Origin of the sequence: Maritimibacter alkaliphilus HTCC2654, from assembly GCF_000152805.1 — a bacterium.
Lineage (GTDB): Bacteria > Pseudomonadota > Alphaproteobacteria > Rhodobacterales > Rhodobacteraceae > Maritimibacter > Maritimibacter alkaliphilus.
On sequence record NZ_CH902578.1, the window covers coordinates 1 to 55724 of the forward strand.

The window sequence follows — 55724 nt, forward strand, 5'->3', positions numbered from 1 at the left end:
CTGCCCCTGTCGCTCGACGTGCGGCTGGCCGGGGATGCGGGCAAGCCCGTCGCCCTGACCGAAGGTGCGGTGGGCGAGGCCTATCGCGCCTTGGCGGCGGACCTGATCCAGCGCGGAATCGGTTGACCGGACGGGTCGGGGCGGGTTCCCTGTCTGGGGGAGGCGCGCATGTCGAACGTCCGGACCTGCCTTTGGTATGACGGCAACGGCCATGAGGCCGCGGCCTTTTATGTCTCGCTCATTCCCGGCTCCGACGTGACGGGCGAAATGGGCCGCACGCAATCCGGCGCGCCGCTCATGGTGAATTTCCATCTCGCGGGCGTGCCCTATCAGGCGCTGAACGGCGGACCGACGTTCACGGCCAGCCCGGCGGCGTCGATCACGGTCACCACCGAAGATCAGGATGAAACCGACCGCCTCTGGGCCGCGCTCACGTCGGATGGCGGGGCGGAAAGCCGCTGCGCCTGGTGCGTGGACAGGTTCGGCATCAGTTGGCAGATCGTGCCCAAGGACCTTCCGCGTTATGTCGGTGGACCTGACCCTGAAGGCGCACGCCGCGCCACCGAGGCGATGATGGGCATGACCAAGATCGACATCGCCGCACTCAGGGCCGCCTACGAGGGCTGACTGGCCCGGCCATGGTATTTCATGGTCCCGATGCTGAAATCGGCAGGTCGGACGGGATTTCATGGTACTCACGCCAAATCACCGACGCGGGATGTTCGATTTTTGCAATTTTTGGCCGATTCATCCTTGATTCGAGGCTGAATTCTCGGCATCAGACTGCCGGTTCCCGGGATTTCGTGGTGCGGGACGCGGAAAAACCCGAAAAAATCTCAAAAAAATCGCCCTGACTACATTTGGTGTTCGCGCTTTCGTGAACTCGCTAAATCCGGGGTTTTGTTCTCTCTTTGATCTACGAAATCTTGCGTTTTGCAGGTCCGCGAAACAACATCTGGTGGCGCAGTTCCATAAAAAGGGGTTGTTTCCCATGTAATCCCATGGCATCCCTAAATCATCGAAGAGACGGGAACATAACGGGGCGACAAAGAACCCCTGAAACATCTCCCAAGTCAGGTTTCATACAGGCACCCCGCCTCTTCGGAATTGAGAGATCCGACGCGTACGCGAGCAGACATCCCCCCAGGTGGCGCACGCGATCGGGCGAACCCAGAGATGGGACGAGGGCGGCGGATTGGGCAGTGGCAGCAGCTCAATCCGTCGTTTTCGTTTCTGGCGGACGAAGACGGCGAAGGGCAGATAGGAGCCGCGGACAGTGGCCGAAGTGTTTCTGAACGGTGGGCGTCACAAGGTTGACGCGAAAGGGCGGGTCTCGATCCCGTCCGGTTTCCGTTCGGTCCTGTCCGACTGCGATCCCAACTGGACCGAAGGTCTTCCCCCTCAGTTCTATATCGTTTTCGGTGACACGCGCCGCGATTACCTCGAATGTTTCACGGTCGAGGCGATGGACGAGGTCATCACCAAGATCAAGGCGATGCCGCGCGGGTCGAAGAACCGCAAGATCCTTGAATTCGTCTACTTCCAGGGCTCGCAGAAGATGTCGGTCGACGACACGGGCCGGATCGTTTTGTCGCAGAAGCTGCGCGACCGGATCGGCCTGACCGGCGAGGCCGAGTTCGTGGCCGCGGGCGACACTTTCCAGATCTGGCATCCCGACAAGTTCGCCGAGTTCGCCGAGGATCAGACTTCGGCGCTCGAAGAGCTGCCGCCCGACATGGATGTGGCCGAGCTTCTCGACGGGATCGATCTATGATGGTCGCTGCCGCCGCCAGACCCAGCCCGCATATCCCGGTCCTCCTCAGACCTCTGCTCGAAACGGTCGCGCCGGTGTCGGGTGTCTGGATCGACGGCACGTTCGGGGCGGGGAGTTATGCGCGCGGGCTGGTCGAAGCGGGGGCGGAGACCGTGATCGGCATCGACCGCGACCCGCTGGCGCATGAGATGGCCGAGGGCTGGCTGGCGGACTACGACGGTCGTATCCGGCTGGAGCGGGGCACGTTTTCGGACATGGACGAAATCGCGGGCGACCCTGTCGACGGTGTCGTGCTCGACCTTGGCGTCTCATCGATGCAACTCGATCTCGCCGAGCGCGGTTTTTCTTTCATGCGCGACGGGCCGCTCGACATGCGCATGAGCCAGGAAGGGCCGACGGCCGCGGACCTCGTGAACGAGGCGCCGGAAGAAGAGCTCGCCGACATTCTCTATCATTACGGGGAAGAGCGTGCATCGCGCCGCATCGCCCGTCAGATCGTCCGCGCGCGCGAGGCGGAAAGCTTCAAGACCACCGCGCAACTTGCGGAAACCGTTGAGAAATGTCTGCCTCGCCCGAAGCCCGGCCAAAGCCATCCGGCGACCCGCAGCTTTCAGGCGATCCGCATCGCGGTGAACGACGAATTCGGGCAACTGGCCGAGGGGCTGGAGGCTGCCGAGCGCGCGTTGAAGCCCGGTGGCAAACTGGCCGTCGTCACCTTTCATTCGCTCGAAGACCGGGTCGTGAAACGCTTCCTGCAACTCGCCGCCTCAACGGGTGGGGGCGGTTCGCGCTACGCGCCCGCCGCCGAGGATCACACCCCGCGCTTCGACCTGACGCCGCGCCGCGCCATCGCGCCGGATGAGGAGGAGCTGGCCGAAAACCCCCGCGCGCGCTCGTCGCGCCTGCGTGTCGCGACCCGCACCGACGCGCCCGCCGAGCGCACCGACCGTTCCAAACTGGGCCTTCCTGCGCCCGCGTTCCGAGGCTGAGACATGATGCGTTCCGCTTTCTACGTCCTTGCCACACTGGCCGTCATGGGTCTGGGCTACTGGGCCTATGTCGAGAACTACAAGACCCAGCACGCGCTGGACGAGGTCGAAGACCTGCAACGCGAAATCGGGCAGATGCGCGAAAAGCTGGTCGTTCTGCGGGCCGAATGGGCCTATCTCAACCGGCCAGACCGCCTGCGCGATCTGGCCGAGATGAACTATGACCGCCTTGGGCTTCTGCCCCTGATGCCGGAGCAGTTCGGCAAGGTCGACCAGATCGCCTATCCGCAGGAAGACGCGTTCCCCTTCCTGTCGTCGGACGACTCGATCGACGTGCAGGGCAACCTCGTCGGCACCATCGATCCCTCGCCCGAGGGGGAGGATTTCCCATGACCCGCGTGCCGCTGCGCCCCTTGGCGCGCATCCTCGAAGCCCGCGCACACGGCGGCGATCCCGATGCCATCGAGCGCGAGAACAAGCAGCGTCGGCATGAGGAAATGCGCGACCGGGCCCGTCTGCGGGCCGAAGGCCGCCTTTTGGTGCTGGCCGCGATGTTCTTTTGCGCCTTCGTGACCGTTGGGGTGCGGATGGGGATGCTTTCGTCCTCGGTTCCGTCCGAACCGCGCGCCTATGCGCCGGGCGCCCAGATTTCCCAGACCCGCGCCGACATCGTCGACCGACAGGGGCGGCTGATGGCGACGAATTTCGTCACCCACGCGCTTTATGCCGAGCCGCCCAATATGGTCGAGCCCGCGCACGCGGCGGCGGAACTGGCCAGGATCTTCCCCGATCTGGAAGAGGACAAGCTGCTCGCGCTTTTCACCGGGCCGCGCAAATTCCTGTGGATCAAGCCGCAGATCAGCCCGGAGCAGAAGCAGGCGGTGCACGATATCGGCGAGCCGGGGCTGTTGTTTGGCCCGCGCGAAATGCGTCTCTACCCGAACGGCCCGGTCGCCGCGCATGTCATGGGCGGCGCACGCTACGGCGAACAGGCGGTGCAGGCCGCCGAACTGATCGGCGTCGCTGGCATCGAAAGCGCGTTCAACGACCGTCTGTCCGACCCAGCCCGCGCGGGCGAGCCGCTGATGCTGACGCTCGACCTGACCATTCAGGCGGCGGTGGAGCGCGTGCTGGCGGGCGGCATGACCGTGATGAATGCCAAGGGCGCGGCGGCGATCCTGATGGATGCACATACCGGCGAGATCATCTCGCTCGCCTCGCTGCCCGATTTCGACCCGAACGACCGCCCCAGCCCGCTGACGACGGGGTTCGACCCCTCCGAAAGCCCGCTTTTCAACCGGGCGGTGCAGGGCGTCTATGAACTCGGCTCGACCTTCAAGATCTTCGCGGCCGCTCAGGCGCTCGAGATGGGTCTGGTGAACCCGAACACCATGATAAACACGCGCGGGCCGATCAGGTGGGGCAAGCACCGGATCAACGATTTCCACGACTACGGCGCTGAACTGACGGTCAGCGACGTGATCGTGCGCAGCTCGAACATCGGAACGGCGCGGCTTGCCCAGCAGATCGGGGCCGCGAACCAGCGCGAATTCCTCGACCGACTGGGCTTCACCAAGCCGACCGCGATCCAGTTGACCGAAGCCTCGGGGAGCCAGCCCTTGCTGCCCTCGAACTGGTCGGAACTGTCGACCATGACGATCTCCTATGGTCACGGCCTGTCTGCCTCGCCGCTCCACCTTGCCACCGCCTATGCCTCGCTTCTCAACGGCGGCACGCGCGTCACGCCGACGCTGGTGCGCACCGGGCCGGTCGCGCCCGGCCCGCGCGTGGTGAGCGAACGGACATCGGCCGTCGCGCGCGACATGCTGCGGCAGGTGGTGGCGTCCGACCACGGCACGGCGTCCTTCGCCGAGGTCGCGGGCTATCAGGTCGGCGGCAAGACCGGGACCGCCGACAAGCCCAAGCCGCGCGGGGGCTATTACGACGACAAGGTCATCGCGACCTTCGCCAGCGTGTTTCCCACGAACGATCCGAAATACATCCTGATCGTCACGCTGGACGAGCCGGTGGTGACGATCCTGAACGAGGCGCGGCGCACGGCGGGCTTCACCGCCGTTCCGGTCGCCGCCGAGATCATACGCCGCGTCGCGCCGCTTCTGGGTCTCAAGCCCGAGATTGAACAGCCCGGCCCGTTGGGTGTAACACTCACGGCGAACTGACGCCGCATCCGGGGGGATCATGGCACCGCAGAAAACGCTACCGCTCTCGGCACTCGGTCTTCGGGCCAAGGGTGGGCAGGACGTTGAAATCACAGGGCTTTCCGTAGACAGCCGGACCGTCAAGCCGGGGCATCTTTTCGCCGCGCTGCCGGGGTCCAAGCTGCACGGCGGGGAATTCATCCAATACGCTCTGCGCATGGAAGCCGCCGCGATCCTGACCGACCGCGAAGGCGCGCGGATCGCGGCCGACGAACTGGCCGCGTCCAAGACCGCGCTTATCGTGACCGAAGACCCGCGCGCGGCGCTGGCCTATGCCGCGGCCCTCTGGTTCGGGGCGCAACCCGAAGTGATGGTCGCCGTCACCGGCACCAACGGCAAGACCTCGGTCGCAAGCTTCACGCGCCAGATCTGGACGGAACTGGGCTTGATGGCTGCCAACATCGGCACCACCGGGGTTGAGGGCGCCTTTGCCGCGCCGTCGCCCCACACCACACCGGAACCGATCACGCTGCACCGCCTGCTGGCCGAGATGTCGCAGGCCGGCGTGACACATGCCGCGATGGAGGCATCCTCCCACGGGCTCGACCAGCGACGGCTCGAAGGCGTGCATCTGGCGGCGGCGGGGTTCACGAACTTCACGCAGGATCACCTCGACTACCACGCCAGTTTCGACGACTACTTCCGTGCCAAGGCCCGGCTGTTCAACCGTGTGCTGCCCGATGACGGTGTGGCGGTGCTGAACGTCGACGACCCGCGCGGTCGCGAGCTGGAGGAGATCGCGCAGGAGCGCGGGCAGGAGGTCATTTCCATCGGGCGGACCGAGGATTGCACCCTGCAATTGACCTCGCAACGCTATCACATGACCGGCCAGCAGATCCGCTTTCTCTACAACGGGCGCCCGCAGACCGTGCAGCTTGACCTGATCGGCGGGTTTCAGGCGGAAAACGTGCTTGTCGCCGCTGGCCTCGCCATCGCGTCGGGCAGCGACCCGGATGAGGTGTTCGCCACCTTCCCGGCGCTCACCACGGTCCGGGGCCGGATGCAACTGGCCGCCAAGCGGGACAACGGTGCCGCGATCTTCGTCGATTACGCGCATACGCCCGACGCGCTCGCCACCGCGCTCGAAGCCCTGCGCCCGCATGTCATGGGCAAGCTCGTCGTCGTGTTCGGCGCGGGCGGCGACCGGGACACGACGAAGCGCAAACTGATGGGCAAGGCGGCGGCGGATTATGCCGATGTGGTGATCGTCACAGACGACAATCCCCGCACCGAAGACCCGGCCGCGATCCGGGCGATGGTGCTCGAAGGCTGCCCCGACGCCAACGAATACGGCGACCGGGCCGAGGCGATCCTGCGCGGCGTCGACATGCTCGACCCGGGCGACGCGCTTCTGATCGCGGGCAAGGGGCATGAGACCGGGCAGATCGTCGGTGACGACGTGTTGCCCTTCGACGATGCCGAACAGGCCAGCGTGGCCGTCGCGGCGCTGGAAGGGCGTCTCGCATGAACCTGTGGACCGCCGCCGAGGCGGCTGCCGCCACCGGGGGCAATGCCACGACCGACTGGACCGTGTCTGGGGTTTCGATCGACACCCGGACTTTGCAGCCCGGCGACCTGTTCGTGGCGCTGGCGGACGTGCGCGACGGGCATGACTTCGTGAAAGACGCACTCGCCAAGGGGGCAGGGGCCGCCATGGTTTCGCGCATCCCCGAGGGCGTGCGCACAACCGATCCTCTGCTCGTGGTGGAGGACGTTCTGCCTGCTCTCGAACGTCTGGGCGCGGCCGGGCGGGCGCGCACGCAGGCGCGGGTCGTGGCGATCACCGGGTCGGTCGGCAAGACCTCGACCAAGGAAATGCTGGCCACCATTCTTGACCGGCAGGCGCGATGCCACGCGGCCGAGGCAAGTTACAACAACCACTGGGGCGTGCCCCTGACGCTGGCCCGGATGCCGCGCGAGACGGATTTCGCCGTGATCGAGATCGGGATGAACCATCCGGGCGAGATTGCACCGTTGACCCGACTTGCCCGCCCGCATGTCGCGCTCATCACCACCGTCGCCGCCGTCCACCTTGAAGCGTTCGAAAATGTGGAAGGCATCGCGCGGGAAAAGGCCGCGATCTACGAGGGGTTGGAGCCTGCGGGCGTCGCGATCCTGCCGGGTGAGATCGACACCACCACGATCCTTCTAGCCGAAGCCGACAAACGCGCGGGCCGGGTCGAGACCTTCGGGCTGGGTGCGGCCAATACGCTGCAACTCACCCACCTCGACCTGACGGACACCGCGACCGTGGCCCAGATCGAGGTGGGCGAGGTCACGCATCTGGTGCGTCTCGCCACGCCGGGGCGCCACTTCGCGATGAACGCGGTGGCGGTGCTTGGCGCGGTGCGTGCGCTGGGAGGCGACGTGACGCTGGCCGCCCGCGATCTGACCTTCTGGACCCCGCCCGCCGGGCGCGGCACCCGTGAATTCGTCCAACTCGACCCGGTCGAGCGCGAAGGAGTCACGCTGATCGACGATGCCTTCAACGCGAACCCCACGTCGATGGCCGCCGCGCTCGAGGTGCTGGCCGCCACCAAGCCCGCCCACGGACACGGCCGCATCGCGCGCGGTCGGCGGGTCGCCGTGCTGGGCGATATGCTGGAACTGGGGCCGGACGAGGCCGCGCTTCACGCGGGCCTTGCCGACCTCGACCACCTCGACGCCATCGACCAGGTGCATTGCGCCGGGCCGCTGATGCATCACCTCTGGGCGGCGCTGCCCGCCGAAAAACAGGGGCGCTGGTCTGAAAAGGCCGAGGATCTGGCCGCCGAGGCCCACAACCTCATCGACGCCGGCGATGTTCTGCTGGTGAAGGGCTCGAAGGGCAGCCGCGTCTCGCGCGTGGTTGACGCCATCCGAAAACTGGGCCATCCGCAAGACGCTTAAGAACAAGGGACGCGAGACATGCTTTACTGGTTGGCCGAACTGTCCGACGGTGGCGACTTTTTCAACCTGTTTCGCTACATCACGTTTCGCGCGGGCGCGGCGTTCTTCACGGCGCTGATCTTCGGATTTCTGTTCGGTCGCCCGCTCATCAACCTGTTGAAACGGCGCCAGAAAAACGGGCAACCGATCCGCGCGGACGGGCCCGAGGGGCATGTGCTGACCAAGGCCGGGACGCCGACGATGGGCGGGGCGCTTATTCTCGGCGCGATCACGGTCTCGACGCTGCTCTGGGCGCGGCTCGACAATGGTTTCGTTCTTGTCGTGCTCGGTGTGACGCTGAGTTACGGGCTGATCGGGTTCGCCGACGACTATTCCAAGATCGCCAAGAACGACAATTATTCGGGTCTGTCGGGCAAGTTGCGCCTGACGCTTGAAGGGGTCATCGCGCTGGCGGCGTCCTACGTCATCATGACGCTGCATCCGGCGGAACTGACCGGCCAACTTGCCTTTCCGGTGTTCAAGGATCTGCTTCTGAACCTCGGCCTGTTCTTCCTGCCGGTGGCGGCCTTCGTCATGGTCGGGGCCGCGAATGCCGTGAACCTGACCGACGGTCTGGACGGGCTGGCGATCATGCCGGTGATGATCGCTGCGGGCACGCTGGGCGCCATCGCCTATGCCGTGGGCCGGGTCGACTTTACCGAGTATCTCGACGTGCACTACGTGCCCGGCACGGGGGAGTTGCTGGTCTTCGCGGCGGGGTTGATCGGCGGCGGACTGGGCTTTCTGTGGTACAACGCGCCGCCCGCCGCCGTGTTCATGGGCGACACCGGATCGCTCGCGCTCGGTGGCGCGCTCGGCGCCATCGCCGTGTCGATGAAGCATGAACTGGTGCTGGGCATCGTCGGCGGTCTGTTCGTGGTCGAGGCGCTTTCGGTCATCATTCAGGTGCTCTATTTCAAGCGCACCGGGAAACGGGTGTTCCTGATGGCGCCGATCCATCACCATTTCGAAAAACGCGGCTGGGCCGAACCTCAGATCGTGATCCGGTTCTGGATCATTTCGCTGATCCTCGCGCTGGTGGGGCTGGCGACGCTGAAGCTGCGCTAGGAGACCAGACGCAGGGGCGGGGCGGTTCGCGTCGCGTCCGCGTGCGGCTCGACCAATCCGGTATCGACCAGGGGCTTCAGGTTCTTCTGATGCCGCCGGATCAGTTCCTTGACGAGCGGACCCTTTTCGATGATCGGGCGCGCGGGCCGTGACAGCCCGTCCCCAAGGGGGAGGAGCGCGTCCTGCGCGGTCTGCTCCAACACGTCACGCGCCTCGGCTTCGATCAGAAGCGTTTCGGCATAGGCCCCATCGGCACGGACGATTTCATGCGTTCCGAGGAAGAGGTGGCAATAGGTCACCTCGGGCAGGCCCTTGAGCCGGTCCACGCCCGGAAGCCCGACGAGCTTCTTGGCCGGAACGAGGATTTCGGCGCAGCCGAACATGCGACCGGCGATGCGCGAGGCCACGAACATCCGGTGATGCGGCGACACGATCAGGTCGCGCTCGGGCATTCCGGCGCCGAACGCGCCGCGTTTGAACCGCACGGGCGCATTGCGTTTGCGCCGCATGGCGTTGTCGAGCGGGAGCGTCTTGTGCCCGACCCAGAGGACGGGTCGCGGACCATGATCCAGAGTGACGACCAGATCGCCCACCGCGATGGTTTCGACGGGGCGCGGGCCGGTGGGCGTGTCGATGGACGTGCCGGCCGCGAAGCACACCGCGACGTTGTTGTTCTGATCGAGGTCGATCTTGACGTCGTCGCCCGCCGGGTCCCAGTCGAGCCCTCGGGTCTGGACCGACGTGATGCCCGGCATGTCCCCGGCGCCGTCGTCGAACGCCATGAAATAACGGTCGCTGCCACCGCCCAGAGGCGTGGCCACGATGAACGCGACCTGCGAAGTGCCGTCGTCACCGACGAGGTTTCGCGTCGCGCCACCGTCGTAAGTGACGGTGACCGGGTTCGACGTGCTCGAAGGCGTAACGATCTGGATAGAATACTCGACGCCATCGATGAACAGCCGTCCGGCATCGGCGTCCTGTGTTTCGTTGATCTCCGTGATCTGGGTGGCGGAGTTGTTGTTTTCGTCGTCGGTATAGGTCGCGTTGTCGACGTAACCGATGATGTCGCCGTCACCACCCGGCGCCGTGGTGAAGGTCCGGTTTTCGCCGAGGCTCGACAACTCGACGAGATCGTAAAGCGGCGTATTGCTCGCTCCCATTCGTCACTCCGCAGCACTGGAAACACAAAATACGGCTTTGAGTGTTGCGAAAAAGATTGGTTCCCAGACGGCTGAAATGTGGAATTTCCGGGAACATCGTTGCGAATTTTCGCGAAAACCTGCGCGGCGCTTGGGGCCACTGGTCAACCCTCACCGGCCGCGTTACCAAGATCGCGTCACGAAGGAGCGTTCCATGATCCCCGTCCACGGATACGAAGGCGAAAAGGTCGCCGTGCTGGGCCTTGGCCGATCCGGGCTCGCCACCGCGCGGGCGCTGCAGGCCGGGGGGGCGATCCCGTTGTGTTGGGACGACGGGGCCGAGGCACGGGCGCGGGCCGAAGCGGCGGGGCTGACCCTGCACGATCTCGGCCGCCGCGAGGCGTTCGAGGGTGTCGCCGCGCTCATCACCAGCCCCGGTATCCCGCATCTCTATCCCGAGACGAACAAACACATCGCGCGGGCCTACAAGGCGGGCATCCCGGTCGATAACGACATCGGGCTGTTCTTCCGCTCGCTCGGGTCGGGCGCCTGGGACGAGATGGACCAGCCGCCGCGCGTGGTCGCCGTCACCGGATCGAACGGGAAATCCACGACCTCGGCGCTGATCCATCACATCCTGAAGGTGGCCGGGAAACCCGCGCAGCTTGCGGGCAACATCGGGCGCGGGGTGCTCGACATCGAACCGCCGATCGATGGCGAGGTGATCGTGCTGGAGCTGTCCAGCTATCAGACCGATCTTGCGCGCGCGCTCACCCCCGACGTGGCGGTGTTCACCAACCTGTCGCCGGACCATCTTGACCGTCATGGCGGGCCGGGGGGCTACTTCGCCGCCAAACGCCGCCTGTTCGCCGAGGGCGGGCCGGATCGCGCGGTCGTCGGCGTGGACGAGCCCGAGGGGCTTTTCCTCGCCGGTCAACTGGCGATGGGGCCGGGCGACGACCGGGTGATCCGCGTGTCGGTCGACGAGAAGCTCACCGGGCCGGGCTGGCTGGTCTATGCCCGCAAGGGGTTCCTGTCGGAGACGCGCAAAGGCAAGCAGGTCGGGTCCATCGACCTGCGCACCATCGCGAGCCTGCCGGGCACGCATAACCATCAGAATGCCTGCTGTGCCTATGCGGTCTGCCGCACGCTGGGCCTGTCGCCCAAGGTCATCGAACAGGCGTTCCATTCCTTCGCGGGCCTGCCGCACCGTTCGCAACTGGTGGCCGAGGCGGGGGGCGTGCGCTACGTGAACGACTCAAAGGCGACCAATGTGGATGCCGCCCTGATGGCGCTTCTCGCCTTCAGGAACATTCGTTGGATCGTCGGCGGCCTTCAGAAAGAGGGCGGCCTGTCGGGGCTGGCCGAGGGGCTGCCCAACGTCGCCAAAGCCTATGTCATCGGGCGCGAGGCGGAAGCCTTCGCGCGTGACCTCGGCGCGGTCGAGGCGCAGGTCTGCACGACGATGGAGGCGGCCGTGGCCGCCGCCATGGCCGACGCGCAGTCCGGCGACACCGTGCTGCTCGCCCCGGCGGCGGCGAGTTTCGATCAGTACGACAGTTTCGAAAAGCGGGGCGAGGATTTCATCGCCCGCGTGAAAGCCGCGCTTGACTGAAGAACGGCAACGAACCGGCTTCGGGATTTCGCTCAAGATCGGTGCGGTGCTGTGCTTCACGATCATGGGCGCGCTCATCAAGGGCACCGAGGGGCGCGTGCCGACCGGCGAGGTCGTGTTCTTCCGCTCGTTCTTCGCAATTCCGATCATGATCGGCTGGCTGGCCTATGTCGGCCAGTTGCACGAAGGGGTGCGCACGTCGCGGCCCTTCGGGCATATGTGGCGCGGTTTCATCGGCACGACCGCGATGGGCCTGATGTTCACCGCGCTTACGCTCCTGCCGCTGCCCGAGGTGACGGCGCTGCAATACGCGACGCCCTTGTTCATCACCATTCTGGCGGCCATCCTTTTGGGCGAGCGCATCCGGCTCTTTCGGATGTCGGCGGTTCTGATCGGCCTCGTCGGGGTGCTGGTCGTGCTCTATCCACGGCTGAGCGGGTTTGGCGAGGCGGGCGGGGCCGAATCCCTCGGCGCGCTCATCATGATCGTATCCGCCGTCGCGGCGGCCCTTGCGCAGGTGCAGGTGCGCCGTTTGGTGGCGACCGAGCGTCCGGCCACGGTCGCGCTGTATTTCTCGTTCTCATCGACCCTCTACGCGCTTCTCACGCTGCCGTTCGGCTGGGTCGTCCCCGGCGGCATGGATGCCGCGCTGCTCATCCTGACCGGGCTTGTCGGCGGGGTCGGGCAGGGGATGCTGTCGTCGTCCTACCGCTATGCCCCCGCCAGCGTGATCGCCCCCTTCGACTATGCCTCGATCTTCTTCGCCACGGCCCTTGGCATGATCTTCTTCGACGAGGTGCCAACGCGCACGACGCTGCTCGGGGCCGCCATCGTGATCGCGGCGGGCATCCTCATCATCTGGCGCGAACGCAAGCTGGGCATGAACCGCGCGGCATCGCGGCGGGCCAAGCAGCCGCCATTTTGAGCGGTTCGCGCGCGCGCCGGACCTATGCAGCACAGGCTTTTGGCGCTAGAGTGAAGACAGACCCGGAAAACCGGGCACCTTGAGGCAGTATCGGGCGGTTCATCATGACCGAGATGGTTTATGGCGTCGCACCACGTCAGGCGAAGGATCCGATCCTTCCCCGCTGGTGGCGTACGATCGACAAATGGTCGGTTTCCTGCATTCTCTTGCTGTTCGCGATCGGCATTCTGCTGGGCCTCGCGGCCTCGCCGCCGCTGGCACAGCGCAACGGGCTGGACCCGTTCTATTACGTCGAACGACAGCTCATGTTCGGCTTTCTCGCCTTCATCGTGATGTTCGCGACCACCATGATGTCGCCGCAGATGGTGCGACGGCTGGGCGTGCTTGGGTTTCTCGCGGCCTTCGCCGCCATCGTGGCGCTTCCGTTCTTCGGCACCGATTTCGGCAAGGGCGCGGTGCGCTGGTATTCGCTGGGCTTCGCCTCGTTCCAGCCGTCGGAATTCATGAAGCCGGTCTATGTCGTGGTGATCGCATGGCTCATGTCGGCCAGTCAGGAAATTCAGGGCCCGCCGGGCAAGACCATGTCGCTGGTCCTGACGCTCGTCATCGTGGGCTTTCTGGCGATGCAGCCTGACTTCGGTCAGTCCGCGCTGATCCTGTTCGGCTGGGGGGTCATGTATTTCCTCGCCGGTGCGCCCTACATCCTGATCGTCGGGGCGGCTGCCGTGGTGGTCGCCGCAGGCTTCGTGTTCTACGAAAACTCGCAGCACTTCGCGCGCCGGATCGACGGGTTCCTCAACCCCGAGGTCGATCCGACCACCCAGCTTGGTTATGCCACCAACGCGATCCGCGAAGGCGGGTTCTTCGGTGTCGGCGTGGGTGAGGGGCAGGTGAAATGGTCGCTTCCCGACGCGCATACCGATTTCATCATCGCCGTCGCCGCCGAGGAATACGGCCTCGTCCTCGTCATGCTCATCATCGCGCTCTATGCCACCGTCGTCGTGCGCTCGTTCCTGCGTCTCATCAACGAACGCGACCCCTTCATCCGGCTCGCGGGCACCGGACTGGCGGCCATGTTCGGCGTTCAGGCGCTCATCAACATGGGTGTGGCCGTCCGCCTCTTGCCCGCAAAGGGCATGACGCTACCTTTCGTGAGCTACGGGGGCTCGTCGCTGATCGCGACGGGGATCGCCGCAGGGATGCTGATCGCATTCACGCGGACCCGCCCCCAGGGCAAGATCGAAGACTTCCTCAGGCAGAGAGGCCACGGATGACGGACAAGACACCGCTGCTGGTGATCGCAGCGGGCGGGACGGGCGGACATATGTTCCCCGCGCAGGCACTGGCCGAGACCATGCTGGCGCGCGGGTGGCGTGTGAAACTTTCAACGGATGCACGAGGCGCGCGCTACGCGGGCGGATTCCCCGATGCGGTGCAGATCGAAGAGCGGGCTTCGGCCACCTTCGCACGCGGCGGCGCCCTGGCGAAACTCGCCGTGCCGTTCCGCGTCGCGGGCGGCATACTGGGGGCTTTGGTACGTACACTTACGGATCGGCCAGATGTGGTGGTCGGATTCGGCGGATATCCCAGTATTCCTGCACTTGCGGCGGCCACGGTTCTTCGCGTGCCGCGCATGATTCACGAGCAGAACGGGGTGATGGGCAAGGTCAACGCGATCTTCTCGAAACGCGTGAACGTGCTCGCCTGCGGCACCTGGCCGACCCGGCCGATCCCCGAGGGCGTCGAAGCCGTCCATGTCGGGAACCCGGTGCGCGGGGCGGTGCTGGAACGTGCGGGGGCGGGCTATATCCCGCCCGGCGATTACCCGATGTCTGTGCTGGTCATCGGTGGCTCGCAAGGCGCGCGCGCGCTGTCGGACAACGTGCCCGCTGCGCTCGCCGCGCTCCCCGATCATATCCGCGAACAACTCACCGTTTCGCATCAGGCGCGCGACGAGGACGAGGCGCGGGTGCGCGACTTCTACGACGCGCAGGGTATCCGCGCCGATGTGAAGCCGTTCTTTTCCGACGTTCCGCGCCGGATCGCGGAAAGCCAGCTTGTCATCAGCCGCTCCGGCGCTTCCTCGGTCGCCGACATTTCGGTCATCGGGCGCCCCGCGATCCTGATCCCCTATCCGTTCGCCACCGGCGACCACCAGACCGCCAACGCGCAGGGGCTGGTCGACGCGGGCGGCGCGATCCGTATCCCGGAAAGCAAGCTGGAACCCGCCATGTTGTCGGAACAGGTCGCCAGTGTGCTGGACAATCCCGAGGCGGCCATGCAGATGGCGCGGGCCAGTCTGTCGACGGGCAAACCCGAGGCTGCCGAAAGCCTCGCGCGGTTGGTGGAACTGCTGGCTGACGGACAGGGTTCTGTCCGGAAACAGGCGGCCTGAACGCCGCCGCGCACAACGAGAAAGGGACAGGCGATGAACGCAGCGGCGACGAAACTCCCCACCGAGATGGGGGCGATCCACTTCGTCGGGATCGGCGGAATCGGCATGTCGGGCATCGCCGAAGTGCTTCTGAACCATGGCTACCGGGTGCAGGGCTCCGACCTGAAAGCCTCGCCGATCACCGAACGCCTCGCCTCGCTGGGCGCCGAGATTTTCATTGGTCAGCGTGCCGAGAACCTCGAAAACGCCGAGGTCGTCGTGATTTCCTCTGCGATCAAGCCGGGCAACCCGGAACTCGACACCGCGCGCGCCCGTGGCTTGCCTGTCGTGCGCCGGGCCGAGATGCTGGCCGAGCTCATGCGGCTCAAGTCGAACATCGCGGTGGCGGGCACCCACGGCAAGACGACGACCACGACGCTGGTCGCGGAACTGCTGGTGGCGGGCGGCATCGACCCGACCGTCATCAACGGCGGTATCATCCACGCCTACGGCTCGAACGCCCGGATGGGGCAGGGCGAGTGGATGGTGGTCGAGGCGGACGAAAGCGACGGCACCTTCAACCGCCTGCCCGCGACCATCGCCATCGTCACGAACATCGACCCCGAGCATATGGATCACTGGGGCACCGAAGAGGCGCTGCACAAGGGGTTTTACGACTTCGTGTCGAACATCCCGTTCTACGGTCTGGCCGTGTGCTGCACCGACGACGCCGACGTGCAGACGCTGGTGGGCAAGATCACCGACCGCCGGGTCGTGACCTTCGGCTTCAACGCGCAGGCGGACGTGCGGGCGGTGAACCTGACCTATGACGCCGGAATCGCGCATTTCGACATCGTGCTGCCCGACGGGCGGATCGACGGCTGCACCCTGCCGATGCCGGGCGATCACAACGTGTCCAACGCGCTCGCCGCCGTCGCGGTGTCGCGTCACCTCGGCATGAAATTCGCCGAAATCCGCGAGGCGCTGGCCAAGTTCGGGGGCGTCAACCGCCGGTTTACCCGCGTCGGCATGTGGAACGACGTGCCGATCATCGACGACTACGGCCACCACCCGGTCGAAATCGCCGCCGTCCTCAAAGCCGCGCGCCAAGCCGTGAAGGGCCGGGTGATCGCCGTGCACCAGCCGCACCGTTATTCGCGCCTGCACAGCCTGTTCGACGACTTCTGCACCTGTTTCAACGAGGCCGACGTGGTCGGCATTTCCGAAGTCTACGCGGCGGGCGAAGATCCGATCCCCGGCGCGACCCGTGACGATCTGGTCCGGGGGCTCACCGCCCACGGCCACCGCCATGCCTATGCGGTCGATACCGAAGAAGATCTCGCCGCCCTCGTGCGCGCCGAGGCCGAGCCGGGCGATATCGTCGTCTGCCTGGGGGCCGGGACGATCAGCACATGGGCGCGGGGGCTGGAGGCCAAGCTTACGAAGGTTCCCGCCTAGACCCTGTGCGGCGGCGCGGCCCCCGGTCCGCCCCCCGCAATGACAGCATACGACCGCCCACAATCTTCGGAGTTTCGCATGACCCGTATCGACCCAGCCCCCACCGTCACGCTCGCAAACGGTGTCGAGATGCCGCAACTGGGCCTTGGCACATGGCCGATGACCGATGACGAAGCCGCGAAAGCCGTCGCGACGGCCATCGAGACGGGTTACCGCCTGATCGACACGGCCGAGAATTACAAGAACGAAACCGGCGTCGGGCAGGGCATCCGCGATGCGGGCGTCGCGCGCGACGAGGTCTTCCTCACCACCAAGATGAACAAGCAATGGCACAGCGTCGACGGGGCGCGGCGGGCCTGCGAGGCGAGCCTCGAACGGCTCGGTCTGGACTACATCGACCTGTTCCTGATCCACTGGCCGAACCCGGACCAAGGCACATATGTCGAGGCTTTCGAGGGGCTGACAAGGCTCCTCGACGCGGGCCTCGTGCGTGCCATCGGCACCTCGAACTTCCTGCCGCATCACCTGAACGACCTGTTCGCGGCGGGCTTCGTGCCGCATGTGAACCAAATCCAGCTCGACCCCTATCACCTGCGTCCCGACATCACGGCGATCCATGCCGCAAAGGGGATCGTGACCGAAAGCTGGTCGCCCATCGGTCGCGCGGGCGAGATGCTCGCGGACCCCGCGATCACCCGGATCGCCGAGGCGCATGGCAAGACACCGGCCCAGATCGTGCTGCGCTGGCAGGTCCAGTCGGGTTTCGTTCCGGCCCCGAAGTCGGCGGACCCTGAGCGGCAGGCCCAGAACCTCGACGTTTTCGGCTTCGCCCTGACCGAGTCGGACATGGCGGCTTTGAACGGGCTCGACCGCCCCGACCCGGACATGCTGGACGCCAACAGCTTCGGGCATTGACCGCCAGACCTTGACCCGGCTTTGCGAAAAGCGGACCCTGCGCGCCACATCAGGGAGGATGCCATGACGATCGAGGCCAAACCCCGCGTGCGGGAACTGTCGCGCTACGATTTTCCCGACCTGCGCGAGCTTCTGACGCATTACAGCGGCGGCAAACCCGTGCCGGACGGGGCCGAGGGCGAGGCGATCCTTTATGAAATCCTCGCCATGCCGGGCACCTCGCTGTTCGGTGCGGAATGCGAAGGGCGGATCGTATCGACCGCGATGCTGTCGATCCTGCCGAATCTGACCTTCGGCGGCCGTCCCCTTGCGCGGATCGAGAACGTGGTAACGCTTCCCGATTTCCGCGCCCGTGGTTTCGCCGCCGCCGTCATGCAAAAGGCGATCGACAAGGCCAAGTCCAAGAACTGCGCGGATATATCGCTGCTTTCGCCCAAGTCTTTAAATGCCGAAGGTTTTTATCGCAAGCTGGGCTTCAAGGACGACACGATCGGCCTGCATCTGTCCATCGGCTGACTTGCCCCCGAAAGACGCTGGCGGCATCGTCGTCTGGCGATGACGGACACGACGGACACTCTTCCCAAACGATTGGGCACCGGGCTTTTGACGGCCTACGGGGTCGGCATCATGGTCGGCGCCGGTATCTACGTGCTGGTCGGCCATGCGGCGGGCGAGGCCGGGGTCTGGGCGCCGCTCGCGTTTCTGCTGGCCGGGATCGTCGCCGTGCCTTCGGCGCTGTCCTTCGCCGAGCTGTCGTCGCGCATTCCCGAAGCCGCGGGCGACAGCGCCTATGTCGAGCATGGTCTGCGCGCCCATTGGCTCGCCGTGCTGGTCGGCCTTATCAATATCGCCGCCGGGATCATCGGCGGCGCGGCGGTCCTGCGCGGCGGGGTCGGATACCTCACCGCGCTCCTGCCGGTCGATCCGCTCATGGCCATCGTCGCGCTCGGTGGGCTGCTGACACTGATCGCGGTGCTCGGCGTGGTCGAGAGCCTGTCCTTTGCCGCGATCCTGACGGCGGTCGAAGTCGGAGGCCTCGCGCTGGTCGTCTGGGCGGGGTTCACGGCGGCCCCGACATCGGACTGGGCCGCGCCGACGGCGCTCCATCTGCCGGGGGTCATGGCCGCGTCGATCTTCGCGTTTTTCGCCTTTCTCGGTTTCGACGACCTCGTGAACATGGCCGAAGAGGCGCGTGACCCTGCCCGCCAGATGCCGCGCGCGATCCTGTGGTCGCTCGCGATCACTTCGGTGCTCTACGCGCTCGTCACGCTCGCCGCCGTCCGCGCCGTCCCGCTCGAGGCCCTTTCTGGGTCCGAGCGCCCCCTTGCGCTGGTCTGGTCCGCCGCCACCGGGCAGCACGCCGCCTTTTTGTCTTCCATCGCCGTCGCGGCGGCGCTGAACGGTGTGCTGGCCCAAGTGGTCATGGCGTCGCGCGTGTTCTTCGGTCTCGGGCGACGCTCGCGTGGCCTCGCGATCTTTCACCGGGCCAATCCTCGGTTCGGCACCCCGGTTCTTGCCACCATCGTCACGGGCGCGGCCACCATCGCGGCGGCGGCCATGCTGCCGGTCGCGCTTCTTGCCGAATACACGACCCTCGCGCTGCTCGTCGTCTTCACCATCGTGAACGCCGCCCTGATCGGGGTGAAGCGGCAGAAAACCCCGTCACCGTTCTCGGTGCCGGTGATCGTGCCGTGGCTTGGCATCCTCGGCGCGCTCGCGCTTTTCGTGGCCAACGTGCAGGCGTTTCTGCCCTGAGCGGGGGCCGAAACATTGGCCCGCTATCGCCCCAGTTTTGCCCGGTTCCGCGAACAGACTGCCCGGATCGCATGAATTCGACAGGAGCCCTGCCATGACCGTTTCCCTGATCGCCGGATGCCTCTGGGTGCTCGCCGCCTCGCTGATCGCGTTCCTGCCGATCCGGCAGCAGATCATCCCCGGCACGATCCTCGGCCTGTCCGCCTTCGCGCTTCTGGGCTGGATCGGCTACCAGAACGGCTGGATCTGGACGGCGGTGGGGATCTTCGCCTTCGTCTCGCTGTTTCGCAACGGGTTCAAAGCGATCCCGGCCATGATGCGCGGCGAAAAGCTGGAAATCCCCGACCACATCTGACCGGGGCGAAACCCTCGCGGGAGCGGGGATCGCCAGTTTCGCGCCATTGGTCCGAGCGGCTATGGCGCTGCCCCCACACGGGCCGGATTGCGCCAAAGCGCAATGCGAAACCTTGCCCCGGCCTGATCCGCGCGCTACCCGGTGGCCATGACACGCACGCTTCCCGAAACCCGCGGCACCCTGACCGAAAACCGCGACCTCGCCTCGCTCACATGGATGCGCGTGGGCGGACCTGCGGACTGGTTGTTCCAGCCAGCGGACGAAGACGACCTCGCCGCCTTTCTGCGCGACCTCGACCCGTCCGTTCCGGTGTTTCCCATGGGCGTCGGCTCGAACCTGATCGTGCGCGATGGCGGTATTCGCGGCGTGGTGGTGCGGCTCGGCCGCGGTTTCAACGGGATCGACATCCAGGGCACCACGGTGACCGCAGGCGCCGCCGCGCTCGACGCGCATGTGGCGCGCAAGGCGGCGGAGGCGGGCGTCGACCTGACCTTTCTGCGCACGATCCCCGGCACCATCGGCGGTGCGGTGCGCATGAACGCGGGATGTTACGGCAGCTATACGGGGGACGTGTTCCAGTCGGCGCGTGCTATCACCCGGTCGGGCGAGGTGGTGACGCTAATGTCCGAGGATCTGAACTTCCGCTACCGCCAGAGCGACGTGCCCGAGGGCATGATCCTGACCTCGGCCACGCTTCGGGGCGGCGAGGGCGCGCCGGAAGAGCTTGCCGCGCGGATGGAGGCGCAGCTTGCCAAACGCGACGAAACCCAGCCGACCAAGGACCGCACCGCAGGCTCGACGTTCCGTAATCCGGCGGGCTTTTCGTCGACGGGACGCGAAGACGACACGCACGAGTTGAAGGCGTGGAAGGTGATCGACGACGCCGGGATGCGCGGGGCCGTGATCGGCGGTGCGCAAATGAACATGAAACACTCGAATTTCCTGACCAACACCGGTGGGGCCACCGCGCAGGACCTTGAATCTTTGGGAGAAGAGGTTCGGAAAAAGGTTTACGAAACCAGCGGCCTGACGCTAGAGTGGGAAATCATGCGGGTCGGAGAACCCGCTTTCAAATAAAAGCAGATCAGAACGGTCGCAAAAGACCGTCACGAGAGGCAGACCTTGGGCAGTGCGAGCAGGCAAAGCCCCAAAGTCGTGGTATTGAAGGGTGGTCCTTCCGCAGAGCGGGAGGTGTCGCTCAGTTCAGGGCGTGAATGTGCCGCCGCGCTGCGGGGTGAAGGATACGAGGTGGTCGAGCTGGATGCCGGCCCCGACCTTTGCGCGCGCCTGTCCGAGATCGCCCCCGACGTCGTTTTCAACGCCCTGCATGGCCAGTTCGGCGAAGATGGCCGGGTTCAGGGCCTGCTCGAATGGCTCAGGATTCCCTACACCCATTCCGGCGTCCTGTCCTCGGCGCTCGCCATGGACAAGGAGCGCTCGAAAGAGGTGTTCAGCCAGGCCGGGCTGCCCATCGCCGAAAGCCGTCTGGCCAGCAAGGACGAGATCGAGGGGCGTCACGTGATGGAGCCGCCCTATGTGGTGAAGCCATATAACGAAGGGTCGTCCGTGGGGGTCTATATCGTGGCCGAAGGGGCGAACACGCCGCCGAAACTGGCCGTCGACATGCCCGACACGCTGATGGTGGAAAAATACGTGCCCGGTCGTGAACTGACCGTCACCGTCATGGGCGACCGCGCGCTGGCCGTGACCGAGATCGTGACCGACGGCTGGTATGACTACGACGCCAAATACAAGCCCGGCGGGTCGCGCCACGAGGTGCCGGCCAAGTTGCCCGACCAGATCACGGCGGCTTGTCTGGACTATGCCGTGCGCGCCCATGACGCACTGGGATGCCGTGGTGTGTCGCGGTCCGATTTCCGCTGGGATGAGGACAAAGGGCTAGACGGTCTGATCCTGCTCGAACAGAACACCCAGCCGGGGATGACGCCCACGTCGCTGACGCCCGAACAGGCGGCGACCGTGGGGATCACCTTCGGCGCGCTCGTGCGCTGGATGGTGGAGGACGCCTCATGCAATCGCTGATCGCGAACCGGGGCGCCCCGCACACGCAATCGGTGAAACGTGATCCGGCGCCGTCGCGCTGGGCCTATCGCATTCACCGCATCTGGCTGACCCCGGTCTACCGCGCGATGCTGCGGGTCGGTTTGCCGAGCTTCATCCTGCTGTTCGCGGCGGGCTGGTATATCTCGAACCCCACCAACCGCTTCGCCATCGTCGAGACCGTCAGCGAAATCCGCCGTTCGGTCGAAACGCGCCCCGAGTTCGCGGTGAAACTCATGGCGGTCGAGGGGGCCTCGCCCGTGCTCGACCACGCGATCCGCGACATCGTGGCGGTCGAGTTCCCGGTGTCCTCTTTCGACCTCGATCTCGAAGCCCTTCAGGCCCAGATCTCCGCCTTCGACGTGGTGCAGGACGTGGCCCTGCGCATTCGTCCCGGCGGGGTGCTCGAGGTGGCCGTGACCGAGCGGACGCCGGTCATCATCTGGCGCCATGCGAGCGGGATCGACATGCTGGACGCCACCGGACATCGCGTCGCCTCGCTCAAGGATCGCGGGTCGCGCCCCGATCTGCCGCTTATCGTCGGTCCCGGCGCGGGCGCGGCGGTCGCCGAGGCGCGGGCCATCCTTGAGGCGGCAGGCCCTATCGCGCCCCGCCTGCGCGGCCTCGTCCGGGTGGGCGAACGGCGCTGGGACCTCGTGCTCGAACCCGATCAGCGCATAATGCTGCCGGAAATCGCCCCCATCGCCGCGCTGGAACAGGTGCTCGCGCTCGACGAAGCGCAGGACGTTCTGGCGCGTGACCTGACCCATATCGACATGCGCAACCCCGCGCGTCCGACGCTTCGCATGACCCAGCCAGCGGTCGAGGAGCTTCGGCGCATCCGGAGCCTCGACAACGGAGAACGATAAATGACGGAGCTCTACGAACAGCAGCGTGCCATGCGCGCCATGCGAAAAACCGCGATGCAGCGCGGCGTGATCGCCATTCTGGACATCGGCACGTCCAAGATCGGATGCCTTGTGCTCAGGTTCGACGGGAACGATCGGGTGGCGGCGAACGACGGGGTCGGATCGCTTGCGGGGCAGTCCGGCTTTCGGGTCATCGGGGCGGCCACCACGCGTTCGCGCGGTGTGCGCTTTGGCGAGATTGACGCGATGCAGGAAACCGAACGCGCGATCCGCACCGCCATTCAGGCCGCGCAGAAGATGGCCAACATGCGGGTCGACCACGTGATCGTCACCTTTTCGGGCGCCAATCCCCGCAGCTACGGCGTGGCGGGCGAGGTGGACGTGGCGGGCACCGCCGTCACCGAGGACGATATCGCCCGCGTCATGGCCTCCTGCGATGTGCCGGATTTCGGCGAGGGGCGGGAGGTGATCCATGCCCAGCCGGTGAACTTCGCGCTCGACCACCGCTCGGGCCTCTCCGACCCGCGCGAACAGGTCGGCAAGACGCTCGCCGTCGACATGCACCTGCTGACCATCGACGCGGCCACCGTGCGCAACGTGGCCTATTGCATCAAACGCTGCGATCTGGAGCTCGCTGGGCTGGCCTCGTCCAGCTACACCGCCGGCCTCGCTTCGCTGGTCGAGGACGAGCAGGAGCTTGGGGCGGCCTGCATCGATATGGGCGGCGGGTCGACCGGGGTGTCGATCTTCATGAAGAAACACATGATCTACGCCGACAGCGTGCGGCTGGGCGGCGATCACGTGACCTCGGACATCTCCAAGGGGCTTCAGATCCCGATGGCGACGGCCGAGCGGATCAAGACCTTTTACGGCGGCGTTTTCGCCACCGGCATGGACGACCGCGAGATGATCGAGATCGGCGGGGACACCGGCGATTGGGAGCACGACCGGCGCACCGTGAGCCGGTCCGAACTCATCGGGATCATGAAACCGCGGGTCGAGGAAATTCTCGAAGAGGTGCGTGCGCGTCTGGATGCCGCCGGGTTCGATCATCTGCCCAGCCAGCAGATCGTGCTGACGGGCGGGGCGAGCCAGATCCCCGGCCTCGACACCCTCGCACCGCGTATCTTGGGCCAGCAGGTGCGCATCGGACGCCCGCTCAGAGTGCAGGGGTTGCCGCAGGCCGCGACCGGCGCGGCCTTCGCCAGCGCCGTGGGCCTGTGCCTGTTCGCGGCCTCGCCGCAGGACGAGTGGTGGGACTTCGACATTCCCGCCGAAAGCTATCCGGCCCGCTCGCTCCGCTGGGCGGTCAAATGGTTCAAGGACAACTGGTGAGGGGGCCGGACCCCCACGCAAGCCCCTGAGGGTCAGGCGAGTTACCGCCGCCTTCCACGGAATCCCCTTGATTGCCGCGCCCACCAATGGTGCAGTCGCACGAGCGGTGGGGCGTGGACCGGGGGTGAGTCCGTCGACAAGACACCAGATATGCCCCGAGACGCGAAATCTCGCCGCTAAAGCCCGGTAATCCACCGGATTTAGGGGCTTTTTTGTGTTTTTTGCGTGACCTGTGTCATGGATACGGTTAAGCTGATGGGAAATAGGCAGATAACCGGCACAGATCGGAAAGAGCCCGGCCAAAACCGGGACTGAACTGGACAGGCCAACGGATAAGACAGGTCTCAGGACGACAAGTCGAAAAGGACAGGCGGAAAGATCATGACATTGAACCTCACCATGCCGGGTCAGGACGACCTCAAGCCCCGCATCACCGTATTTGGCGTCGGTGGCGCTGGCGGCAATGCGGTCAACAACATGATCGACAAGGCGCTGGAAGGGGTCGAATTCGTCGTGGCGAATACCGACGCGCAGGCGCTGGCACAGTCGAAATCGCAGGCCCGCATCCAGATGGGCGTGAAGGTGACCGAGGGTCTTGGCGCAGGCGCGCGGGCCACGGTCGGCGCAGCGGCGGCGGAAGAGTCGATCGAACAGATCGTCGATCACCTCGCAGGCGCGCATATGTGCTTCATCACTGCCGGGATGGGCGGCGGCACCGGCACCGGGGCGGCCCCGATCATCGCACAGGCCGCGCGTGAGCTTGGCGTTCTGACCGTCGGCGTCGTGACCAAGCCGTTCCAGTTCGAAGGCGCCAAGCGGATGCGCCAAGCCGAGGACGGCGTGGACGCGCTGCAAAAGATGGTCGACACGCTCATCATCATTCCGAACCAGAACCTGTTCCGCCTCGCCAACGAAAAGACCACGTTCACCGAAGCCTTCTCGATGGCCGACGACGTGCTTTATCAGGGTGTCAAGGGCGTGACCGACCTCATGGTCCGTCCGGGTCTCATCAACCTCGACTTCGCCGACGTGCGCGCGGTGATGGACGAGATGGGCAAGGCCATGATGGGCACCGGCGAAGCCGAGGGTGACGATCGTGCCATTCAGGCCGCCGAAAAGGCTATAGCGAACCCGCTGCTCGACGAGATCAGCCTCAAGGGTGCCCGGGGCGTTCTCATTAACATCACCGGCGGCTACGACCTGACGCTCTTCGAACTCGACGAGGCGGCGAACCGCATTCGCGAAGAGGTGGACCCGGACGCCAACATCATCGTTGGCTCCACGCTGGACACGGACATGGAAGGCCAGATGCGCGTTTCCGTGGTCGCCACCGGCATCGACGCCACCGAATCCCACGCCGACATTCCGCTGCCGCGCCGCTCGCTGGCCGAGCCGCTGCATTCCCCGGCCGAGGTCGAGCATTCCTTCGGCCACGACGCGCCCAGCTTCCAGCACGGGCAGCCGGAAACCGCCGCCGATCAGGGGTATGAGCAGGATTATTCCAGCGAATACTCGACCGACGGCAACGAACCGCAGGCGTCGTTCTTCGACGAAGAGATCGACCCGACCGCCGCAGCCGCGGAAGAGCAGGTCGAGAACATCTTCCCGGCCGAAGAGGCTGGCGACGATGTGCCGGCCCCCGTGTTCCAATCCTCGCAGCGCGCCGAACCGGCTCCGCAGCCCGCGCCGCAGCCGCGCCCGCAGGCCCGTCCGCAGGAAGGCGTGTCGCAGTTCGTGGCACCCAAGTCGCCGCAGCCGGGACAGCCTTCGGCCGATACGCTCGCACGGCTGGAAGCGGCCGTGACCCGCTCGCGCAGCGGCGAAGGCCGGGCCGCACCGCAGCCGCCGCAGGGTGGTGGGGGCGATCGTCCGCGCTTCGGGATCAACTCGCTCATCAACCGGATGACCGGGGGCGCCGAGCAAGCCTCGCAACAGGAACCGCGCCATGAGCCGCAGGCACGCCCGGCGCGTGAGCCCGAGCAGCAGGCCGACCCGGATCAGGAACGGGTGGAAATCCCCGCCTTCCTGCGCCGTCAGGCCAACTGAGCATCAGGATACCTCGCAAAGGGGCCGGCCTTCGGGTCGGCCTTTTTCGTTTCATGGCTTGAGGTTGAGGGCGCAGCTTCACGCAACACCTGAACCCGGATACAATATCTGGAGACCCTGTGGATAACTTTGACCACATCGGGTGTTTTTCGCCGCCAAACCATTTTGCCCGGAAAATTTATGTGCTAGGAAAAGTCCCAACGCGAGACCGGGATCTGCAATCCGGTGAATCAGTTGCGATGGGGTAGGCGGGGGATATGCACGAACAGCGACAGGGCAGGACGGTGGCACGGCTCCTCAAGGGCGCGACCACACTGGCGCTGGTTGTCACGCTGGCCGGTTGTTCGGGCACGGGCCTGGGCACGGCGTTCAGCAACCTCTTCGGGGACGACCGCGAAACGAAACCGATCGAGGATTACACGGCCGAGCAGATCTATGCCCGCGCCGAATACGATCTCGAAAACAACGATTACGACGAAGCCGCCAAGTGGTTCGGCGAAGTCGAGCGGGTATACCCTTACACCCAACTCGCCAAGCGCGCCCTCATCATGCAGGCCTTCGCGCACCATAAGGATGGCGAATACGAATTGGCCCGCGCCGCCGCGCAGCGGTTCGTCGACTTCTATCCGGGGGATGAGGACGCAGGGTATGCGACCTATCTTCTCGCTCTCAGCTACTACGACCAGATCGAAGACGTGGGTCGCGATCAGGGCCTGACCTATCAGGCGCTGCAAGCCCTGCGCGACGTGATCGAGCTGTATCCGGACACGGAATACGCGCGTTCCGCGATCCTCAAGTTCGACCTTGCCTATGACCACCTCGCCGCGAAAGAGATGGAAATCGGCCGCTATTACCTCAAGCGCAAGCATTACGCCGCTGCCGTGAACCGGTTCCGCGTGGTGGTGGAGCAGTTCCAGACCACGACCCAGACGCCCGAGGCGCTGCACCGACTGGTGGAAAGCTACGTTTCGCTCGGTCTCTCGGACGAGGCGGAAACGGCGGGCGCGATCCTCGGCTACAACTACCAGTCGACCGAATGGTATCAGGACAGCTACAACCTGCTGACCAAGAACGGGCTGAAACCGCAGTCCAAGGGCAACAACTGGCTCTCCGCGATCTACCGCCAGATGGTCAGGGGTGAGTGGCTCTAGCCCCAACCGCCTATGCTCGTCAGCCTCGACATCCGGGACATGCTTATCATCGACCGGCTGGAGCTTGAGTTCCGGCCGGGTCTGAACGTGTTGACCGGTGAAACCGGGGCGGGCAAATCCATCCTTCTCGACAGTCTTGGCTTCGTGCTCGGCTGGCGCGGGCGTGCCGATCTGGTGCGGCAGGGCGCGGACGAGGGCGAGGTGACGGCGGTCTTCGCCCTGCCTGACGATCACGCGGCCCACGCGGTGCTGGACGAGGCGGGGATTCCGCGCTCCGACGAGTTGATCCTGCGGCGGGTGAACCGCACGGGCGGCACGAAAAGCGCGTGGATCAACGACCGCCGCGCCTCTGGCGACGTTCTGCGGGCGCTGTCCGATACGCTGGTGGAGCTTCACGGCCAGCAGGACGACAAGGGCCTGCTCAACCCGCGCACCCACCGGCTTCTGCTCGACCAGTTCGGCGGGCTGGACACGCAGGTGGCCGAGGTCCGGGCCGCGTGGCGGGCGTTGTCGGACGCGGGCAAGGCTTTGTCGGCGTCCGAGGCCCGGCTGGCGGCGGCGCGGGAGGAAGAGGACTTTCTGCGCCACGCGGCGGGCGAGCTCGAGGCGCTCGACCCGCAACCCGGCGAGGATGCGGACCTCGACGCGCGTCGCCGCATGATGCAGACAGGCCAGCGGATCGGCGAGGATGTGACACGCGCCGCCGAGGCGCTCGGGCCGGGCGAGGGGGCCGAGGGCCGCATGGGCGACGCGCTGCGCTGGCTCGAAGGGGTGGCCGACAAGGCGGGCGAGGCGCTCGATCCCGCGATCGAGGCGCTGAACCGCGCGCTTGTGGAACTGGGTGAGGCGACGCAGGGGGTGGAACAGGCGCTCGACGCGCTCGCCTTCGATCCCGGTGAGTTGGAGCGGGTCGAAGAACGGCTGTTCGCGATCCGGGCGCTCGCGCGCAAGCACGCGGTCGCGCCGGACGATCTTGGGGCCTTCGCGGGCGACATCCGCGACAAGCTGGCCGCGCTGGACAAGGGCGAGGGCGACATAGCCGACCTGCGCAAGGCGCTGTCCGTCGCCCGCGCGGCCTATGACACGGCCGCGGGGGCACTCAGCAACGCACGGGCCGAGGCCGCGACACGCCTGGATGCCGCCATGTCGGCAGAACTCGCGCCGCTCAAGATGGAACGCGCGGTGTTCACGACCGAGATGTCGGAGACGGACCCCGGCCCTGAGGGGCGCGATGCCGTGACCTTCACGGTCGCGACCAACCCCGGCGCGCCGTCCGGCCCGCTGAACAAGATCGCATCCGGCGGCGAATTGAGCCGCTTTCTGCTGGCCTTGAAGGTGTGCCTCACGAAAGAGGCCGAGGGGCTGACCATGATCTTCGACGAGATCGACCGGGGCGTCGGCGGGGCGACGGCCGATGCGGTCGGACGGCGGTTGAAACGCCTTGCCGACGAGGGCGGTCAGGTGCTTGTCGTGACCCATTCCCCGCAGGTCGCGGCCCTAGGTGCCCATCACTGGCGGGTGGCGAAGGCCGTCGAGGACGATGTGACGCTGTCTCGGGTCACGCCGCTGGATGCAGGCGATCGTGTGGATGAAATCGCGCGCATGATCTCGGGCGATGTCATCACCGAAGAGGCGCGCGCCGCTGCCAAGAGCCTTTTGGGCTGAAATGTTCGATTACTGATCTGAAACTTTCACATTTCGAACTTTTCCGGCTTTGGATGTTCGAAAAGTGCAATCTTCCTTTCACTCGCGATTGCGCCGGGTGACCCAGTGCCAGATCGGTTTGACGTCGAACCACGCCACGGCGGCGCCCAAGGGGATCATCCAGAACCCCAGAACGGGCAGAAAGCCGAAGACGCCGCCGATCATCAGAAGCACGCCGAACAACAGGCGCACGCCGGGCGGCAAACGGCGATGCGCCCAGTCGAGCGTGCCGTCCCAGATCCACTTGATGCGGTCGGTCGTCAGCCGCGAACCACCTTGCCCGGGTTCAGGATGCCCTTCGGGTCCAGCGCGGTCTTGATGTCTGTCATCACGTCCCATGCGTCGCCGTGCTGCGCCTCCATATACGCAAGCTTGCCCATCCCGATCCCGTGCTCGCCGGTCACGGTCCCGCCAAGGCGTAGCGCCCTTTCGTTCATGCGGGCGGCCAGCGATTTGGCCGCTTCCAGTTCGGCGGGTTGGGCCGGGTCAACGAGCAGGATGGCATGGAAGTTCCCGTCGCCGACATGGCCCAGGATCGGCCCGTCGATGATCGAAGCGGCGATATCGGCCTGCGTTTCCTCGACCGCCTGCGCAAGATGCGAGATCGGCACGCAGACATCGGTGACCACGGCGGTCGCGCCGGGTTTCAGGCCCAGACAGGCCCAATAGGCATGGTGACGCATCGTCCAGAGCGCCGAGCGATCCTCGGGCTTGGTCGCGACTTCGACCCCCGAGGCCCCGAAATCCGCGACGATTTCGCCGAACCGTTCGGCGTCCTCGGCGACACTTGCCTGCGAGCCATGGAATTCGACGAACAGATGCGGCGTCTCGCGCACCTCGCTGCCGGAATAGGCGTTCACGGCACGCACGGCATCGGCATCCAGAAACTCGATCCGGGCCATCGGCAGACCCATCTGAATCACCGCCACGACCGCTTCGACCGCATCGCTCATCCGGTCGAAAGCGCAGATGCCCGCCGAAATCGCCTCCGGTTGCCCGTTCAGACGCAGGGTGAGTTCGGTGATGATGCCCAGCGTCCCTTCGGAGCCCAGAAACAGGCCCGTCAGGTCATAGCCGGACGACGATTTACGCGCCCGTGTCCCGGTGCGGATCACGCGGCCGTCCGCCAGCACGACCTGGAGCGCGAGCACGTTGTCGCGCATGGTTCCGTAGCGCACGGTGGTGGTGCCGGAGGCCCGCGTGGCGGCCATGCCCCCGACGCTCGCATTGGCGCCGGGATCGACCGAGAAGAACAGGCCTGTGGCGCGCAACTCGCGGTTCAGATCCTCACGCGTGAGGCCCGGTTGCACGACCACGTCCATGTCGCCCTGATTGATCGTTAGGATGTCCGCCATCCGTGAAAAATCCAGCGTCACGCCGCCCCGGATCGCGCTCGTATGCCCTTCGAGAGAGGTGCCCGCCCCATAGGCGATCACCGGCACGCCATGCGCATGGCAGATCGCCAGGATGCGCGACACGTCTTCGGTGGATTGCGGATAGGCGACGGCATCGGGCGGGGCGAGCGCGAAATGCGTCTCGGAGCCGCCATGAGCGTCCAGATCGGACTTGGACCGGCTCAAGCGATCCCCTAGAACGGTCGCAAGCTCGGAAAATGCGGCATCGAAGGCCATGCCCTTACCCCCATTGAAGTCCGGCCCAAGTTATAGAAACGCCCAAATGAAAAAAAGGCGGGGGCGAGGATGGAAACACAGTGTCGTTGAGAAAAGCGGTAAAGCGGCAATTCTCCGCCGCCAATGATTACCGCGCCCGCTCACTCGCACTGATCCGCGAAAAGGGGCCGGGGCAGGCGCAGTTCTGGGTCATCGCGCTTATCATCGGGATCGCGGCCGGGTTCGCCGCCCTGTTCTTCCGTCTCGGCATCGAACGATTGCAGGCGTTCCTTTACGGCACCGATGACGTGGCGCATCTGCACAGTTTCGCGGAAACCCTGCCGTGGTTTCTGATCCTCGTCCTGCCCGCCGCCGGGGGTCTGATCGTCGGTTTCATCCTGAACTGGACGACCAACGACGGGCGCGTGCGCTCGGTCGCGGACGTGATCGAAGGTGCGGCCATGTGGGAAGGGCGGGTCGAGAAACGCGCGGGCCTCGGCTCGGCCCTCGCCTCGTTCATCACGCTCTCGGCGGGCGGATCGTCCGGGCGCGAAGGGCCTGTCGTTCACCTTGCCGCCGTCATGGCCACCTGGGTTTCGGTCCGGATCGAAGCGAGCGGGGTCACGGCCCGCGAGATCCTCGGATGTGCGGTCGCCGCTGCGGTTTCGGCCAGCTTCAACGCGCCCATCGCGGGGGCGCTTTTCGCGCTGGAGGTCGTGCTGCGCCACTTCGCCGTCCATGCCTTCGCGCCCATCGCCATCGCATCGGTTGCGGGGACGGTCATCAACCGGCTCGAATTCGGTGGCGTGACCGAGTTCGTCCTGCCGCAAAAGGGCGGGCTGGCGTTCTATGTCGAATTGCCCGCGTTCCTGCTGCTGGGCGTGGTGGCCGGTGTGGTCGCGGTCGCCCTGATGCGCGCGATTTTCCTGTCCGACGACTTCGGGAATTGGCTTCAGAAACGCATCAACCTGCCACGTGTTCTGCGCCCGGCCATCGCGGGGTTGATGCTGGGGGGAATCGCCATCGCGTTCCCGCACATCATCGGCGTGGGGTATGAGACGACGTCGCGCGCCCTGACCGGGGAACTGGTCCTGCACGAAGCCGTGGTCTTTACCGTGCTCAAGGTGGTGGCCGTGTCGATCACGATGGCGGGGCGCATGGGCGGCGGCGTGTTTTCCCCGGCGCTGATGGTGGGGGCGCTGACCGGCCTTGCCTATGGATTGATCGCGACGGCCGTCTTCCCCGAAGTGTCGGGAAGCGAAACGCTTTACGCGCTCGCCGGGATGGGGGCGGTCGCGGCGGCGGTTCTGGGCGCGCCGATTTCGACCACGCTTATCGTGTTCGAATTGACGGGCGACTGGCAGACCGGGCTGGCCGTCATGGTCGCGGTGTCGATCTCGACCGCGATTTCGACCCGGCTCGTCGATATGTCGTTCTTTCTCACGCAACTGGCACGACGGGGCGTGAAACTCGCGGCCGGGCCAGAGGCGTGGCTTTTGGCGACGCTTCGGGTGGCCAGCGTGATGCGCAAGAAGGAAGACCCGCGCGCGGCGGGCGAGGATGCCTGTTGGGAGCTGATCGAGGACGGGGTCTATATCGACGGCAACGCGACGCTCGACGCGGCGATGCCGATTTTCGAGAAGACCGGCACGCCCTTCATCCCCGTCGTGACCATCACGGGCGAAGGCGAGGGGCCGGAACTTTGGGGTGCGCTGCATCACGTGGATGCGCTGAAGGCGTTCAACAAGAAGCTGTCGGACGCGGCGATCGAAGAACATTCGTGAGCGCGCGGCCCTTCGGTCGCCCACTTGATCAGGCGTTCGGGCGCGCGTATCCGTCAGGCACGCGGGGCTTAGGCCCACACCGCAGACAGTTCAGAGTTCCTCGACGGTGACCCGGTCGGTGTAGAAGGCGAGGTAGCCCTTGATCTGGGCCATGTCGTCCTTCGGGTCCTCATAGGACCATGCCGCGTCCTTGATGACGGTCGATTTCGTCGGGATCGAATAATAGGACGCGTCGCCCTTCCACGGGCAGTGCGTCTTGGTGTCCGAGGCGTCGAGGAAGGACATGGCGATGTCTTCGCGCGGGAAGTAGATCACCGGGGCATAGTCGCCCTCGATCAGTTCGAGCGCGTTCTGGGTTTCGCCCAGCACGGCGCCGCCGGCACGCACAACCCACTTCCCGGTGGCTTTGCGGATCTTGATGTGGTCGGCCATGCGCGTCTCCCTGTCCCTGCCGGGCGGAGCCTAGCAGGTTTTGCATGAATGTTCTGTGTCAAAGTGGCGCACAGGCCTTGGTCAGCCAAAGGTGCGCGGGGGCCGAAACGCGGCCCGAGAGTTTTTCGAGGCAGGTCTTGTGATAGGCGTCGAGCCAGGCGCGTTCGCCCGCCTCCAGCATGTCCGTCAGGATCAGGCGGCGGTCGATGGGCACGAAAGTCAGCGTTTCGAAGGCGAGGAAATCGCGATCGTCGCCGCCGGGCAGGGGCTGAGCTTCGGTGACCGCGATCAGGTTTTCAATGCGGATGCCGAAGGCGCCGTCGCGGTAATAGCCCGGCTCGTTCGACAGGATCATCCCCGGCTCGAACGGCACGTCCGAGACGCGCGATAGCCGCTGCGGGCCTTCGTGGACCGAGAGATAAGACCCGACGCCATGCCCGGTGCCGTGGTTGAAATCCTGATGCGCGAGCCAAAGCGGATAGCGCGCCAGCGCATCCAGATGTGCGCCAGCCACGCCGCGCGGGAAGCGCGCACGGGAGATCGCGATCATCCCCTTGAGAACACGGGTGAAGGCCGCGCGCTCGTCGTCCCCGACGTCGCCCACGGGCAGGGTGCGGGTGATGTCGGTCGTGCCGTCCAGATACTGCGCGCCGCTGTCGAGCACGACAAGGTCGCCGGTTTCCAGCGTCCGGTTCGACTCCCGCGTCACGCGGTAATGCATGATCGCGCCGTTCGGCCCTGACCCGCAGATCGTATCGAACGAGATGTCGCGCAATTCGTTGGACGCCCGGCGCTGGGTTTCCAGTTCGGTCACGAGGTCGATCTCGGTCAGCCCGCCAAGCGGCGCGGTGGCGTCATACCACGTCAGGAACTCGACCAAAGCGGCGGCATCGCGCAGATGGGCCGCGCGGGCGCCCTCAAGCTCGGCCGGGTTTTTGCGGGCTTTGGGCAGGGCGCAGGGGTCCTGACCCCAATCCACCGCGATGCCTTCGGCGTCGAGAATGCGCGAGACGGCGATGGGCGCGGTCGCCTTGTCGACGCGCACCGGGCCGATGAGATCGCAAAGAGCCTCGGCGAATTCCGCGATATCCGTGAACGCCACTTCGTCGCCGAAGGGCGCGATCCCATCGAGCGGGCGGGTGGGTTCGGTGAAGACAAGGCAGCGCCCCTCGTCGGTCACGATGGCGAAAGCCTGCATCACGGGCACGCGCGGAATGTCGGCGCCGCGGATGTTCAGAAGCCAGCAGATCGAATCCGGCGCGCTCAGAACCGCGGCCTGCTGGCCCTCGGATTTCAGCGTCTCGACCACGGCGGCGAGTTTTTCGACGGTGGTCTTGCCCGCGAACTCGATCGGTTGATCGAAGATCGGTTCGGCGGGCGGGGCCGGACGATCCTCCCATATCCGGTCGACGAGGTTGTCGGTCTGAACCAGTTCGATGCCTTTGCCGCGCAGCGCCTTTTCGATGGCCTCGATTTCGCCCGCCGTGTGCAGCCACGGGTCGAACCCGACCCTGGCCCCTTTGTCCAGCCGCTCGGCAAGCCAGACGCCCGGCTTCACTTCGGGCCAGTCGACGGGGGTGTAGGCGGCAAGATCGACCTGTCCGCGCACCTGATTGCGGTAGCGCCCGTCGACGAAGACGCCCGCCTGATCGCCAAGCGCGATGCAGAACCCGGCCGAGCCCGTGAACCCGGTGAGCCACGCGAGCCGCGCGTCGCAATCGGCCACGTATTCGCCCTGATAGGCGTCGGCGCGCGGGACGAAGAACCCGTCCAGCCCGTCCGCGGCCATCTCGGCGCGCAGCCGCTCCAGCCGGGCCGCGCCCTTGGTCGGGTCTGACGAAGTCTCGAAGGTCTGAAACATCAGGAGGCTTTCCGAATGCCCATGATCCGCGCTCGGGCGCGGGGGTCGCTGTCGAAAAGCGCGGCGAGCTGTTCGGTCATCGCCCCGGCGAGTTGTTCGACATCGGTGATGGTCACCGCCCGGTCGTAATAACGCGTCACGTCATGGCCGATCCCGATGGCGAGCAGTTCGACGAACTTCTTCTTCTCGACCATCGCGATCACGTCGCGCAGGTGCTTTTCAAGGTAATTCGCGGGGTTCACCGAAAGCGTCGAGTCGTCCACGGGCGCACCGTCCGAGATCACCATGAGGATCTTGCGCGCCTCGGGGCGGCCCACGAGCCGCTTGTGCGCCCATTCCAGCGCCTCGCCGTCGATGTTCTCTTTCAGCAGGCCCTCTTTCATCATGAGGCCAAGGTTCGTGCGGGTGCGCCGCATCGGCGCGTCGGCGGATTTGTAGATGATGTGGCGCAGGTCGTTCAGACGACCGGGGGCTTGCGGGCGCCCATCGGCCAGCCATTTTTCGCGGCTCTGGCCGCCCTTCCACGCGCGGGTGGTGAAGCCGAGAATCTCGACCTTCACGTCACAGCGTTCCAGCGTGCGGGCGAGCACGTCGGCGCAGATCGCGGCGATGGAGATCGGGCGACCGCGCATCGAGCCGGAGTTGTCCAGAAGCAGCGTCACGACCGTATCGCGAAATTCCATGTCCTTTTCGATCTTGAACGACAGCGGCGTGGTCGGGTTCGCGACGACGCGCGCAAGGCGCCCGGCGTCCAGCACGCCCTCTTCCTTGTCGAATTCCCACGACCGGTTCTGCTGGGCCTGAAGCCTGCGTTGCAGCTTGTTGGCCAGCCGTCCGACCGCGCCTTTCAGCGGTTCGAGTTGCTGGTCGAGATAGGCGCGCAGGCGTTCGAGCTCGGCAGGTTCGGCCAGATCCTCGGCCGAGATTTCCTCGTCATGGTCCGAGAAGAACACCTTGTAGTTCGGATCGGCTTCGGAGGCCGGGGGCGGGGGCGGCGGTTCGTGCGGGGCGTCGGCATCGGGCAGTTCGGCCTCGTCGCCCATTTCCTCGTCCGACAGTTCGTCCATCGAGACCTGAGCCTGACTTTCGTCCTGCTGCTGTTCCTGCTCCTGTTCGGGCGTCGCACCGGACTCGTCCTCTTCCGTGCTTTCGTCCTGCCCTTCTTCCTGATCCTGCTGGTCTTCGTCCTCCTCGGCCTGATCGTCCGAGTCGTCGTCCATGTTGTCGTCGGGGTCATCGCCCAACTGGTCGCCGTAACCCAGATCGTCGATGACCTGTCGCGTGAACTTGGCGAATGTCGACTGATCGTTCAGCTTGTCTTGAAGGTCTTCGAACGTGTCGCCGGCCTGACCTTCGATGAAGTCGCGCCACAGATCGAGCACGTTGGACGCGCCCAGCGGCAGATCGCGGCCCGTGGCGGCGTTGCGCACGAAATACCCGGCGGCTTCTGCCAGCGGCGCGTCGGTCTGCTGCGTGATCCCCACGTAGCCGCGTTTCATCGCGTCATCCGCGATCTTGTGGTCGATGTTCGACGCCGTGCCGGGCATGACGCGCGCGCCCATCGCCTCGCATCGGGCGGTTTCCATCGCCTCGTAGATCGCGCGGGCCATGTCGCCCGATGGCGCATAGCGGGCGTGGGTCGCGGTGTCGTGGAACTTGTGACGCATGGCGAGCGCATCGGCGGTGCCCCGCGCCAGCAGAACTTCGTCGCGCGACATGCGGCGGGTGACTTGCGGCAGGCGCATCGTATCGCCCGACGTGCCCGACGGGTCGACCGAATAGGTCACCTGAAGATCATGGTCGTCCGCCATCACCTTGGTCGCCTCGGCGAGGGCCTTTTTGAACGGGTCGGCGGGGTTGTCGGAACTCTTGGCCATGGCAGAGTTAAATCACCGGGTCAGGGCGGGGGCAAGCCGTGACGCGCCGTGCGACGCGATTGCCTGACGTCGCACAGAGTCTGCGCATTTGCGCACCAATCCACCGATTGAAAGGGGGTCACTGTGCGATCAGATTGAGGTCAGAACAGACATCATCCTCTGGAGAGAGATCATGACCAAACCCCGTATCGCCCTCATCATCGGTTCGACGCGCGAGACGCGTTTCGCCGACAAACCCGCCGCTTGGCTTCTGGAAAAGGCTCAGGCCCGCACCGATATCGACGTCGAACTCGTCGACCTGCGCGACTATGACCTGCCGCTCTTCAACGAGGTCGCGTCGAACATGTGGGCGCCGTCGCAGGATCCGAACGTCCTGAAATGGCAGAAGAAAATCGCTGAATTCGACGGCTACATCTTCCTCGTCGCCGAATACAACCACTCGATCACCGGCGCGCTGAAGAACGCGCTCGATCAGGCCTATGTCGAATGGGTGCACAAGCCGATGGCCGCGATGGGCTATGGTGGCGTCGGCGCGGCGCGCGCGGTCGAGCATCTGCGCGGCATCGGTGTCGAGCTTCAGATGGCGCCGATCCGGCACGCCGTGCACCTTGGCGGTGGCGAATTGATGAAGGTTCACCCGATGGGGCAGGACGGCCCGATGTCCGAGGTGGACGAGGTGCTTGCACCCTCCGCGACCGCGATGCTCGACGATCTGGTGTGGTGGGCGAATGCCACCATGGCGGCCCGCGCCGAAGATCAGGCGAAAGCGGCCTGAGGTCAGGCATCCTGACGAGAACGACCTAAGACCCGCCCATCGTGGCGGGTCTTTCGCATCCGGCGCAGAGCCCTAGGACAGGATCAGCGCCCGACAACTCCCGATCTCGACCGCCGCCCGTTCCGTCGCCCAAGCCGCATCCGCGCTGTCGGCGTTGAAATGCGCTCGGGTCAGAAGGACGTTCTGGGCATGTTTCGCCTCGATCCGCGTGGCAAGCGCCAAACGACGGTCTTCCGGTGGCACGACCGCTTCGAGAAGCGAGATCATGGCGGCGCGTTCCGCCTGCGTCCGGTCCGCTGCGGGATCACCGAGGAGCCATTGAAACTCCATCTGTGCAGAGAACCGCCCGGTGCAGGAGGCGAACTGCCGAACCAGATCGCTGGTGCCGGCGGTGAGAGCCGACGGGAGCAGCAGGGTCGCAAGACCGGCCTGCAAGATTGTTTTCATTCTGCTCATGTTTTGAGCTTTCCAGAAAATATGTGCCAATCAAGCACGCATTTCTGAAAGAATGATAAATTTGCCGCGCGTGCCTGACGTTACGAACGCAACGCGACTCATAAGGATTTGGTTTCGGTAGGTTTCTTTTGATCGAATGGTCAAAGTCCTGTTGCGCATAGGACACGCAGAAACCAGAAGGGCGGCGGGACAACCGCGTGATCCGTGCGCGGCCGATCACTCCCTGCCGCCGTCCTCAGGCGGAAGGGCAGGCGGCTCAGCCCTTGGCGGCCTGCTTTTGCTGGGCCAGCTCGGCGCGCATCCGTTCCTTGTATTTGCCCATGATCGGCTCATAGACAAAGGTGCTCGGCATGTCCGGTGCGGCACAGAGAACGTAGTTCGACACGTTCGAATTGCCGTGCACGAAGTGGCGCGCGCGGGCGAGCAGCATGGCCTCGACCAGCACGTCGAGGCCCAGTTTGAACGGCGAGTACACCGCGCCTTCGTTCTCGGGGTGGCTTTCGTGCATTTCCCCGAAACGCGACCGTGTCGAGGGATAGGTCACGACGCGTTTGCCGAATTCCCGCCGCACGCGGTCGATCACGTCCTGCGAGTCGGAGCAGGCAAAGACCAGCGCGCGCCGGTTCTGCCGAAGCGCCCGGCGCACGGCCTTGAAGTAGAACTTGTAAGGGATCGGCTCACCGGGTTGGAGCAGGTCGCGCATCACATCGGCGCCACCGTGCAGACGCCCCGGCCCGCGCAGGTGCAGCCCCACGAAGGGCCGGTTCAGGAACGCCGTCTGGAAATCGTCGGCCATGGCGCGGACATAGGCTTTCGGACGGATGAACTTGGTCAGGATGCTGTGGCCCAGATGCCGGTCTTTGGGCAGATCCTGCGACTCGGCGATTCCGCGAAAGATACGCGGCGAAAAGATGTGCTCGGTCGAGGTGACGGTGCCCGGATACAGCGAGTTGATGCCGGTGAGCTTCCCGATCGGCCCCGCATAGTCGGTCATCGGCGGCTCGAAGAAATATTCCCACGGGTCGCCCCGCATCTCGGGGTCTTTGTAGACGCTCTCGGGCCAGCGCACGACGACATCGTGGCCATCCTGTTCGGCGAGGTGCAGCAGGTGCCCGGCGGTCGAGACCGCCCGGAACATGCCGCCCTTGGTCATGACCAAGCGGATCGGCAGCTTTTCGGTGTCGGGTGTATCGTCCGGCTTCGGCGAGGCGGGCGTGGCGACCGCTTGGGTCGTTTCAGGCACTCCGTCGGTCACTCTTCCATCCTCAACTCACCCGGAACCCGGCAGGCCCCCAATATGGGCCGCCCGGTCAGACGATCGCCACGTTGGCGGCGCTTTCCGGCAATTCCTCGTCAAAACACCGCTGGTAGAACTCGGCCACCGTCTGCCGCTCAAGCTCGTCGCATTTGTTGAGGAACGTCAGGCGGAAGGCATAGCCCACATCGCGGAAAATCTCGGCGTTCTGCGCCCAGTTGATGACGGTCCGGGGGCTCATCACCGTGGACAGATCGCCATTCATGAACGCCGTGCGCGTCAGGTCCGCGACGGTCACCATCTGGCCCACCTGCTTGCGGCCCTTTTCGGTGTTGTAATGCGGGGCCTTGGCCAGAACGATGGCCGCCTCGGCGTCGTGGCGCAGGTAGTTCAGGGTCGCGACCAGCGACCAGCGGTCCATCTGCGCCTGGTTGATCTGCTGGACCCCGTGATACAGCCCGGTCGTGTCGCCCAAGCCTACGGTGTTCGACGTGGCGAACAGGCGGAAGAATTTGTTCGGCGTGATGATCTCGTTCTGGTCGAGCAGCGTCAGCTTGCCGTCATGCTCCAGCACGCGCTGGATCACGAACATCACGTCAGCGCGGCCCGCGTCGTATTCATCGAACACGATGGCGACGGGGTTGCGCAGCGCCCAGGGCAGGATGCCCTCGTGAAACTCGGTGACCTGCTTGCCGTCCTTCAGTTTGATCGCGTCTTTCCCGATCAGGTCGATCCGGCTGATGTGGCTGTCGAGGTTCACGCGCACCGTAGGCCAGTTCAGCCGCGCGGCGACCTGTTCGATATGCGTCGATTTGCCGGTGCCGTGGTAGCCTTGGATCATCACACGGCGGTTGTGCGAGAAGCCCGCGAGGATCGCGAGCGTCGTGTCGGGATCGAACTTGTAGGTCGAATCCAGCTCCGGCACCCGGTCGGACCGGTCGGCGAAGGCCCTGACCTTCATGTCGGTGTCGATGCCGAACACCTCGCGCACCGAAACATCTTCGGTCGGTTTCGCGTTGATGTCAGTGGTTCCGTCAGCCATCGGAGGTCCTTTGTCCGGTCATTTCGTCTGAAGCGGCACCATAAAGGAATGACGGGCGAGGAAAAGGGGCCGAACGCCCCATTTGATTGCGTGGAGGGGGAATTTGCGTAAGGTAGTTTCCAGAGTAGAAGGGGCAGCATGGCGACACGCGACGAGATAGATACATGGATCGCGCGTTGTGCCCTAGGTGATCGGGCCGCTTTCCAAAATCTCTATGACCATACTTCGGCGAAACTTTTCGGCGTCACCTTGCGTGTGTTGAAGGACAGGAGCGAAGCCGAAGACGCGCTGCAAGAGATCTACGTCAAGGTCTGGAAGGGCGCGAAACGCTACGCCACAGGGGGTGCAAGCCCCATGACCTGGCTTATCACGATCGCGCGGAACCACGCGATCGACCGGCTGCGCGCGCGCAAGAGCACCGAGGGTGACGATGCGCTCGCCTTCATGCCGGACAAGGGGCCGGGGCCTGAGGCACAGGCTGTCGCCGCGTCCGAAGCGCAACGGGTCGAGGCGTGTTTCGACACGCTCGAGCCGGACCGCGCGAACGCTGTGCGCCGCGCCTATCTCGACGGCGACTCCTACGCGGATCTCGCCCGGCACTTCGACGTGCCGTTGAACACGATGCGAACCTGGCTGCGCCGCAGCCTGATAAAACTGAGGGAATGTCTCGAAGGATGACCGAGACCGAACTGCCAGAAGACGACCGCGCCCTAGCCGGTGAATACGTGCTTGGGTTGATGTCGATGGACGAGGCCGCCGCCTTCAAGGCGCGGCTCACGCGTGAGCCACGGCTCGCCGCGCTCGTCCTGTCGTGGCAGGAGGATTTCGCGGGCCTCGCCGACGAGGTCGAAGCGGTGCCACCGCCCGCGAAGGTCTGGCGCGGGATCGACAGACGGCTTTTCGCCGGGGCGCGCGGTCCGCGCTGGATGCTCGCGGGTATTCCCGGGATTCTCGCCGCCGCGCTGGCGGTCATGCTGGTGTTCTTCCCGGTGGTGACCGGGGTGCAGCCGCCTGCGAACCCGGTTTATCACATCGATCTGGCGGGCGATGACGGCACGCTCATCTTCGCGGCCGGTTTTGACGGCGAGACGAACGAATTGTTCGTGCGACCCGAAAGCGGCGCGCCCGATGCGGGCACCGTGCGCGAGCTGTGGCTGATCGCGGGCGACAATGCGCCCGTCTCCATGGGTGTGCTGCCCGATGCAGCACCCGCGCGCCTTCCGGTGTCTCAGGACATCGCCGCGCAACTCGATGGGGCGGTGCTGGCCATCTCGGTCGAACCGCCGGGCGGCTCGCCCACGGGGGCGCCCACGGGTCCGGTGATCGCGACCGGGGCGGTCGAAACGCTCTGACGTCGCCGCAACGACACGGAGCAGGGGGGCCACCGGCCCCCTTTTTCGTTTGGGCGGCGCGCCACGAACGCCCTGAACACCGGGGAAAACCGGGCGTTTCGGAAAAAATCGACAAAAAAATTTCGGGGGCCTGAAACTCTCTCCCGCGCCGTTCCGTGGCTTTCAGTAATCCCGGCCAACACGGACCGGGACACACTGACACATAGGGAGAAAACACATGCTTCATACCAAGATCCTGACCGCGACGGCCGCACTTGCCGTGACCGCCGGTGGCGCCTTCGCCGCCGAGAACCCGATGGTCGGCGGCGCGCCGATGTTCGCGGACAAGACCATCGTCGAGAACGCGGTGAATTCGGCGGATCACACGACGCTCGTCGCCGCCGTTCAGGCCGCCGGCCTTGTCGAAACGCTGTCCGGCCCCGGTCCGTTCACCGTGTTCGCGCCGACCAACGCCGCGTTCGAGAACCTTCAGGCGGGCACGGTCGAGAACCTGCTCAAGCCCGAGAACAAGGACATGCTGACCAAGGTGCTGACCTGTCACGTGGTCGCGGCCGATGCGATGGCCGATGCGATCAAGGGCATGGTCGATGACGATGGCGGCACCCACCCGGTTCCGACCGTCGGCGGCTGCACCCTGCAAGCCACCTATGACGGCGACACGATCATGCTCGAAGACGAGCGCGGTCGCACTGCGACCGTCACCATCGCCGATGTCGACCAGTCGAACGGCGTCATCCACGTGATCGACGAAGTTCTACTGCCCGCGATGTAATCCGGGGGCATCGAGCAGAGGGCAGGGGGCGCATGGCAGCAGTTGCGCCCCCTGCCTGCCCAAGACGCGCACAACCATTGGAGAGGACCCATGAAACGCCGCTCATTCCTGACAACCGCACTGGCCGTGATGGCCACCCCGGCGCTCGCCGGCAAGGCGGGCGTGACCTACGAGGTGACGCGCAGCGAAGACGAATGGCGCGCCATGCTCACCGACGCCGAGTTTCGCGTGATGCGCGAGGAAGGGACGGAACGCGCCTTCACTTCGCCGCTGAACGACGAGCGCCGCGCGGGCATCTTCCACTGCAAAGGTTGTGACCAGCCGCTTTATTCGTCCGAGACGAAGTTCGAGAGCGGCACGGGCTGGCCGAGCTTTTACGACAACCTGCCGGGCGCGATCGGCACCAAGGACGACCGCAAGCTGTTTGCGGTTCGGACCGAGTGCCACTGTTCACGCTGCGGGTCGCATCTGGGGCACATCTTCGACGATGGGCCGGAACCGACCGGCAAGCGGCATTGTCTGAATGGCGTCAGCCTGACATTCGCCCCGTCCTCGTGACGGGCCTGAAACGGGCCGTGCCGACCCAGTTGGCGCGGTCCCAGCGGCGGGCCGATATGTCTGTCCCGTCCCCCGGTCCGCCGCACCCGACCCCCGACCTTGCCACCGCCCGCCTGCGCTGATTTGATCGGTGCGGAAAGGGGCGTCGATGCAGGCCAGACTTCGCGAACTTTACGAGGGCACGAGCGACCGCGCGCACCGGTTCCGCTATGGCCTGCTGGCGTTCGACATCGCGACGATCCTGTTCGTGATCGTGACGTCGTTTTTCGACCACGGCCGCATCATCGAGACCATCGACATGGTGATCGGCGTCGTCATCCTAGCCGACTTCGTGGCCCATGTGATCGCGGCCCGAAACAAGTGGCAGCATTTCCGCCGCATCTCGACCTGGACCGATATCGTGGCGATGGTCAGCTTCCTCGCCCCCATCGCGGGCGAAGGCTTCGGGTTCCTGCGTATCCTGCGCACGCTCAGGCTTCTGCACACCTACCAACTCACCGCCCGCCTGCGGCAGGACTTCGCGTTCTTCAAGGAACACGAACAGGTGCTTCTGGCGACGGTGAACCTGATCGTGTTCCTGTTCGTGATGACGGGCCTGATCTATGCCACGCAATATCCCCAGAACCCGCAGATCGGAAATTACGCCGACGCACTCTACTTCACCGTCACGACCCTGACGACGACGGGCTTCGGTGACATCACGCTCAACGGCACGGCCGGGCGAATGCTCGCCGTGCTGGTGATGATCGTGGGGATCACGCTGTTCCTGCGCCTTGCGACGGCCCTGTTCCGCCCCGCCAAAGTGCGCTGCGAATGTTCCAACTGCGGTCTGCTCCTGCATGACCCGGACGCGGTGCATTGCAAGCACTGCGGCGAGGTCGTGCATATCGAAACGGAGGGGGTGTTGTAGCCAGCCCCCACGCCGGACCTTACTTGAAGTTGCGGCTTTCCTTGATCTGGTCCCAGGCCCAGACGACTTCCTGCAACTGTTCTTCCTGGCTGCGATCGCCCCCGTTCATATCGGGGTGAAGCACCTTGATGAGCGCCTTGTAGGCTTTGCGCACCTCGGCCTTGGTCCAGTTGTCCTTGGCATCGAGAATCTCGATCGCACGGCGTTCCGTGGGCGGCAGACGCCGCGTGCCGCTCGCCGCCTTGCCGGGGTTCTGGGTCGCGTTGGCCCCCAGCACCTGATGCGGGTCGTCCACGCCCAGACGCGACCAGGCGCGCTGTTCGGCAGCCGAGCGGAAGGATTGCGTCTCACGCTCCCACACCCGGTCCTTGTTGGCCTGTTCGTCCATTTCCTCTTCGGTCGCGCCGTTGAAGAAATTCCATTTCAGATTGTACTCGCGCACATGGTCCTTGCAGAACCACAGGTATTCGTCGAGGTGATCGGGGCTGCGCGGGGCACGGTACTGACCCTGTTCCTCGCATCCCGGATGCTCGCACACGCGCGTCGAGGTTTCGAACGCACCAGACATGCCACGCTTGCCGCGCGTCTTCTTTTTCTTCGAGGCCGACACCGAAATGTCAAAACCGAAAGGATCGCTGCTCTTATCCATGAACCCACTCTTTTCGACTCGGACAAGGGAGTTTAGATGATTTTCGTCTCATGAGAAGGGACCAGCGGCAAAAAGGCGGTGGTCCGCTGAAAAACTTGTCTGACGATGTCGTGTTTACGACGGTAGGAGGGATCATGGCGCGCGAAGACGAAATCCGAACGGCGCTTGAGGCGGCGTTCCAGCCCCGCACGCTCGAGGTCATCAACGAAAGCCACCGCCATGCGGGCCACGCCGGTGACGACGGATCAGGCGAAAGCCACTTCCGGGTGAAGATCGAGGCCGATGCCTTCGCCGACCAGTCGCGCGTGGCGCGTCACCGCGCGGTGCACGCCGCGCTGGGGCCCGATCTGATGGCCAAGATCCATGCGCTTGCGCTCGAGATTTCCGGCTAATCAGGCAGCGGTGATCGGTGGGGTCGCGTCCTTCTTGTCCTCGGACGTCTCTGAACTGTCCTCGATCTTGTCGATCAGGGCCGCACCCTCGGCGGCTTCGGCCACCGTGTTGGCTTCGGTCGCGGACGGAAGACGCGGAATCGCGTCGCCCGACATCTCGTCCAGCCGGCGCCCGATACCCGCCGCTTCGGCGCTGACGGCGCGACGGAACACCAGCATGTTCTGAAATACCGTGGCGCGCCCCGTGATCCCGGCGCGTTCTTCGGACGGCAGGGTGTCGGTGCGCAGGTATTCCCAGCCGTCGGCGGCCATTTCGTTCATGCATTCGGCGAGCGCATGGGCGAACCGGGCCTCGGCGCCCTTTATCCCTCTGGCTTTCTTGCCTTTTCTGGGGGCGGGGACGACGTTGTATTCATAGCGTTGCAAGGCATGTCTCCACTGAACCTGCGCCCACGTAGCAGATTCGGAACGGGAAAGTCCAAGCGAGGTTCCGCGCCTGCGCCGTTTGCGGCGGAAAACTACCCTTTCCGCTTGATCCCGATGCCGCGGCCGGCACGTTCCGGCCAGGGGTCGGCGCTGTGCTTTTCGTGAAACTTTTCAAGACGTTCGTAGACGTCAGTCGGCATCGGTGCCACCTTCGGCCCGCTCATGTCGATATGCAGCCCCAACGCCTCGCCGGTGGCCGCGATCCAGCCGTCTTCGTGGTGGATTTCCTGATAGGTGTGAAAGCGTTTCTCGTCGAAGTCGAGCAGCCAGCTATGGACCCGCACGCGAGCGTCGAGGTGCAATTCGCGCAGGTAGCAGATGTGGAATTCGGCCGTATAGGTCGTGAAATTCCGCTCGCTCAGATACTCGGGACCGAAGCCGATCTCGGGATAGAAATCATCCGCCGCATTGTCGAACAACACGTTGTAGAACGCCATGTTGAGGTGACCGTTATAGTCGATCCACTCCGGCTTGATGGTCTTGATCTCGGATATATGCGGCGTGCCCATGTGTCCCTCCTGTCCCGGTTTCGGGTGAGCCTAGGGGGCCGGGGTCTGAGCGCAAGCGGAACGTGGGGTCGGTGCGTGAAGCGGTGGCGGCGGGTGACTTGCGGGCTGTGTCCGGGCCGTCCGACCTCTGGCGCCTCGGTGATGTCCCCTTTCGTGACGACACGTAAACTGCACCATGCACAGGCCGGCCTTTGATTCAGGTCACGGCCCCGCTGCATGGTTAGGGGCAGGCTGCGCGAGACCTTTGGTAAGCGCGAACAAGGAGAAACACGTGACGGCGATGGAACGGATCGGGCATCGGGCCCTGCGGGACAGGGTCATGTCTGCGGACGAGGCGGCGGCGCTGATACGCCCCGGCGATACGGTGGGGATGTCTGGCTTCACCGGGTCGGGCTATCCCAAGGCGATCCCCCCCGCGCTCGCAGCCCGGATCGACGCGGCCCACGCGGCGGGAGAGGCGTTTCGCATCAAGCTCTGGACCGGGGCGAGCACGGGGCCGGAACTCGACGGCGCGCTCAGTCGGGCCGATGCGGTGGAATATCGTCTGCCCTACAACTCGGACCCCGTGGGGCGCGAGAAGATCAACCGGGGCGAGATCGACTATCTCGACATGCACCTCAGTCACGTCGCGCCGATGGTGTGGGAGGGGTTCTTCGGAAAGCTCGATGTCGCCGTGATCGAGGTGACGGGGATCAAGGAGGACGGCTCGCTCATCCCCGCGACCAGCGTGGGCAACAACAAGACCTGGATCGAATGTGCGGACAAGGTGATCCTCGAGGTGAACGCATGGCACGACATGCGGCTCGAGGGGATGCACGACATCTACTACGGCACGGCGCTGCCACCGAACCGGGTGCCGATCCCGATGACCCATGCGGACGACCGGATCGGGCAGACCACGTTCCGATGCGACCCGGCGAAAGTGGCGGGCATCGTCCTGACCGACCTGCCGGACCGCAACACGCCGTTCACGCCGATCGACGACGGGTCGCGCGCCATCGCCGGGCTGATCGTCGACTTTCTGGAACACGAGGTGCGCATGGGGCGGATGGGCGAGGGCCTGTTGCCGCTGCAATCGGGCGTGGGGAACGTGGCCAACGCCGTGCTCGACGGACTGCGGAAGAGCCGGTTCGAGGGGATGCGCGCCTATACGGAAGTTTTGCAGGACGGGATGCTGGACCTCTTGGATTCCGGTAAGCTTCTGAGTTGCTCGACCACCGCGCTGTCGCTCAGCCCGGAAGGGGCCAAGCGGTTCTGGGCGGGGCTCGACGATTACCGCGACAAGGTGATCCTGCGCACGACCGAGATTTCCAACCACCCCGAGGTCATCCGGCGGCTTGGCGTCATCAGCATGAACGGGATGATCGAGGCGGACATCTACGGCAACATCAACTCGACGCTGGTGATGGGCAGCCGGATCATGAACGGCATCGGCGGGAGCGGGGATTTCGCGCGCAACGCCTACCTGTCGTTTTTCGTCAGCCCTTCGACGGCGAAGGGCGGCAAAATCTCGACCATCGTGCCGCAGGCGAGCCACGTGGACCATATCACGCAGGACGTGCAGGTGATCGTGACCGAGCAGGGGCTGGCGGATCTGAGGGGGCTTTCGCCCAAAAAGCGCGCCGAGGCGATCATCGCGAAATGCGCGCACCCCGACTACCGCGACGGCTTGCAGGATTACTACGACCGGGCGCGGGCCGGGGCCTATGGGTTGCAGACCCCGCAGCTTCCGTCCGAAAGCCTGAGCTGGCACCAGCGGTTCATCGAGACCGGGGACATGCGGCCGGGATGAACCGGATGGTCCAATTCGCACTGGCGCCGGGTCGGCGGGCAGGGTAGGCGGGCGCATGACCGATCATTTGCCCCCGTGCCCCGACTGCGCCTCGACATTCACCTATGAGATGGACGCGCTGCTCGTCTGCCCCGAATGCGGCCACGAATGGACGCCCGAGGCCGAAGCGGTGGTGCGCGACAGCGTGGGCAACGTGCTGGCGGATGGCGACACCGTGACGGTCATCAAGGACTTGAAGGTGAAGGGGTCGTCCGCGGTCGTGAAGGTCGGGACAAAGGTGCGCGGCATCCGGCTGGTGGCGGGCGATCACGACATCGACTGCAAGGTGCCGGGGATCGGGCTGATGGGCCTGAAGTCCGCCTTCGTGAAGAAAGTGTCCGACTGAGCGAGCGGAGCGGGCGGCGGGGCCGCCCGCGCGTCATGAGCTTCAAATCGCGTGCGATTTGAAGCGGTGAGGGGGCCAGCCCCCTTGGCTTCATTTGCAGGCAAATGAAGCCCACCCCCGAGGTTTCCGGAAACGAAGAAGAGACGGGTCAGTGGCGGGTCGTCTGCGTTTTGCGCCAGGCGCCGGGGCTGGTGCCCATGCGGGTCGCGAAGAGGCGGCCGAAATGGGACGGGTCGCGAAAGCCCGCGTCGGCGGCAAGCGTCGCGATCGGCAGGTGCGCGCGGGCCGGATCGGCGAGCAGGCGGCGCGCGGTGGCGAGCCGGGTGTCGGTGAGCAGGTCCGAGAACGTATCGCCGGTCTGCGCGAGAGCGCGCTGGATCGCGCGGGGGGTGAGGGCGGTGGCATCGGCGCAGGCGGCGAGGTCGAAATCGGGGTCGCAGGCGCGGCGGCTCAGGGCGGTGAGGATGCGGGCGCGGTGGGTGGCGGCACGGGTGGCCGGGGCAGCGTCGTCCGGTGTCATGGCCTCGACGGTCAGGTCGAGCAGGATGGATTGCAGCCGTTCGGCGCGCGCGGGCGCGCCTTGCGTGAGGGCCGCGAGCAGGGCGGCCGCGCTGTCCGCCGCCAGTGCGCCGAGGGCGGGGTTCAGCGACAGGGCCTTTGGCCGCCCGTCGAAGCGCGTGCGGCGCTCGGACAACCGGGCGTCCAGCGCCGGTTTCGGCACCATGAGCGAGGCGACGGCGAGGTCGGGGGCCTCGTCATGACGTAGCTCCATCGCCTCGGAGGTGAACAGCCCGAGATCGCCGCGCTGGAGCGCGATTTCGCCACCGTTCTGACGGATGCGGCAGACGCCGGTGAGTTGCAGGTTGAGGTAATAGCATTCGGCGGGCGACGCGGCGAGCTCCCGCGCGCCCTTGGTCACCGTGTGGGCGGTGGCGCGGACATGGTTCAGAACGGCGCCGCCCACGTCGTGCGAGGCGATGGCGAAGCGGAAGCCCGCGTGCCGGTCGCGCCCCAGTTCGGCGGCGAGCGGCATGAAGGCCGCGCAGACCCCCTCGCGGTAATAGGCGAAGGCGTCGCGCGCACCGACGTCGCGCCAGTCCCACCGGCGCGGTCCGTCGCCTGTGGCACAGGTTTCGTCGCGTGTGTCCATGGTCGTGGTTCCTCCTCCCACGTAGGGTCATGCTGCGCCGAACGGGGCTGCGACGCAAGCGCGGCCCGGATCATCAAGGGAGGACGATATGGCGGTATATGTTTTGGTTCACGGGGCCTGGCACACGGGCGATCTGCTGGAGCCGGTGGCGGCCCCGATCCGCGCGGCGGGGCACGAGGTGCATCTGCCGACGATTGCCGGGAACCTGCCCGGAGGGTCCAAGGACGTGGGGCTGGACGCGGCGATCGGGTCGATCGTGGACTATCTCGACGAGCACGATCTGCGCGATGTCGTGCTTCTGGGTCACAGCTATGGCGGGATGGTCATCACCGGGGTGGCGGACCGGGTGCCCGAGCGGCTTCGGCGGCTGGTCTACTGGAACGCCTTCGTGCCGAACGACGGCGAATGCCTGAACGACATGGTGCCGCCGCATTACGTGGCGCTGTTCGATGGGGTGTCGCAGGCCAGCGCGGACAACACCGTGATGCTGCCCTTTCCGATCTGGCGCGAAGCGTTCATCAACGATGCGGACCTCGCGCGGGCGGAAGAGACCTTCGCGATGCTGAACCCGCATCCCTATGCCACCTTCACCGACGCGATCTCGCTTTCGAAGAACCCGGCCGAGATGGAGATCGGCAAATCCTACGTGCTCTGCGTCGAGGATACGGCGCTGCCGCATTCGATGCCGTGGCACCCGCGTCTGTCGGAAAAGCTGGGACTGTTCCGGCTGGTGACCACCGGCGGCTCGCACGAGGCCTGTTTCACCGATCCCGAGGGGCTGGCGGACGCGATCCTGCGGGCCGGGCGGGACTGATCCGAGCGGCGGGGGCGCGGGGGCCGGACCTCTCGCGCCCCCACGATACTATAGGTCCGAAGGGGGCAGCCCGGTTTGGCGGGCCGGACGGCGTTGCAATTACGGGTCCGGGGCGTGCAAGGTTGGGGCGTTCCATCCGCGAAAGGAAACCCCATGCGTTATCGCCGGCTCGGCCACAGCGGCCTTTTCGTTTCCGAGCTGTGTCTCGGCACCATGACCTTCGGCGGGTCCAACGATATGTGGGGCCAGATCGGACAGCTCGGTCAGGACGGGGCCGATGCGCTGGTCAGGACCGCGCATGAAGCGGGGGTGAATTTCTATGACACCGCCAATGTCTATGCCAGGGGCCGGTCCGAAGAAATCCTCGGGCAAGCGATCCGCAACCTCGGCGTGCCGCGCGAGGAGGTGGTGATCGCCACCAAGGTGCATGGTCAGATGGGCGAAGGGCCGAATGCGCGCGGGGCGTCGCGGGGCCATATCCTCGATCAGGTCAAGGCGAGCCTCGGACGGCTTGAGATGGACCATATCGACCTTTACCAGTTGCATGGCGTCGATCCGGCGACCCCGGTCGAGGAGACGCTGGAGGCGCTGGACATGCTCGTGCGCCATGGGCATGTGCGTTATGTCGGCGTGTCGAATTGGGCGGCCTGGCAGATCACGCAGGCCGTGGGGGTGGCCGAGGCGCGCAGGCTCGCGCCCATCGTGTCGCTTCAGGCCTATTACACGCTGGCCGGGCGCGATCTGGAACGGGAAATCGTGCCCGCGCTTCAGGCGATGAACGTGGGGCTCATGGTGTGGAGCCCGCTGGCGGGCGGGTTCCTGTCGGGCAAGTTCGACCGGGACGGCAAGACGGCGGAAGGTCGGCGGGCCAGTTTCGACTTTCCCCCCATCGACAAGGACCGCGCCTATGATGCGATCGAGGTCATGCGCGGGATCGCCGAGGCCAAGGGCTGCACCGTGGCGCAGGTCGCGCTTGCGTGGCTGTTGCATCAGCCGGTGGTGACCAGCGTTCTGGTCGGGGCCAAGCGGGTGGAGCAGTTGACCGACAACCTTGGCGCGGTGGATGTCGAGCTGAGCGGCGACGATTTGGATGCGCTGGGCAAGGTGACGGAGCTGCCGATGGAATACCCGCACTGGATGATCGCGCAGCAGTCGGCCTATCGCCGGGGCCTCATCGAGGACGAATACCGATAGGCGGGATCGTGCCCGGCGAGGTGACTGGGGCGCGTGAAAGGCATCGCAGCCTTGATTTTCAGGGCCCCGGATGGGTATTCTTCGCGCCAAAGGGACAGTGACGAAGGTTTCTCCATGCGTGTGATCCGGTGGACGGGAACGGTGGCGTTGGTGGTCGCGGCGGCGACCGTTTCGGGATGCGCCAAGCGCAACACCACGTCTTTCAGCACGAAAGACCACGAATGCATGGCGCGCGCGATGTATTTCGAGTCGAACCGGTCGAGCCGGGACGGCATGGTGGCGGTCGGCAGCGTTGTGATGAACCGGGTCGCGTCCGACGCGTTCCCGAACGATGTCTGCGGCGTGGTCGGCCAGCGGGGCCAGTTCGCGCCGGGGGTGATGACCAAGAAGATGACCGAGGAAGCCTCGGTCGCGCGGGTGTCCGAGGCGGCCTCATCCGTGCTTGGCGGCGAACGGCATCCCAACGTCGCCAACGCCCGCTTCTTCCACGCGCAGTATTACCGCGCGAACTACAACAACATGCATTACGTCGCCTCGGCGGGGGGGAACGCGTTTTATGAAAAACGTGATCCATCGCTGGTCACGCAGCCCACGCCGCTCGCCAATGTCGAGGGGCTGACGGGCGGCGGCGAAACCTATGTCGCGATGAACGCCCCGCGTGAGCGCAAGGGCCTTCTGGGTCGCCTGTTCGGGCGGTAGGCGCGTCATCTCGGGCGGCAGGATCACGGACAATTCGGTCGAAGAGGACCAGTCGGGCGCTGCCGAGCGCCGGGCCGGGGGCGAATTCGTGCGTGGGGTCAGCGGATTTCGCCATGCCATCGGCGATGCGGCGTTTCCGGCCGAACCCGGTCGCTATCATCTGTTCGTCGCGCTCAACTGCCCGTGGTGTCACCGGGTCGTGCTGGCGCGCAGCGTTCTGGGCCTGACCGGCGCGATCAGCATGGACATCGCCTTTCCCAACCGGACCGAGGAGGATGATCCTGACGGCGGTGGCCTGTGGGAGTTCGCGCCGCGCCGGGTGGCGAGCCTGACGGGGGCGACGCTGCCGGAATGCACGGCTGAGACCGGGACCGGGCGGGGTCTGCGGTTGGCCAAGGACATCTACCGCGCCGAAGGGTCCGAGGAGCAGTCGCTGCCGCTGCTCTACGACAAGCGCGCGGGCCGGATCGTGAACAACGAGAGCGCCGAGATCCTGCGCATGTTGAACGCGCAGGCCGGGCCGCTCGGCGCATCGGATGCGCCGGACCTCTATCCCGAGGGTTTGGCGGATGAGATCGACGCGCTGAATGCCGACATATACGCCGCGATCAACAACGGGGCCTACAAGGCCGGGTTTTCGTCGGATCAGGCGGTCTATGCCGAGGCGTTCAGGGCATATTTCGACATGCTGGCGACGCTTGACGCGCGGCTGTCGGACGGGCGTGCATTCCTGACGGGCGATCGGTTCACCGAGGCCGATCTGCGGCTTTTCCCGACGCTGTTTCGGCACGATCCGGTCTATTACCTGCGGATGAAACTGAACGGTGCGCGCATCCTCGACTATCCGCATCTGTGGCGCTGGCTGTGCCGGGTTCACGCACTTCCGGGCGTGGCCGAGGCCGGGTCGCTAACCCATTGCCGTCAGGGCTATTTCGGGCGCTCGTGGAACCGCACCGTGCCGCTTGGGCCGTTCGCGCCGATGCCCTATCCCGAGGCCTACGCGCACCCGGAGCTCGCCCGTTAACTGCGCGTGTCGAGGATGCGTCGGGGCATGATGAGGACCAGCGCGATGGCGAGGATCTTGAGCGCACAGGGCAAAAGCGCGTAGCTCATGTTGAGCGCGGCGAGCGCGTCGGCGCTGTTCGTCTCGCCCGGCTCGTAGCCCGCGCTTTGCAGGAACGGCAGAACGACTCCGGCGGCGATGGCGAGCGTGGCCTTGGTCGAGAAGTTCCACAGCCCGAACGCCTGACCCGCCTGCCGCCCCGCGCGTTGCAGGTTGGCGGCGAAGAGCGCGGACAGGATCACCATGTCCGCGCCCAGCGCGACACCGGAGGCCAGACAGATGAGCGCGAAGGCCGCCGTCGCGCCTTCGGGCAACAGGAACGCGCCGATGAAACTGACGATGGCCAGCGTCATGGACACGGGCAGCACCCGGCGCGCGCCGAGGCGTTGCGTGATGCGGCTCCAGAACGGGGCGCTGACGCCTGCGGCCACGAAGAAGAGGATGAGGAAGGGGCCGGCCATGGCGGGCAGCGCCAGCCGATCCTCGACGAAGAACAGGAACAGGGTCGAGGTGACGGCGACCGGCAGGTTGTTGACGAAGGCGAGCGCGAGGAGCCAGCCTGCGCCAGACCCGATGATGCCGGACCAGTCGAGGCGCATGTTTTTTGGTTGCGCCTTGGCCCAGAGCGGTGCCGAGACGAGAAGGGCGGCGAGGGCGAGGAGCGCGATGGCGATGCCGAAGGGGGCATAGCCCTGATCGGCATCCGAGAATCCGGCGAGCAGCGTCGGACCCGCCGCGCCGAGCGTGACGCCGATCAGCACCCCCATTTCGCGCACGCCCGACAGGTTGAGTTGCTCGTTCGGGCTGGCGTTCGCGGCGAAGGTCGCGCTCTGGCCGTAAAGCAGGATGGTGCCGAGGCTGTAGCCGGTGAAGGTCACCAAGAGGCCCGCCACCAGCCAAAGCGCCACGGGGCCGATGGGCGCGATGGCGAAGACCATGAGGCTGCCGACCGAAAGAGCGATCAGCCCCGCGCTCGCCAGCCGTGCGATGCGGTGCGAATAGCGGTCGGTCATCCAGCCCAGAAGCGGGTCTTGGAGGAAGTCGACCATGCGGATCGCAAGCAGGATGGTGCCGACCTGCCCGAGGGTCAGGCCCAGGCGCGACGCCGCGAAGCTGGGCAGATGGATGTAGATCGGGATCGACGCCGTGGCGAGCGCCATGGCGAGAAAACCGACGCGCCAGTAATCGCGGGTGGGGGAGAGGGTGCGGGCCAAGGATCTGCTCTCGTCGTTGCGTGTGGCTGTTACGGTGAACCGCCGGGGATGGATCGGTCGGGCGGCGTGGCCTGCGCGATGGTCCGAAATCGGGTCAATTTCATTATTGACCCAAAATTGGTTACATTGCAGAATTGACCCAATTATGGAAAACGACGCCGACATATATGCCGTGGTGATGGGCGATCTGGTGCGCAGCGAAGCCGCGCCCGCACCGGAGGCGCTTCACGCCGCCTTCAACGCGGCCGTCGAGGCCGCGAATGCGCGGGCCGCGGACGCCATCGTTTCGCCTCTGACCATCACGCTTGGGGACGAGTTCCAGGGGCTGCTCGGGTCGCTGGCCGAAGCCGCGCGGCTGGCGCGCCACCTGCGCTTCACGCTCATGGCCAAGGGGATCGACTGCCGTTTCGTCATCGGGCAGGCGCGGATCGAGACTCCGGTGAACCGCGAAAAGGCGTGGAACATGATGGGGCCGGGGCTGGCACGGGCGCGCGAGACGCTGGACGAAAAGAAACAGGGGCTGACCTATCGCTTCACGCTGTTGGAGGAGGCGATGACCGAACGGTTGCTGGAGGCCATCGGCGCGGGCCTTGCCGTCATCGAACGCGACTGGACCGACCGGCAGCGCGAAGACATCGAGGCGCTGCTCGACGGGCAAACGGTCGAGGAAATCGCCGGGCGGCGTGGCGTGACGGTGCATTCGGTCTATAAGGTGCGCAGCGCGGGCGACTATGACGCCTACACGATGCAATGGGCGGCGGTCGAGGCCGCGCTGGACGCCATCGACGGGGAGGGCACGGCATGATCGACATCCTGCACGGGGCGGCCTATTCTCTCGTCGCGCTGGTCTTGTTGAGCTGGGGCGGAAACCTTGCCTGTCGCTGGCTTCTGAGACTGACGGGGCTGAAACCCGTGGCGGCGGACGCGCCCGCGACACCGGAGGGCGAGGCCGACACGGCCCGCGCAGGCCGGGTGATCGGGTCGCTCGAAAGGCTCATAATGGCGGGCGGCGTGCTGATCCAGCGGTGGGAAATCCTCGCCGCCGTGATCGCGCTGAAATCCGTGTCGCGGTTCAAGGAACTGAACGACAAGACCTTCGCGGAATACTTTCTCGTCGGCTCGCTGTGCAGCCTGTTCTGGACGATCCTCGTCGCGGTGGCATGGCTTGGCTACGACGCCACGCTGGGTGTCGGACTGCGCGCGAAGCTTTTGATCTTGCTCGGAATTTCGGCGGGCTAGGCCGGGGTCAAAGCCCCAGCTTGGCCGCCACGATCTCGTTCACCGCCTTGGGGTTGGCCTTGCCGCCCGTGGCCTTCATCACCTGACCCACGAACCAGCCTGCGAGTTTCGGGTTCTGCTTGGCCTTTTCGACCTGTTCGGGGTTGGCCGCGATTACCTCGTCCACCGCCGTTTCAATGGCGCCGGTGTCGGTGACCTGCTTCATGCCTTCGGTTTCCACGATCTCTTCCGGGTCGCGGTCCTGCGTATAGGCGATTTCGAACACGTCCTTGCCGATCTTGCCGGAAATGTCGCCCTTCTTGATGAGCGCGACGATCTGGCCAAGGCGGGCCGGGCTGATCGGGCTGTCGGCGATGTCGCGGTCGTCTTTCTTCAGGCGGCCGAACAGCTCGTTGATGACCCAGTTGGCAGAAAGCTTCCCCAAATCTCTTGATTGGATTGACTCAAAATCGCCAACAGGTTTGTCGGACGTAGTGGCGTAAACTGGCGAAAGGGGCAATTCGTCGAGCTTACCGATAGTAGAGCCGACGACCTCTTCGAAGAAGCTCGCGTTGGTGGTGTCCGCCGTCAGCACGCCCGCATCGTATTCGGACAGGCCGAAGTCCTTGACGAACCGCGCCTTTTTCTCGTCCGGCAGCTCGGGAAGCGTGGCTTTGATCCCATCGACCCAGGCCTGTTCGATCTCGAGCGGCAGAAGGTCGGGGCAGGGGAAGTAGCGGTAATCATGCGCCTCTTCCTTGGACCGCATGGAGCGGGTCTCGTTCTTGTCCGGGT

Annotated in this window: 55 protein-coding genes (1 of these 55 running past the window's edge); 40 read left to right on the forward strand and 15 right to left on the reverse strand. The window is 65.5% G+C overall.

Annotation, left to right across the window (positions count from 1 at the left end; all coding sequences use genetic code 11):
• The first annotated feature begins 168 nt into the window (after positions 1-168).
• From RB2654_RS01045 to mraY, 8 genes are all read left to right on the forward strand, one after another.
• Complete coding sequence (locus tag RB2654_RS01045; RefSeq protein WP_008327717.1) at positions 169-627, forward strand: VOC family protein; 459 nt, start codon at positions 169-171, stop codon at positions 625-627.
• Between the two features lie 649 nt (positions 628-1276).
• Positions 1277-1774 carry a division/cell wall cluster transcriptional repressor MraZ gene (mraZ, locus tag RB2654_RS01050; protein ID WP_008327718.1) on the forward strand — a complete coding sequence of 166 codons (498 nt, stop codon included), beginning with the start codon at positions 1277-1279 and terminating at the stop codon, positions 1772-1774.
• The gene (gene rsmH, locus RB2654_RS01055; protein ID WP_040885353.1) at positions 1774-2763 is read left to right on the forward strand and encodes a 16S rRNA (cytosine(1402)-N(4))-methyltransferase RsmH; all 990 of its coding nucleotides are present in this window, start codon (positions 1774-1776) and stop codon (positions 2761-2763) included. The genes mraZ and rsmH overlap by 1 nt, the downstream gene beginning before the upstream one ends.
• A gap of 6 nt (positions 2764-2769) precedes the next feature.
• The gene (ftsL, locus tag RB2654_RS01060; protein ID WP_040885354.1) at positions 2770-3156 is read left to right on the forward strand and encodes a cell division protein FtsL; all 387 of its coding nucleotides are present in this window, start codon (positions 2770-2772) and stop codon (positions 3154-3156) included.
• Complete coding sequence (locus RB2654_RS01065) at positions 3153-4943, forward strand: peptidoglycan D,D-transpeptidase FtsI family protein (protein WP_008327721.1); 1791 nt, start codon at positions 3153-3155, stop codon at positions 4941-4943. The genes ftsL and RB2654_RS01065 overlap by 4 nt, the downstream gene beginning before the upstream one ends.
• Before the next feature lie 19 nt (positions 4944-4962).
• Positions 4963-6450: a UDP-N-acetylmuramoyl-L-alanyl-D-glutamate--2,6-diaminopimelate ligase gene (locus RB2654_RS01070; protein WP_008327722.1), complete on the forward strand. Its 1488-nt coding sequence runs from the start codon at positions 4963-4965 to the stop codon at positions 6448-6450.
• Complete coding sequence (locus RB2654_RS01075) at positions 6447-7871, forward strand: UDP-N-acetylmuramoyl-tripeptide--D-alanyl-D-alanine ligase (RefSeq protein WP_008327732.1); 1425 nt, start codon at positions 6447-6449, stop codon at positions 7869-7871. The genes RB2654_RS01070 and RB2654_RS01075 overlap by 4 nt, the downstream gene beginning before the upstream one ends.
• Positions 7872-7889: 18 nt before the next feature.
• Positions 7890-8978, forward strand: coding sequence for a phospho-N-acetylmuramoyl-pentapeptide-transferase (gene mraY, locus RB2654_RS01080; protein ID WP_008327734.1), 1089 nt, complete (start codon positions 7890-7892; stop codon positions 8976-8978).
• Here the strand turns inward: mraY and RB2654_RS22190 are convergent.
• Positions 8975-10138, reverse strand: coding sequence for a Hint domain-containing protein (locus RB2654_RS22190; RefSeq protein ID WP_008327736.1), 1164 nt, complete (start codon positions 10136-10138; stop codon positions 8975-8977). The genes mraY and RB2654_RS22190 overlap by 4 nt on opposite strands.
• 193 nt (positions 10139-10331) lie before the next feature.
• On the opposite strand from RB2654_RS22190, the gene murD reads away from it, so the two are divergent.
• The 16 genes from murD to recN all read left to right on the forward strand — a co-directional run bounded on the left by murD (position 10332) and on the right by recN (position 28641).
• On the forward strand, positions 10332-11732 hold the full coding sequence (gene murD / locus RB2654_RS01090; RefSeq protein WP_008327738.1) for a UDP-N-acetylmuramoyl-L-alanine--D-glutamate ligase: 1401 nt from the start codon (positions 10332-10334) through the stop codon (positions 11730-11732).
• Positions 11725-12657: a DMT family transporter gene (locus RB2654_RS01095; protein WP_008327739.1), complete on the forward strand. Its 933-nt coding sequence runs from the start codon at positions 11725-11727 to the stop codon at positions 12655-12657. Before murD ends, RB2654_RS01095 begins: the two co-directional genes overlap by 8 nt.
• Before the next feature lie 104 nt (positions 12658-12761).
• Positions 12762-13931 (forward strand): putative lipid II flippase FtsW, encoded by a 1170-nt coding sequence (gene ftsW / locus RB2654_RS01100; RefSeq protein ID WP_008327741.1) that lies wholly within the window; start codon positions 12762-12764, stop codon positions 13929-13931.
• Entirely contained in the window at positions 13928-15052 is a 1125-nt protein-coding gene (locus tag RB2654_RS01105; protein ID WP_008327742.1) for a UDP-N-acetylglucosamine--N-acetylmuramyl-(pentapeptide) pyrophosphoryl-undecaprenol N-acetylglucosamine transferase, read from the forward strand. The genes ftsW and RB2654_RS01105 overlap by 4 nt, the downstream gene beginning before the upstream one ends.
• 33 nt (positions 15053-15085) lie before the next feature.
• A complete protein-coding gene (gene murC / locus RB2654_RS01110; protein WP_008327744.1) occupies positions 15086-16489 on the forward strand; it encodes a UDP-N-acetylmuramate--L-alanine ligase in 1404 nt (467 codons plus the stop codon).
• Positions 16490-16567: 78 nt separating this feature from the next.
• Complete coding sequence (locus RB2654_RS01115) at positions 16568-17404, forward strand: aldo/keto reductase (protein WP_008327746.1); 837 nt, start codon at positions 16568-16570, stop codon at positions 17402-17404.
• 63 nt (positions 17405-17467) lie between these two features.
• Complete coding sequence (locus RB2654_RS01120; protein ID WP_008327748.1) at positions 17468-17920, forward strand: GNAT family N-acetyltransferase; 453 nt, start codon at positions 17468-17470, stop codon at positions 17918-17920.
• Between the two features lie 39 nt (positions 17921-17959).
• Complete coding sequence (locus tag RB2654_RS01125) at positions 17960-19159, forward strand: APC family permease (protein WP_008327749.1); 1200 nt, start codon at positions 17960-17962, stop codon at positions 19157-19159.
• A 94-nt stretch (positions 19160-19253) separates the two neighbouring features.
• Complete coding sequence (locus tag RB2654_RS01130; RefSeq protein ID WP_008327751.1) at positions 19254-19514, forward strand: DUF2484 family protein; 261 nt, start codon at positions 19254-19256, stop codon at positions 19512-19514.
• Between the two features lie 147 nt (positions 19515-19661).
• Positions 19662-20591, forward strand: coding sequence for a UDP-N-acetylmuramate dehydrogenase (gene murB / locus RB2654_RS01135; protein WP_008327753.1), 930 nt, complete (start codon positions 19662-19664; stop codon positions 20589-20591).
• 45 nt (positions 20592-20636) lie between these two features.
• Positions 20637-21557: a D-alanine--D-alanine ligase gene (locus RB2654_RS01140; protein ID WP_050771924.1), complete on the forward strand. Its 921-nt coding sequence runs from the start codon at positions 20637-20639 to the stop codon at positions 21555-21557.
• Positions 21545-22444, forward strand: a complete 900-nt coding sequence (locus RB2654_RS01145) for a cell division protein FtsQ/DivIB (RefSeq protein WP_008327757.1) — start codon at positions 21545-21547, stop codon at positions 22442-22444. The genes RB2654_RS01140 and RB2654_RS01145 overlap by 13 nt, the downstream gene beginning before the upstream one ends.
• A complete protein-coding gene (gene ftsA, locus RB2654_RS01150; RefSeq protein ID WP_008327760.1) occupies positions 22445-23779 on the forward strand; it encodes a cell division protein FtsA in 1335 nt (444 codons plus the stop codon).
• Between the two features lie 381 nt (positions 23780-24160).
• Positions 24161-25825, forward strand: coding sequence for a cell division protein FtsZ (ftsZ, locus tag RB2654_RS01155; protein ID WP_008327766.1), 1665 nt, complete (start codon positions 24161-24163; stop codon positions 25823-25825).
• Between the two features lie 257 nt (positions 25826-26082).
• The gene (locus tag RB2654_RS01160) at positions 26083-26976 is read left to right on the forward strand and encodes an outer membrane protein assembly factor BamD (RefSeq protein ID WP_008327768.1); all 894 of its coding nucleotides are present in this window, start codon (positions 26083-26085) and stop codon (positions 26974-26976) included.
• A gap of 12 nt (positions 26977-26988) precedes the next feature.
• Positions 26989-28641, forward strand: coding sequence for a DNA repair protein RecN (gene recN, locus RB2654_RS01165; protein WP_008327770.1), 1653 nt, complete (start codon positions 26989-26991; stop codon positions 28639-28641).
• Between the two features lie 78 nt (positions 28642-28719).
• Here the strand turns inward: recN and RB2654_RS23635 are convergent, their stop codons facing one another.
• Both RB2654_RS23635 and RB2654_RS01175 read right to left on the reverse strand, forming a co-directional pair.
• Entirely contained in the window at positions 28720-28872 is a 153-nt protein-coding gene (locus RB2654_RS23635) for a hypothetical protein (RefSeq protein WP_187432397.1), read from the reverse strand.
• A 68-nt stretch (positions 28873-28940) separates the two neighbouring features.
• Entirely contained in the window at positions 28941-30311 is a 1371-nt protein-coding gene (locus tag RB2654_RS01175; RefSeq protein WP_008327772.1) for an FAD-binding oxidoreductase, read from the reverse strand.
• 80 nt (positions 30312-30391) lie between these two features.
• Between RB2654_RS01175 and RB2654_RS01180 the strand changes: the two genes are divergently transcribed.
• Positions 30392-32074, forward strand: coding sequence for a chloride channel protein (locus tag RB2654_RS01180; protein WP_008327773.1), 1683 nt, complete (start codon positions 30392-30394; stop codon positions 32072-32074).
• 90 nt (positions 32075-32164) lie between these two features.
• Here RB2654_RS01180 and RB2654_RS01185 read toward each other — a convergent pair whose 3' ends face one another.
• From RB2654_RS01185 to cobT, 3 genes are read right to left on the reverse strand one after another with little or no spacing between them, the layout of a single operon-like run.
• On the reverse strand, positions 32165-32506 hold the full coding sequence (locus RB2654_RS01185) for a DUF427 domain-containing protein (RefSeq protein ID WP_008327774.1): 342 nt from the start codon (positions 32504-32506) through the stop codon (positions 32165-32167).
• A 58-nt stretch (positions 32507-32564) separates the two neighbouring features.
• Positions 32565-34367, reverse strand: a complete 1803-nt coding sequence (locus RB2654_RS01190) for an aminopeptidase P family protein (protein WP_008327775.1) — start codon at positions 34365-34367, stop codon at positions 32565-32567.
• Positions 34367-36244 (reverse strand): cobaltochelatase subunit CobT, encoded by a 1878-nt coding sequence (gene cobT / locus RB2654_RS01195; RefSeq protein WP_008327776.1) that lies wholly within the window; start codon positions 36242-36244, stop codon positions 34367-34369. Before cobT ends, RB2654_RS01190 begins: the two co-directional genes overlap by 1 nt.
• 172 nt (positions 36245-36416) lie before the next feature.
• On the opposite strand from cobT, the gene RB2654_RS01200 reads away from it, so the two are divergent.
• On the forward strand, positions 36417-37019 hold the full coding sequence (locus tag RB2654_RS01200; RefSeq protein ID WP_008327777.1) for an NADPH-dependent FMN reductase: 603 nt from the start codon (positions 36417-36419) through the stop codon (positions 37017-37019).
• Between the two features lie 72 nt (positions 37020-37091).
• On the opposite strand, the gene RB2654_RS01205 is transcribed toward RB2654_RS01200, so the two are convergent.
• From RB2654_RS01205 to cobS, 3 genes are all read right to left on the reverse strand, one after another.
• A complete protein-coding gene (locus RB2654_RS01205; protein WP_008327778.1) occupies positions 37092-37466 on the reverse strand; it encodes a hypothetical protein in 375 nt (124 codons plus the stop codon).
• A gap of 265 nt (positions 37467-37731) precedes the next feature.
• The gene (locus RB2654_RS01210; RefSeq protein ID WP_008327779.1) at positions 37732-38730 is read right to left on the reverse strand and encodes an O-fucosyltransferase family protein; all 999 of its coding nucleotides are present in this window, start codon (positions 38728-38730) and stop codon (positions 37732-37734) included.
• Between the two features lie 55 nt (positions 38731-38785).
• On the reverse strand, positions 38786-39772 hold the full coding sequence (gene cobS, locus RB2654_RS01215) for a cobaltochelatase subunit CobS (RefSeq protein ID WP_008327780.1): 987 nt from the start codon (positions 39770-39772) through the stop codon (positions 38786-38788).
• Positions 39773-39910: 138 nt separating this feature from the next.
• On the opposite strand from cobS, the gene RB2654_RS01220 reads away from it, so the two are divergent.
• The 5 genes from RB2654_RS01220 (at position 39911) to RB2654_RS01240 (ending at position 43364) form a co-directional block, all read left to right on the forward strand.
• Positions 39911-40450 (forward strand): sigma-70 family RNA polymerase sigma factor, encoded by a 540-nt coding sequence (locus RB2654_RS01220; RefSeq protein ID WP_008327781.1) that lies wholly within the window; start codon positions 39911-39913, stop codon positions 40448-40450.
• Entirely contained in the window at positions 40447-41124 is a 678-nt protein-coding gene (locus RB2654_RS01225; protein ID WP_008327782.1) for an anti-sigma factor, read from the forward strand. Before RB2654_RS01220 ends, RB2654_RS01225 begins: the two co-directional genes overlap by 4 nt.
• 217 nt (positions 41125-41341) lie before the next feature.
• Positions 41342-41896, forward strand: coding sequence for a fasciclin domain-containing protein (locus tag RB2654_RS01230; RefSeq protein WP_008327784.1), 555 nt, complete (start codon positions 41342-41344; stop codon positions 41894-41896).
• A 90-nt stretch (positions 41897-41986) separates the two neighbouring features.
• Complete coding sequence (gene msrB / locus RB2654_RS01235) at positions 41987-42454, forward strand: peptide-methionine (R)-S-oxide reductase MsrB (protein ID WP_008327804.1); 468 nt, start codon at positions 41987-41989, stop codon at positions 42452-42454.
• Positions 42455-42602: 148 nt separating this feature from the next.
• A complete protein-coding gene (locus RB2654_RS01240; RefSeq protein ID WP_008327805.1) occupies positions 42603-43364 on the forward strand; it encodes an ion transporter in 762 nt (253 codons plus the stop codon).
• A gap of 19 nt (positions 43365-43383) precedes the next feature.
• On the opposite strand, the gene RB2654_RS01245 is transcribed toward RB2654_RS01240, so the two are convergent.
• On the reverse strand, positions 43384-44013 hold the full coding sequence (locus RB2654_RS01245) for a J domain-containing protein (protein WP_008327806.1): 630 nt from the start codon (positions 44011-44013) through the stop codon (positions 43384-43386).
• Positions 44014-44147: 134 nt separating this feature from the next.
• Here RB2654_RS01245 and RB2654_RS01250 point away from each other — a divergent pair, with 134 nt between their 5' ends.
• Complete coding sequence (locus RB2654_RS01250) at positions 44148-44405, forward strand: BolA family protein (RefSeq protein WP_008327807.1); 258 nt, start codon at positions 44148-44150, stop codon at positions 44403-44405.
• Here RB2654_RS01250 and RB2654_RS23640 read toward each other — a convergent pair whose 3' ends face one another.
• Together RB2654_RS23640 and RB2654_RS01260 are read right to left on the reverse strand one after the other, a co-directional pair.
• Positions 44406-44831 (reverse strand): DUF4177 domain-containing protein, encoded by a 426-nt coding sequence (locus RB2654_RS23640; protein WP_008327808.1) that lies wholly within the window; start codon positions 44829-44831, stop codon positions 44406-44408.
• Positions 44832-44923: 92 nt separating this feature from the next.
• Positions 44924-45400, reverse strand: a complete 477-nt coding sequence (locus RB2654_RS01260; protein WP_008327809.1) for a thioesterase family protein — start codon at positions 45398-45400, stop codon at positions 44924-44926.
• A gap of 280 nt (positions 45401-45680) precedes the next feature.
• Here RB2654_RS01260 and scpC point away from each other — a divergent pair, with 280 nt between their 5' ends.
• The gene (scpC, locus tag RB2654_RS01265; protein ID WP_008327810.1) at positions 45681-47192 is read left to right on the forward strand and encodes a succinyl-CoA:acetate CoA-transferase ScpC; all 1512 of its coding nucleotides are present in this window, start codon (positions 45681-45683) and stop codon (positions 47190-47192) included.
• 55 nt (positions 47193-47247) lie between these two features.
• On the forward strand, positions 47248-47577 hold the full coding sequence (locus tag RB2654_RS01270) for a zinc ribbon domain-containing protein YjdM (RefSeq protein WP_008327811.1): 330 nt from the start codon (positions 47248-47250) through the stop codon (positions 47575-47577).
• Between the two features lie 148 nt (positions 47578-47725).
• Here RB2654_RS01270 and RB2654_RS01275 read toward each other — a convergent pair whose 3' ends face one another.
• The gene (locus RB2654_RS01275; protein ID WP_008327812.1) at positions 47726-48727 is read right to left on the reverse strand and encodes an AraC family transcriptional regulator; all 1002 of its coding nucleotides are present in this window, start codon (positions 48725-48727) and stop codon (positions 47726-47728) included.
• A gap of 88 nt (positions 48728-48815) precedes the next feature.
• Between RB2654_RS01275 and RB2654_RS01280 the strand changes: the two genes are divergently transcribed.
• The 4 genes from RB2654_RS01280 to RB2654_RS01295 all read left to right on the forward strand — a co-directional run bounded on the left by RB2654_RS01280 (position 48816) and on the right by RB2654_RS01295 (position 52458).
• Entirely contained in the window at positions 48816-49541 is a 726-nt protein-coding gene (locus tag RB2654_RS01280; RefSeq protein WP_008327813.1) for an alpha/beta hydrolase, read from the forward strand.
• 153 nt (positions 49542-49694) lie between these two features.
• Positions 49695-50735: an aldo/keto reductase gene (locus tag RB2654_RS01285; protein WP_008327814.1), complete on the forward strand. Its 1041-nt coding sequence runs from the start codon at positions 49695-49697 to the stop codon at positions 50733-50735.
• Between the two features lie 114 nt (positions 50736-50849).
• Positions 50850-51434: a cell wall hydrolase gene (locus RB2654_RS01290; RefSeq protein ID WP_008327815.1), complete on the forward strand. Its 585-nt coding sequence runs from the start codon at positions 50850-50852 to the stop codon at positions 51432-51434.
• On the forward strand, positions 51394-52458 hold the full coding sequence (locus RB2654_RS01295; RefSeq protein ID WP_008327816.1) for a glutathione S-transferase C-terminal domain-containing protein: 1065 nt from the start codon (positions 51394-51396) through the stop codon (positions 52456-52458). Before RB2654_RS01290 ends, RB2654_RS01295 begins: the two co-directional genes overlap by 41 nt.
• On the opposite strand, the gene RB2654_RS01300 is transcribed toward RB2654_RS01295, so the two are convergent.
• Positions 52455-53876: an MFS transporter gene (locus RB2654_RS01300; RefSeq protein WP_342779688.1), complete on the reverse strand. Its 1422-nt coding sequence runs from the start codon at positions 53874-53876 to the stop codon at positions 52455-52457. The two genes, RB2654_RS01295 and RB2654_RS01300, sit on opposite strands and share 4 nt — an antisense overlap.
• Between RB2654_RS01300 and RB2654_RS01305 the strand changes: the two genes are divergently transcribed.
• Together RB2654_RS01305 and RB2654_RS01310 are read left to right on the forward strand one after the other, a co-directional pair.
• On the forward strand, positions 53857-54516 hold the full coding sequence (locus RB2654_RS01305) for a SatD family protein (RefSeq protein ID WP_008327820.1): 660 nt from the start codon (positions 53857-53859) through the stop codon (positions 54514-54516). The genes RB2654_RS01300 and RB2654_RS01305 overlap by 20 nt on opposite strands.
• On the forward strand, positions 54513-54950 hold the full coding sequence (locus tag RB2654_RS01310) for a hypothetical protein (RefSeq protein WP_008327822.1): 438 nt from the start codon (positions 54513-54515) through the stop codon (positions 54948-54950). The genes RB2654_RS01305 and RB2654_RS01310 overlap by 4 nt, the downstream gene beginning before the upstream one ends.
• Before the next feature lie 7 nt (positions 54951-54957).
• Here the strand turns inward: RB2654_RS01310 and gatB are convergent, their stop codons facing one another.
• A protein-coding gene (gene gatB / locus RB2654_RS01315; RefSeq protein ID WP_008327824.1) for an Asp-tRNA(Asn)/Glu-tRNA(Gln) amidotransferase subunit GatB crosses the window boundary here: on the reverse strand, positions 54958-55724 show its 3' end. The gene runs 841 nt beyond the window's last position; 767 of the gene's 1608 nt are visible here — the last part of the coding sequence; its start codon lies off the right edge, out of view; its stop codon occupies positions 54958-54960.

Excerpts from the sequence above, each read along its gene's own strand:
- RB2654_RS01045 (WP_008327717.1), top strand. The coding sequence starts at position 169 with ATGTCGAACGTCCGGACCTGCCTTTGGTATGACGGCAACGGCCATGAG.
- rsmH (WP_040885353.1), top strand. The coding sequence starts at position 1,774 with ATGGTCGCTGCCGCCGCCAGACCCAGCCCGCATATCCCGGTCCTCCTC.
- ftsL (WP_040885354.1), top strand. The coding sequence starts at position 2,770 with ATGCGTTCCGCTTTCTACGTCCTTGCCACACTGGCCGTCATGGGTCTG.
- RB2654_RS01065 (WP_008327721.1), top strand. The coding sequence starts at position 3,153 with ATGACCCGCGTGCCGCTGCGCCCCTTGGCGCGCATCCTCGAAGCCCGC.
- RB2654_RS01070 (WP_008327722.1), top strand. The coding sequence starts at position 4,963 with ATGGCACCGCAGAAAACGCTACCGCTCTCGGCACTCGGTCTTCGGGCC.
- RB2654_RS01075 (WP_008327732.1), top strand. The coding sequence starts at position 6,447 with ATGAACCTGTGGACCGCCGCCGAGGCGGCTGCCGCCACCGGGGGCAAT.
- mraY (WP_008327734.1), top strand. The coding sequence starts at position 7,890 with ATGCTTTACTGGTTGGCCGAACTGTCCGACGGTGGCGACTTTTTCAAC.
- RB2654_RS22190 (WP_008327736.1), bottom strand. The coding sequence starts at position 10,138 with ATGGGAGCGAGCAATACGCCGCTTTACGATCTCGTCGAGTTGTCGAGC.
- murD (WP_008327738.1), top strand. The coding sequence starts at position 10,332 with ATGATCCCCGTCCACGGATACGAAGGCGAAAAGGTCGCCGTGCTGGGC.
- ftsW (WP_008327741.1), top strand. The coding sequence starts at position 12,762 with ATGACCGAGATGGTTTATGGCGTCGCACCACGTCAGGCGAAGGATCCG.
- RB2654_RS01105 (WP_008327742.1), top strand. The coding sequence starts at position 13,928 with ATGACGGACAAGACACCGCTGCTGGTGATCGCAGCGGGCGGGACGGGC.
- murC (WP_008327744.1), top strand. The coding sequence starts at position 15,086 with ATGAACGCAGCGGCGACGAAACTCCCCACCGAGATGGGGGCGATCCAC.
- RB2654_RS01115 (WP_008327746.1), top strand. The coding sequence starts at position 16,568 with ATGACCCGTATCGACCCAGCCCCCACCGTCACGCTCGCAAACGGTGTC.
- RB2654_RS01120 (WP_008327748.1), top strand. The coding sequence starts at position 17,468 with ATGACGATCGAGGCCAAACCCCGCGTGCGGGAACTGTCGCGCTACGAT.
- RB2654_RS01125 (WP_008327749.1), top strand. The coding sequence starts at position 17,960 with ATGACGGACACGACGGACACTCTTCCCAAACGATTGGGCACCGGGCTT.
- RB2654_RS01130 (WP_008327751.1), top strand. The coding sequence starts at position 19,254 with ATGACCGTTTCCCTGATCGCCGGATGCCTCTGGGTGCTCGCCGCCTCG.
- murB (WP_008327753.1), top strand. The coding sequence starts at position 19,662 with ATGACACGCACGCTTCCCGAAACCCGCGGCACCCTGACCGAAAACCGC.
- RB2654_RS01145 (WP_008327757.1), top strand. The coding sequence starts at position 21,545 with ATGCAATCGCTGATCGCGAACCGGGGCGCCCCGCACACGCAATCGGTG.
- ftsA (WP_008327760.1), top strand. The coding sequence starts at position 22,445 with ATGACGGAGCTCTACGAACAGCAGCGTGCCATGCGCGCCATGCGAAAA.
- ftsZ (WP_008327766.1), top strand. The coding sequence starts at position 24,161 with ATGACATTGAACCTCACCATGCCGGGTCAGGACGACCTCAAGCCCCGC.
- RB2654_RS01160 (WP_008327768.1), top strand. The coding sequence starts at position 26,083 with ATGCACGAACAGCGACAGGGCAGGACGGTGGCACGGCTCCTCAAGGGC.
- recN (WP_008327770.1), top strand. The coding sequence starts at position 26,989 with ATGCTCGTCAGCCTCGACATCCGGGACATGCTTATCATCGACCGGCTG.
- RB2654_RS01175 (WP_008327772.1), bottom strand. The coding sequence starts at position 30,311 with ATGGCCTTCGATGCCGCATTTTCCGAGCTTGCGACCGTTCTAGGGGAT.
- RB2654_RS01185 (WP_008327774.1), bottom strand. The coding sequence starts at position 32,506 with ATGGCCGACCACATCAAGATCCGCAAAGCCACCGGGAAGTGGGTTGTG.
- RB2654_RS01190 (WP_008327775.1), bottom strand. The coding sequence starts at position 34,367 with ATGTTTCAGACCTTCGAGACTTCGTCAGACCCGACCAAGGGCGCGGCC.
- cobT (WP_008327776.1), bottom strand. The coding sequence starts at position 36,244 with ATGGCCAAGAGTTCCGACAACCCCGCCGACCCGTTCAAAAAGGCCCTC.
- RB2654_RS01200 (WP_008327777.1), top strand. The coding sequence starts at position 36,417 with ATGACCAAACCCCGTATCGCCCTCATCATCGGTTCGACGCGCGAGACG.
- RB2654_RS01205 (WP_008327778.1), bottom strand. The coding sequence starts at position 37,466 with ATGAAAACAATCTTGCAGGCCGGTCTTGCGACCCTGCTGCTCCCGTCG.
- cobS (WP_008327780.1), bottom strand. The coding sequence starts at position 39,772 with ATGGCTGACGGAACCACTGACATCAACGCGAAACCGACCGAAGATGTT.
- RB2654_RS01220 (WP_008327781.1), top strand. The coding sequence starts at position 39,911 with ATGGCGACACGCGACGAGATAGATACATGGATCGCGCGTTGTGCCCTA.
- RB2654_RS01225 (WP_008327782.1), top strand. The coding sequence starts at position 40,447 with ATGACCGAGACCGAACTGCCAGAAGACGACCGCGCCCTAGCCGGTGAA.
- RB2654_RS01230 (WP_008327784.1), top strand. The coding sequence starts at position 41,342 with ATGCTTCATACCAAGATCCTGACCGCGACGGCCGCACTTGCCGTGACC.
- msrB (WP_008327804.1), top strand. The coding sequence starts at position 41,987 with ATGAAACGCCGCTCATTCCTGACAACCGCACTGGCCGTGATGGCCACC.
- RB2654_RS01240 (WP_008327805.1), top strand. The coding sequence starts at position 42,603 with ATGCAGGCCAGACTTCGCGAACTTTACGAGGGCACGAGCGACCGCGCG.
- RB2654_RS01245 (WP_008327806.1), bottom strand. The coding sequence starts at position 44,013 with ATGGATAAGAGCAGCGATCCTTTCGGTTTTGACATTTCGGTGTCGGCC.
- RB2654_RS01250 (WP_008327807.1), top strand. The coding sequence starts at position 44,148 with ATGGCGCGCGAAGACGAAATCCGAACGGCGCTTGAGGCGGCGTTCCAG.
- RB2654_RS01260 (WP_008327809.1), bottom strand. The coding sequence starts at position 45,400 with ATGGGCACGCCGCATATATCCGAGATCAAGACCATCAAGCCGGAGTGG.
- scpC (WP_008327810.1), top strand. The coding sequence starts at position 45,681 with ATGGAACGGATCGGGCATCGGGCCCTGCGGGACAGGGTCATGTCTGCG.
- RB2654_RS01270 (WP_008327811.1), top strand. The coding sequence starts at position 47,248 with ATGACCGATCATTTGCCCCCGTGCCCCGACTGCGCCTCGACATTCACC.
- RB2654_RS01275 (WP_008327812.1), bottom strand. The coding sequence starts at position 48,727 with ATGGACACACGCGACGAAACCTGTGCCACAGGCGACGGACCGCGCCGG.
- RB2654_RS01280 (WP_008327813.1), top strand. The coding sequence starts at position 48,816 with ATGGCGGTATATGTTTTGGTTCACGGGGCCTGGCACACGGGCGATCTG.
- RB2654_RS01285 (WP_008327814.1), top strand. The coding sequence starts at position 49,695 with ATGCGTTATCGCCGGCTCGGCCACAGCGGCCTTTTCGTTTCCGAGCTG.
- RB2654_RS01290 (WP_008327815.1), top strand. The coding sequence starts at position 50,850 with ATGCGTGTGATCCGGTGGACGGGAACGGTGGCGTTGGTGGTCGCGGCG.
- RB2654_RS01305 (WP_008327820.1), top strand. The coding sequence starts at position 53,857 with ATGGAAAACGACGCCGACATATATGCCGTGGTGATGGGCGATCTGGTG.
- RB2654_RS01300 (WP_342779688.1), bottom strand. The coding sequence starts at position 53,876 with ATGTCGGCGTCGTTTTCCATAATTGGGTCAATTCTGCAATGTAACCAA.
- RB2654_RS01310 (WP_008327822.1), top strand. The coding sequence starts at position 54,513 with ATGATCGACATCCTGCACGGGGCGGCCTATTCTCTCGTCGCGCTGGTC.